The organism is Acidimicrobiales bacterium, from assembly GCA_035533595.1.
GTDB lineage: Bacteria > Actinomycetota > Acidimicrobiia > Acidimicrobiales > Bog-793 > DATLTN01.
In genome coordinates, this window is record DATLTN010000004.1 from 1 (window position 1) to 56,368 (window position 56,368).

General features: G+C 72.0%; 55 protein-coding genes and 2 rRNA genes. 40 read left to right on the forward strand and 17 right to left on the reverse strand.

Going from position 1 to position 56,368, the window contains the following annotated elements:
• The 4 genes from VNF07_00630 to VNF07_00645 form a co-directional block, all read left to right on the forward strand.
• A 23S ribosomal RNA gene (locus tag VNF07_00630) occupies positions 1–275 on the forward strand; the annotation flags it as partial.
• Between the two features lie 88 nt (positions 276–363).
• A 5S ribosomal RNA gene (gene rrf, locus VNF07_00635) occupies positions 364–480 on the forward strand.
• 1,480 nt (positions 481–1,960) lie between these two features.
• On the forward strand, positions 1,961–2,659 hold the full coding sequence (locus tag VNF07_00640; protein HVB04744.1) for a tetratricopeptide repeat protein: 699 nt from the start codon (positions 1,961–1,963) through the stop codon (positions 2,657–2,659).
• Positions 2,660–2,786: 127 nt separating this feature from the next.
• Positions 2,787–3,842: a class I fructose-bisphosphate aldolase gene (locus VNF07_00645; protein HVB04745.1), complete on the forward strand. Its 1,056-nt coding sequence runs from the start codon at positions 2,787–2,789 to the stop codon at positions 3,840–3,842.
• Positions 3,843–3,872: 30 nt separating this feature from the next.
• On the opposite strand, the gene VNF07_00650 is transcribed toward VNF07_00645, so the two are convergent.
• Positions 3,873–5,093 (reverse strand): DUF1015 domain-containing protein, encoded by a 1,221-nt coding sequence (locus VNF07_00650; GenBank protein HVB04746.1) that lies wholly within the window; start codon positions 5,091–5,093, stop codon positions 3,873–3,875.
• Positions 5,094–5,166: 73 nt separating this feature from the next.
• Here VNF07_00650 and VNF07_00655 point away from each other — a divergent pair, with 73 nt between their 5' ends.
• The 15 genes from VNF07_00655 (at position 5,167) to VNF07_00725 (ending at position 21,552) form a co-directional block, all read left to right on the forward strand.
• Positions 5,167–5,979, forward strand: coding sequence for an HAD-IIA family hydrolase (locus tag VNF07_00655; protein ID HVB04747.1), 813 nt, complete (start codon positions 5,167–5,169; stop codon positions 5,977–5,979).
• Positions 5,980–5,997: 18 nt separating this feature from the next.
• On the forward strand, positions 5,998–6,603 hold the full coding sequence (locus VNF07_00660) for a hypothetical protein (protein HVB04748.1): 606 nt from the start codon (positions 5,998–6,000) through the stop codon (positions 6,601–6,603).
• A 52-nt stretch (positions 6,604–6,655) separates the two neighbouring features.
• Entirely contained in the window at positions 6,656–7,510 is an 855-nt protein-coding gene (locus VNF07_00665; GenBank protein ID HVB04749.1) for an NAD(+)/NADH kinase, read from the forward strand.
• Between the two features lie 3 nt (positions 7,511–7,513).
• Positions 7,514–9,130: a DNA repair protein RecN gene (recN, locus tag VNF07_00670; protein ID HVB04750.1), complete on the forward strand. Its 1,617-nt coding sequence runs from the start codon at positions 7,514–7,516 to the stop codon at positions 9,128–9,130.
• A 65-nt stretch (positions 9,131–9,195) separates the two neighbouring features.
• Positions 9,196–10,836 (forward strand): CTP synthase, encoded by a 1,641-nt coding sequence (locus tag VNF07_00675; protein HVB04751.1) that lies wholly within the window; start codon positions 9,196–9,198, stop codon positions 10,834–10,836.
• Positions 10,823–11,383 (forward strand): NUDIX hydrolase, encoded by a 561-nt coding sequence (locus VNF07_00680; GenBank protein HVB04752.1) that lies wholly within the window; start codon positions 10,823–10,825, stop codon positions 11,381–11,383. The genes VNF07_00675 and VNF07_00680 overlap by 14 nt, the downstream gene beginning before the upstream one ends.
• Position 11,384: 1 nt before the next feature.
• Positions 11,385–12,404, forward strand: coding sequence for a tyrosine recombinase (locus VNF07_00685; GenBank protein HVB04753.1), 1,020 nt, complete (start codon positions 11,385–11,387; stop codon positions 12,402–12,404).
• On the forward strand, positions 12,361–12,849 hold the full coding sequence (locus VNF07_00690; protein HVB04754.1) for a glutathione peroxidase: 489 nt from the start codon (positions 12,361–12,363) through the stop codon (positions 12,847–12,849). The genes VNF07_00685 and VNF07_00690 overlap by 44 nt, the downstream gene beginning before the upstream one ends.
• Positions 12,850–12,910: 61 nt before the next feature.
• Positions 12,911–13,258, forward strand: a complete 348-nt coding sequence (locus VNF07_00695; GenBank protein HVB04755.1) for a TraR/DksA C4-type zinc finger protein — start codon at positions 12,911–12,913, stop codon at positions 13,256–13,258.
• Between the two features lie 8 nt (positions 13,259–13,266).
• Entirely contained in the window at positions 13,267–14,019 is a 753-nt protein-coding gene (locus tag VNF07_00700) for a site-2 protease family protein (GenBank protein HVB04756.1), read from the forward strand.
• A gap of 27 nt (positions 14,020–14,046) precedes the next feature.
• Positions 14,047–15,468, forward strand: a complete 1,422-nt coding sequence (gene tcuA / locus VNF07_00705; protein ID HVB04757.1) for an FAD-dependent tricarballylate dehydrogenase TcuA — start codon at positions 14,047–14,049, stop codon at positions 15,466–15,468.
• Positions 15,465–16,544 carry a tricarballylate utilization 4Fe-4S protein TcuB gene (gene tcuB, locus VNF07_00710; protein HVB04758.1) on the forward strand — a complete coding sequence of 360 codons (1,080 nt, stop codon included), beginning with the start codon at positions 15,465–15,467 and terminating at the stop codon, positions 16,542–16,544. The genes tcuA and tcuB overlap by 4 nt, the downstream gene beginning before the upstream one ends.
• A 72-nt stretch (positions 16,545–16,616) precedes the next feature.
• A complete protein-coding gene (locus tag VNF07_00715; GenBank protein ID HVB04759.1) occupies positions 16,617–17,969 on the forward strand; it encodes an amidase in 1,353 nt (450 codons plus the stop codon).
• Between the two features lie 102 nt (positions 17,970–18,071).
• Complete coding sequence (locus VNF07_00720) at positions 18,072–19,121, forward strand: amidohydrolase family protein (protein ID HVB04760.1); 1,050 nt, start codon at positions 18,072–18,074, stop codon at positions 19,119–19,121.
• 163 nt (positions 19,122–19,284) lie between these two features.
• Complete coding sequence (locus tag VNF07_00725) at positions 19,285–21,552, forward strand: tripartite tricarboxylate transporter permease (GenBank protein HVB04761.1); 2,268 nt, start codon at positions 19,285–19,287, stop codon at positions 21,550–21,552.
• 911 nt (positions 21,553–22,463) lie between these two features.
• Here VNF07_00725 and VNF07_00730 read toward each other — a convergent pair.
• The 4 genes from VNF07_00730 to VNF07_00745 all read right to left on the reverse strand — a co-directional run bounded on the left by VNF07_00730 (position 22,464) and on the right by VNF07_00745 (position 27,240).
• Entirely contained in the window at positions 22,464–23,600 is a 1,137-nt protein-coding gene (locus tag VNF07_00730; GenBank protein HVB04762.1) for a hypothetical protein, read from the reverse strand.
• A gap of 453 nt (positions 23,601–24,053) precedes the next feature.
• On the reverse strand, positions 24,054–25,151 hold the full coding sequence (locus VNF07_00735) for a zinc-binding dehydrogenase (protein HVB04763.1): 1,098 nt from the start codon (positions 25,149–25,151) through the stop codon (positions 24,054–24,056).
• Entirely contained in the window at positions 25,151–26,230 is a 1,080-nt protein-coding gene (locus tag VNF07_00740) for an amidohydrolase family protein (GenBank protein ID HVB04764.1), read from the reverse strand. The genes VNF07_00735 and VNF07_00740 overlap by 1 nt, the downstream gene beginning before the upstream one ends.
• A 98-nt stretch (positions 26,231–26,328) precedes the next feature.
• On the reverse strand, positions 26,329–27,240 hold the full coding sequence (locus VNF07_00745; GenBank protein ID HVB04765.1) for a LysR family transcriptional regulator: 912 nt from the start codon (positions 27,238–27,240) through the stop codon (positions 26,329–26,331).
• Positions 27,241–27,458: 218 nt separating this feature from the next.
• Between VNF07_00745 and VNF07_00750 the strand changes: the two genes are divergently transcribed.
• The 9 genes from VNF07_00750 to VNF07_00790 all read left to right on the forward strand — a co-directional run bounded on the left by VNF07_00750 (position 27,459) and on the right by VNF07_00790 (position 33,710).
• Positions 27,459–28,424, forward strand: a complete 966-nt coding sequence (locus VNF07_00750) for an aldo/keto reductase (GenBank protein ID HVB04766.1) — start codon at positions 27,459–27,461, stop codon at positions 28,422–28,424.
• Positions 28,425–28,478: 54 nt separating this feature from the next.
• Positions 28,479–29,849, forward strand: a complete 1,371-nt coding sequence (locus VNF07_00755; protein HVB04767.1) for a Rieske 2Fe-2S domain-containing protein — start codon at positions 28,479–28,481, stop codon at positions 29,847–29,849.
• On the forward strand, positions 29,849–30,118 hold the full coding sequence (locus VNF07_00760) for a hypothetical protein (protein ID HVB04768.1): 270 nt from the start codon (positions 29,849–29,851) through the stop codon (positions 30,116–30,118). The genes VNF07_00755 and VNF07_00760 overlap by 1 nt, the downstream gene beginning before the upstream one ends.
• Before the next feature lie 79 nt (positions 30,119–30,197).
• Positions 30,198–30,737, forward strand: coding sequence for a 3-phenylpropionate/cinnamic acid dioxygenase subunit beta (locus VNF07_00765; GenBank protein HVB04769.1), 540 nt, complete (start codon positions 30,198–30,200; stop codon positions 30,735–30,737).
• Between the two features lie 8 nt (positions 30,738–30,745).
• Entirely contained in the window at positions 30,746–31,069 is a 324-nt protein-coding gene (locus tag VNF07_00770; GenBank protein HVB04770.1) for a hypothetical protein, read from the forward strand.
• A gap of 43 nt (positions 31,070–31,112) precedes the next feature.
• Positions 31,113–31,307, forward strand: coding sequence for a ferredoxin (locus VNF07_00775; protein ID HVB04771.1), 195 nt, complete (start codon positions 31,113–31,115; stop codon positions 31,305–31,307).
• 26 nt (positions 31,308–31,333) lie between these two features.
• Positions 31,334–31,858, forward strand: a complete 525-nt coding sequence (locus VNF07_00780; protein ID HVB04772.1) for an AAA family ATPase — start codon at positions 31,334–31,336, stop codon at positions 31,856–31,858.
• A 79-nt stretch (positions 31,859–31,937) separates the two neighbouring features.
• Positions 31,938–32,735, forward strand: a complete 798-nt coding sequence (locus tag VNF07_00785) for an alpha/beta hydrolase (protein HVB04773.1) — start codon at positions 31,938–31,940, stop codon at positions 32,733–32,735.
• Positions 32,736–32,801: 66 nt separating this feature from the next.
• Complete coding sequence (locus tag VNF07_00790) at positions 32,802–33,710, forward strand: NAD(P)-dependent oxidoreductase (GenBank protein HVB04774.1); 909 nt, start codon at positions 32,802–32,804, stop codon at positions 33,708–33,710.
• A 641-nt stretch (positions 33,711–34,351) separates the two neighbouring features.
• On the opposite strand, the gene VNF07_00795 is transcribed toward VNF07_00790, so the two are convergent.
• The 6 genes from VNF07_00795 to VNF07_00820 form a co-directional block, all read right to left on the reverse strand.
• Positions 34,352–36,082 (reverse strand): thiamine pyrophosphate-dependent enzyme, encoded by a 1,731-nt coding sequence (locus VNF07_00795; protein HVB04775.1) that lies wholly within the window; start codon positions 36,080–36,082, stop codon positions 34,352–34,354.
• Positions 36,083–36,226: 144 nt separating this feature from the next.
• Positions 36,227–37,207 (reverse strand): aldo/keto reductase, encoded by a 981-nt coding sequence (locus VNF07_00800; protein ID HVB04776.1) that lies wholly within the window; start codon positions 37,205–37,207, stop codon positions 36,227–36,229.
• A gap of 126 nt (positions 37,208–37,333) precedes the next feature.
• Entirely contained in the window at positions 37,334–38,323 is a 990-nt protein-coding gene (gene trpS, locus VNF07_00805; GenBank protein HVB04777.1) for a tryptophan--tRNA ligase, read from the reverse strand.
• Positions 38,324–38,375: 52 nt separating this feature from the next.
• On the reverse strand, positions 38,376–40,664 hold the full coding sequence (locus VNF07_00810) for an MMPL family transporter (protein ID HVB04778.1): 2,289 nt from the start codon (positions 40,662–40,664) through the stop codon (positions 38,376–38,378).
• A gap of 49 nt (positions 40,665–40,713) precedes the next feature.
• Positions 40,714–42,309, reverse strand: a complete 1,596-nt coding sequence (locus VNF07_00815; protein ID HVB04779.1) for an MDR family MFS transporter — start codon at positions 42,307–42,309, stop codon at positions 40,714–40,716.
• Positions 42,306–43,064, reverse strand: a complete 759-nt coding sequence (locus VNF07_00820) for a TetR/AcrR family transcriptional regulator (protein HVB04780.1) — start codon at positions 43,062–43,064, stop codon at positions 42,306–42,308. The genes VNF07_00815 and VNF07_00820 overlap by 4 nt, the downstream gene beginning before the upstream one ends.
• 122 nt (positions 43,065–43,186) lie before the next feature.
• Between VNF07_00820 and VNF07_00825 the strand changes: the two genes are divergently transcribed.
• From VNF07_00825 to VNF07_00860, 8 genes are read left to right on the forward strand one after another with little or no spacing between them, the layout of a single operon-like run.
• The gene (locus tag VNF07_00825; protein HVB04781.1) at positions 43,187–44,119 is read left to right on the forward strand and encodes a ScpA family protein; all 933 of its coding nucleotides are present in this window, start codon (positions 43,187–43,189) and stop codon (positions 44,117–44,119) included.
• Entirely contained in the window at positions 44,116–44,697 is a 582-nt protein-coding gene (gene scpB / locus VNF07_00830; GenBank protein HVB04782.1) for an SMC-Scp complex subunit ScpB, read from the forward strand. Before VNF07_00825 ends, scpB begins: the two co-directional genes overlap by 4 nt.
• A 1-nt stretch (position 44,698) precedes the next feature.
• The gene (locus VNF07_00835) at positions 44,699–45,442 is read left to right on the forward strand and encodes a pseudouridine synthase (GenBank protein ID HVB04783.1); all 744 of its coding nucleotides are present in this window, start codon (positions 44,699–44,701) and stop codon (positions 45,440–45,442) included.
• Positions 45,442–45,810, forward strand: coding sequence for a chorismate mutase (gene aroH / locus VNF07_00840; protein HVB04784.1), 369 nt, complete (start codon positions 45,442–45,444; stop codon positions 45,808–45,810). The genes VNF07_00835 and aroH overlap by 1 nt, the downstream gene beginning before the upstream one ends.
• Positions 45,807–46,904, forward strand: a complete 1,098-nt coding sequence (locus VNF07_00845; protein ID HVB04785.1) for a prephenate dehydrogenase — start codon at positions 45,807–45,809, stop codon at positions 46,902–46,904. Before aroH ends, VNF07_00845 begins: the two co-directional genes overlap by 4 nt.
• Positions 46,905–46,914: 10 nt before the next feature.
• Entirely contained in the window at positions 46,915–47,547 is a 633-nt protein-coding gene (gene cmk / locus VNF07_00850) for a (d)CMP kinase (protein HVB04786.1), read from the forward strand.
• Complete coding sequence (locus VNF07_00855) at positions 47,540–48,319, forward strand: lysophospholipid acyltransferase family protein (GenBank protein ID HVB04787.1); 780 nt, start codon at positions 47,540–47,542, stop codon at positions 48,317–48,319. The genes cmk and VNF07_00855 overlap by 8 nt, the downstream gene beginning before the upstream one ends.
• A 55-nt stretch (positions 48,320–48,374) precedes the next feature.
• Positions 48,375–49,268 carry an NAD-dependent epimerase/dehydratase family protein gene (locus VNF07_00860; GenBank protein HVB04788.1) on the forward strand — a complete coding sequence of 298 codons (894 nt, stop codon included), beginning with the start codon at positions 48,375–48,377 and terminating at the stop codon, positions 49,266–49,268.
• 56 nt (positions 49,269–49,324) lie between these two features.
• Here the strand turns inward: VNF07_00860 and VNF07_00865 are convergent, their stop codons facing one another.
• The 3 genes from VNF07_00865 to ispH all read right to left on the reverse strand — a co-directional run bounded on the left by VNF07_00865 (position 49,325) and on the right by ispH (position 51,634).
• On the reverse strand, positions 49,325–49,612 hold the full coding sequence (locus tag VNF07_00865; protein HVB04789.1) for a hypothetical protein: 288 nt from the start codon (positions 49,610–49,612) through the stop codon (positions 49,325–49,327).
• 119 nt (positions 49,613–49,731) lie between these two features.
• Positions 49,732–50,550 (reverse strand): glycosyltransferase family 2 protein, encoded by an 819-nt coding sequence (locus tag VNF07_00870; protein HVB04790.1) that lies wholly within the window; start codon positions 50,548–50,550, stop codon positions 49,732–49,734.
• Positions 50,551–50,572: 22 nt separating this feature from the next.
• Positions 50,573–51,634, reverse strand: a complete 1,062-nt coding sequence (ispH, locus tag VNF07_00875) for a 4-hydroxy-3-methylbut-2-enyl diphosphate reductase (GenBank protein HVB04791.1) — start codon at positions 51,632–51,634, stop codon at positions 50,573–50,575.
• A gap of 18 nt (positions 51,635–51,652) precedes the next feature.
• On the opposite strand from ispH, the gene VNF07_00880 reads away from it, so the two are divergent.
• From VNF07_00880 to VNF07_00890, 3 genes are read left to right on the forward strand one after another with little or no spacing between them, the layout of a single operon-like run.
• A complete protein-coding gene (locus tag VNF07_00880; GenBank protein ID HVB04792.1) occupies positions 51,653–53,035 on the forward strand; it encodes a DUF512 domain-containing protein in 1,383 nt (460 codons plus the stop codon).
• A complete protein-coding gene (der, locus tag VNF07_00885; GenBank protein HVB04793.1) occupies positions 53,032–54,408 on the forward strand; it encodes a ribosome biogenesis GTPase Der in 1,377 nt (458 codons plus the stop codon). The genes VNF07_00880 and der overlap by 4 nt, the downstream gene beginning before the upstream one ends.
• A 9-nt stretch (positions 54,409–54,417) precedes the next feature.
• Positions 54,418–54,645, forward strand: coding sequence for a hypothetical protein (locus tag VNF07_00890; protein HVB04794.1), 228 nt, complete (start codon positions 54,418–54,420; stop codon positions 54,643–54,645).
• A 66-nt stretch (positions 54,646–54,711) separates the two neighbouring features.
• Here VNF07_00890 and VNF07_00895 read toward each other — a convergent pair whose 3' ends face one another.
• Complete coding sequence (locus tag VNF07_00895; GenBank protein ID HVB04795.1) at positions 54,712–54,927, reverse strand: zinc ribbon domain-containing protein; 216 nt, start codon at positions 54,925–54,927, stop codon at positions 54,712–54,714.
• Between the two features lie 66 nt (positions 54,928–54,993).
• Between VNF07_00895 and VNF07_00900 the strand changes: the two genes are divergently transcribed.
• The gene (locus VNF07_00900; protein ID HVB04796.1) at positions 54,994–55,539 is read left to right on the forward strand and encodes a DUF6328 family protein; all 546 of its coding nucleotides are present in this window, start codon (positions 54,994–54,996) and stop codon (positions 55,537–55,539) included.
• Here the strand turns inward: VNF07_00900 and VNF07_00905 are convergent.
• Complete coding sequence (locus tag VNF07_00905; protein ID HVB04797.1) at positions 55,511–55,660, reverse strand: hypothetical protein; 150 nt, start codon at positions 55,658–55,660, stop codon at positions 55,511–55,513. The genes VNF07_00900 and VNF07_00905 overlap by 29 nt on opposite strands.
• An 86-nt stretch (positions 55,661–55,746) precedes the next feature.
• Positions 55,747–56,292, reverse strand: a complete 546-nt coding sequence (locus VNF07_00910; protein ID HVB04798.1) for an isochorismatase family protein — start codon at positions 56,290–56,292, stop codon at positions 55,747–55,749.
• Positions 56,293–56,368 lie beyond the last annotated feature (76 nt).

The window sequence follows — 56,368 nt, forward strand, 5'->3', positions numbered from 1 at the left end:
GTAGGAGATTTGAGGAAGGCTGTCCCTAGTACGAGAGGACCGGGACGGACGCAGCTCTCGTGTGCCAGTTGTCCTGCCAAGGGCACGGCTGGTTTGCGACCTGCGGAAGGGATAAGCGCTGAAAGCATCTAAGCGCGAAGCTCGTTCCGAGATGATATCTCCCACAGGGTTAACCTGGTAAGGCCCGTGGTCAGACCACCACGTTGATAGGCCGGAGGTGTAAGCGCGGTAACGCGTTCAGCCGACCGGTACTAATCGGCCGAGGGCTTGGACTCTTCGCTCGTGCTCGCTATGGAAGGCTCAAGGACACCTCGGTGACCTTGCGATCGGTTGCCGTTAAGGCACCGGTCTCAAGCCCAGGTTTCCGGTGGCTATAGCGGCGGGGCTACACCCGTTCCCATCCCGAACACGGAAGTTAAGCCCGCCCGCGCCGATGGTACTTGGGGGGAGACCCCCTGGGAGAGTAGGTCGCTGCCGGAATATTTCTCAGAAACCGCCCCCCGTGCTCCCGGGGGGCGGTTTTGCTTCTCTCTCCCGAATTCCCCCATTGCGTCGCGCCACCCCAGGCCATGGGGCGGTCATGCTCCGTCCTCCAAGTAGGGTCGAAGAAATGCCTGACGTTCCCGAATCACCCGAGCCGCGTCGGCGGCGCGCCACCGCGCCAAGTGGTGGCGCTCCTCGTCGCGCCCCCGGGAGGTCCGGAGCACCCACCCGCCGCGTCGGCGGTGCGGCGACCGGGGGGGATCGACGGGTTCCGAGCGGCAATGACCGGCGTACGCCGCGACCTGGGGCAACTGGTGAGCGACCCAGCCGCCTGAACGTCCGCAAGGACGTGAGTTGGGGCGACCGCCAGCCGCGTCGGCCGGGCGGCTCGCAAGGGAATGGCCGCCGGGGCGCCGCCGGCGGCGGTCCGATCGGTGGTGTGGGTGCTCGCGGCGCTCGCCCGACCGGCACGTTCCGCCCGCGCGATGGTGAACGGCCCGCGGGGGCATTCGGTGGTCGCGACCGCGACCGTTTGCCCGGCGGCGGCTACCGCGGGGGCGACGGGAATCGGCCCGCGGCGGGTTCCCGAGGTCGCGAGGGCGATCGCCCGACGGCTGGAGGGCGCGGTGGCGACAGGGAACGCCCGAGCGGTGGCTTCCGTGGTCGCGACAGCGGCCGATCGTCCGGCGGCTACCGCGGGGGCGACGGGAATCGGCCCGCCGGCGGCGGTCGTAGTCGAGACGGTGACCGTCCGACCGCGGGTTATCGCGCTGGTGGCGGGGAACGCCCTACCGGCGGTTACCGGGGTCGCGACGGCGACCGCTCATCCGATGGCTACCGCGGCGGTAATGGGGAGCGCACGACCGGTGGTTACCGCGGCCGGGATGGCGAGGGAGGGGCGGCTCGACCACCCCGTCGCGCGCCGGACGAGCGGGGCGGTTACCGCGACTCGCGACCGACTGACCGGGATCGCCCGCGTCCTGACGGCCGTCCGCAGCGCTCCGAAGGCGGGTTCCGCCGACCGCCGGCGGGCTCCACCGGGCGCGGGGAGACATCGTTCTCCCCTCGCGGAGCAAGCCCGCGCGGCGCCGCGCCGCGCAGCGGCCGTCCAGCGCCGGACCGCACGCGTGACCGGCCGAGCACGGGCACTCGAGGCGGTGCACCACGCTCTAGTGGCGGTGGTGCGAATGGCAGGTCCTTTCCTCCTCGCCAGGGCGGTGACCCGCGCGCACGAGGTGCAGCGGCCGGCCGCTCGCGGGGCGAGCGCGATGCGGGTGGTGCACCCGAGCGAGGCGCTTCATCCCGTGGCCGTGTGCAGCGCCCCACGGCTGCGCCGCCCCGGCAGTGGGGCGGGGTAGCCCGTCGCGGGGCGTACGGACTGACCCCGCCCGAGGACGAACGCGGCCCTGCGCGTCGCTCGGAGCGGGCCGAGGCCCCCAGGGAAGCAGCAGCTCCGGGCCGCAAGCGCTTCGCCGTCGTGCAGTCAGGCGCCTCCGCGAAGCCCGCGCGTGCCACGCCGGGCAAGCGCCCAGCCCGCCGGCGCCAGGCGTTGCCCGTCGACGTGAAGTCCGAGCTGCACGCAGCGGGCGGCTCCCGTGACGCGGCGCGCCTCGAACTGCGCCTCGCCGACGCGACGGGCGCCTATGACCGCGAGCGCTACAGCGACGCGCTGACGACGTTGAAAGAGCTGGTGCGGGTGGCACCGGCGAGCACGGCGGTGCGTGAGCTGTACGGGCTCACCCTCTATCGCCTGGGCCGCTGGAAGGAGGCGCGCCGCGAGCTGCGCGCCCTGTACGAGCTCACCGCGTCGGTCGACCAGCACCCGGTGATGGCGGACTGCGCGCGAGCGCTGCGCGACCACGACGAAGTCGCCGAGCTCTGGGCAGACCTGCGTCGTGCCGGGGCCGGGAGCGACGTCCTCGCCGAGGGCCGTCTCGTGATGGCCGGTTCGCTCGCCGACCGGGGGCGCTTCGACGAGGCGATCGGGATCCTCGCGCCTTCGGTCACGCGTGAGCTGCGCAAACCCCTCGATCGCCACCTCCGACAGTGGTACTCGCTCGCCGACCTCTACGAGCGCTCCGGCGACGTGCCGCGCGCCCGCGAACTGTTCCGTCGGGTCGTGAGCACCGACCCCGACTTCGCCGACGCGCTGGACCGCCTCACCGCTCTCGCATAGCGCCATCTCCTTGCGATCGGGGTCACGACTCCCGTTGGCCCCGGCGGAGGGGCAGATAGGCTGGCGCCAGTCACGCTGTGACCGAGTTATGCCGCCAGCCGCGGTCGGAGAACCGGAGGAGTCGCAGATGGGGACGAACCTCGAAGAGCTGCTCGGGGACGAAGCAGAGGACCTGCTCTCCCACGTATCGAAGACGATCAACAAGGAGCAGCTGAACCTCCCCGGGCCGGACTACATCGACCGGGTGATGCTCGACAGCGACCGCACCCCGTCGGTCCTCCGCAGCCTCTCAGGCCTCTTCGGCCACGGCCGTCTCGGCGGCACCGGGTACCTCTCCATCCTCCCGGTCGACCAGGGCATCGAGCACTCGGCGGCCGCGAGCTTCGCCAAGAACCCGGACTACTTCGACCCGAAGGCGATCGTCGAGCTCGCGATCGCCGCCGAGTGCAACGCCGTCGCCACCACCCTCGGCGGCCTCGGCATCGTGGCGCGCCGCTACGCGCACAAGATCCCCTTCATCGTGAAGCTCAACCACAACGAGCTCCTCACCTACCCGAGCAAGGCCGACCAGATCCTCTTCGGTTCGGTCCAGCAGGCCGTCGATCTCGGCGCCGCAGGGGTCGGTGCGACGATCTACTACGGCTCGGACGAGGCGACCCGTCAGATCCAGGAGGTGAGCGCGATGTTCGCCGAGGCGCATCGCCACGGCCTGTTCACCGTGCTCTGGACCTATCTGCGAAACCCCGCCTTCAAGACCGACGACGCCGACTACCACCTCGCCGCCGACCTCACCGGGCAGGCCAACCACCTCGGCGTGACGATCGAGGCCGACATCATCAAGCAGAAGCAGCCAGAGTGCAACGGGGGCTACACCGCCCTCAAGTTCGGCCGCACCGACCCGCTCGTCTACTCCTCGCTCACGACGGACCACCCCGTGGACCTCACCCGCTGGCAGGTCGTGAACTGCTACATGGGCCGCATCGGCCTCATCAACTCCGGCGGCGAGTCGGCGGGGGTGAGCGACCTCTCGGCGGCGGTGCGCACCGCGGTGATCAACAAGCGCGCCGGCGGTATGGGCCTCATCGTCGGCCGCAAGGCCTTCCAGCGGCCGCTGCGCGAGGGCGTCGAGCTGATCAACGCCGTGCAGGACGTCTTCTTGGACGAGGCGGTCACGGTCGCCTGATCGGGCAGCGGGCCGACCGGCCCGCGGCTCCTAGTCGGCGACGGGCCGGAAGACCATCCCCGTCCGCGGCTTGGGCTGGAAGAAGGTCGTCTTCGGCGGCATCCGCCGGCCGCTGTGCGCCGTGTCGGCGATCTGCGCGACCGTCGCCGGTCGCAGCAGCACCGCCGCCTGTGCCCGTCCGCTCGCCACCGCCGCGGCGCAGATCTGCGCGCCGTGCTGGTACTCGAGGTTGTGGGGGCCGAGGGCGGCCAGCGCCACGTCGAGGCGGCTCGAGTCGAGTGCCGCCTCGGCCTCGCTCTCGACGATCGGCTTCGGCACGAGCAGGTGGTGGCGGCCGGCGTAGACGAGGCCGAGGCCTCCGTCACGGCTCATCTGCCGGCCGAGCTCGGTGATGTCCTCGGCGCCGTCGGAGATCTCGAAGAAGCGGGCGAAGTCCGCGAGCAGGTCGTGGCCCTCGGGAACCCCCGAGACCAGGCGGTGGATCGCCTGCACGAAGAGCTCGTCCTCGGTGAGCTCGACGACGAGCGCCATCACGAGGTCCTCCGCGCCCGCGGCCTCCCCGTTCGCGTCGTGGCGCTCCTGGCGGTAGAAGAGCGAGGTCTCGTAGCGGTGGTGACCGTCGGCGACGACGATCGGGGTGCTCTCGATGAGGCCCGAGATCGTCGCGATCGCCGCGTCGTCGGTGACCGCCCACAGCTCGTGGGTGACGCCGTCGTCGTCGGTCGCGCTCATGTGCGCGGGGCCGGAGCCGGTCGCCGCGGTGCACGCGTCGGTGAGGCCGTCGGCGAGCGACAGGCCCCAGATCGGAGAGGTGTTGATCGCCGTCGCCCGCAGCAGGTCGAGGCGGTCGCCCTTCGGCTTGGGCATCGTCCGCTCATGGGGGAGGACCGAGCCCTCGCCGGCCGCGTCGACGCCGAGGGCTCCGATGACGCCCGTCGACGAGCGGGCGCCGCCCGCCTCGTCCTTGAAGGTCATCCGGTAGACGTACAGGCAGGGCGCGTCGTCGCGACGGAGGGCGCCGTCGCGCTGCCACTCGGCGAAGAGCGCCGCGGCGTTCGCGTAGCGGTCGCCGGGGACTGCGGGGTCCTCGATCGGGAGCTCGACGTGGATCGCGTTGTAGGGGCTGCGCGAGGCGAGCTCAGCGCGCTCCGCGTCGTCGACGACGTCGTAGGGCGGGCAGATCGCGACAGCGAGCGGCGCGAGGGAATCGTCATAGCGCAGGCCGCGAAAGGGCTCGAAACGTGGGGGCACCGCTCATGACTACCACATCGCGAATGGGCCAATTCCCAGGGGTCGGCGCCGACTTCGATGCCAAGATGGCGCGATGACGAGCCAATCGCAGAGCGGGCCGGAAACCTGGGTGGTCGACCTCGATGGGGTGGTCTGGCTGGCCAACGAGCCGATCCACGGGGCCGCGGAGGCGATCCGCCAGCTGCGCGAGTCGGGGCGCCGCGTCGCCTTCTTCACGAACAACTCCTTCGCGCTGAGAAACGACATGCTGAAGAAGTTCGCGGCGCACGGCATCGAGTGCGCGAGCGAGGACCTGATGAGCTCCTCGCAGGCCGCGGCGGGGCTCATGAAGGCGGGGGAGCGGGCGATGGTGCTCGGCGGCCCCGGCATCGTCGAGGCGCTCGAGGCGGCCGGGGTCGAGGTTGTCCCGACCGAGCTCGACCCGGCCGTGCCCCGTCCCGACGCGGTGGTCGTCGGCCTCGACCTCACGCTCAGCATGCCCCGCCTCACCGCGGCGACCCGCGCCATCGCGGCCGGGGCGCGCCTCATCGGCACCAACGACGACGCCACCTACCCGACCCCCGACGGGGCGCTCCCGGGCGGTGGGTCGATGCTCGCCGCCGTGCAGTACGCGACGCGTGCGCAAGCCGTCGTCGCCGGCAAGCCCTACCCCCCGGCCGCCGAGCTCATCCGGGAGAAGCTCGGCCCGGTGGCGGTGATGGTGGGCGACCGCCCCGAGACCGACGGCGCGCTGGCGGTCCGCCTCGGCGCCCGCTACGCCCTCGTCCGTTCGGGGGTGACGCCCCCCGGCGTGGCCGTCGACGACCCGAAGCCCGACCTCGACGCCGCCGACCTCGCGGCGCTCGTGGCCGGCGTCCTCGATGGCGCGCGCGAAGTTCGGAAATGACCCCGGTACGCTGATCGGATGGCTTCTAGCAGCGACCGCGTCAAAGAGGCGATCCGTCACGTCCTCGACACCAGCTCCTCGCTGTCGAAGATGAGCCGCCGAGAGCTCGAGGAGACGGCGCGCACGCTGCTGAAGAGCGCGACCCCGACCAAGGAGAAGATCGAGGACGCGATCGAGGAGCTGCGCGCGCAGTCTCGGCGCGGCGCCGACTACTTCGGGGGGCTGGTGCAGAACGAGCTGCGCCGCGAGCTCGACGCCGCGGCGAAGAAGCGGCGCGCGGAGCTCGCCGACCTCCTCGAGCGGGTCGCAGGCGTCTTCGGGGACTTCCGACGCGACCACAGCTGGGCGCCGGCACAGGGCGCGGCCGCGCCTTCGGAGGCCGCCGCCGAGAAGAGCCCCGCGAAGAAGAGCCCGGTGAAGGTGAGCCCCGCCAAGAAGGCCTCGCCGAAGAAGAGCCCGGCGAAGAAGGCCTCGCCGAAGAAGAGCCCCGCCAAGAAGACGGCAGCACCGAGCAAGAGCCCCGCCAAGAAGAGCCCGGCGAAGAAGGCTCCCGCGAAGAAGGCGCCTGCCAAGAGGGCCGGGCCGACGCTGGGGAGCAGCGGCGGAGCGACCTCGCGGCCCTAGCGCGCGCGGGGTGGTCGTTGCCCCTGACAGTGCCGCTTGCGAGGATGACACCGTGGCAGTCCAGTTCGTCGCGGATCCGCCGAAGCGGATCGCGCTCGTCATGCACCCCGACCGGCCGCGCGCCCGCGAGCTTGCCGCCGCGGCGCGCGAGTGGTGGGAGTCCCGCGGCCACCTCGTCATCGAGGACGCCTCGCTCGGCGGGCCCGACCCGCGCCTCGGCGAAAAGGACCTCGACCTCGTCGTGAGCCTCGGCGGCGACGGCACCATGCTCCGCACGATGCACGTCGCCGCGGCGCGCGGCGTCCCCGTCCTCGGGGTGAACCTCGGCTCGCTCGGCTACCTCACCCAGGTGGAGCCGGGGCGGGTGGAGGCGGTCTTCGAGCGCCTCGTGCTCGGTGACTACGAGATCGAGGAGCGGATGACCCTCGACGTCTCCTTCACCGGCGAGGCGGGCGACCAGCAGTTCATCGCGTTGAACGACGCGGTCGTCGAGAAGGACGCCCAGGGGCACACGATCCGCCTGCAGCTGCGCATCGGCGGCGCCGACTTCCTCACCTACGTCGCCGACGGCTTCCTCGTCTCGACCCCCTCGGGCTCGACCGCCTACAACCTCTCGCTGCGGGGGCCGATCGTCTCGCCCCGCCTGGACGCGATCGTGCTCACCCCGATCTCGCCGCACATGCTCTTCGACCGCTCGCTCGTCCTCGAAAAGTCCGAGCAGGTCGAGATCGAGATGATCGGGGAGCGGACGGGCGTGCTCGTCGTCGACGGCCTGACGACGATCCCCGTCGTCCCCGGTGACCGGGTGCGCGTGCGCGCCGGCAGCCGACCGGCGCGCGTCATCGCCTTCGACGGCGGCGACTTCTACGGCGTCCTCCGCTCGAAGTTCAACCTCGCCGACCGCTAGCCGATGCTGAGCGAGCTCAGGGTCCGTGAACTCGGGGTCATCGCCGACCTCGACGTCCGCCTCGGCCGTGGTCTCACGGTGATCACCGGCGAGACCGGCGCCGGCAAGACGCTCGTCATCGAGGCGCTCGAGCTGCTCGTCGGGGGGCGGGCGGAGGGCGCGATGGTCCGCCAGGGCGCCGAAGAGGCGATCGTCGAGGGGCGCTTCGTCACCGGCGAGGCCCCCGACGACGAGATCGTGGTGATGCGCAGCGTGCCCCGCGAGGGGCGCTCGCGGGCCACCCTGAACGGGCAGATGGCGACGCTCGCGGCCCTCGCCGACCTCGGCGCCGGCCTCGTCGACCTGCACGGCCAGCACGCCCACCAGTCGCTCCTCCGCCCGGCGGTGCAGCGTCAGGCCCTCGACGCCTTCGCCGGCGTCGACCTCACCGAGGTCCAGGAGCTCCGTCGCGCCCTCAGCGCCCTCGACCGGCGCATCGCCGACCTCGGCGGCGACGACCGGGCGCGGGCGCGCGAGCTCGACCTGTTGCGCTTCGAGCTCGGCGAGATCGAACAGGCGGCGATCGCCGGCGAGTCAGAGGAGGACGAGCTCGCGGGCGAGGAGGAGCGCCTCGCCGGCGCCACCCAGCTCCGCGAGGCGGCCGAGCAGGCGCACGAGGCGGTGGAGGGCGACGGCGGCGGATCGGTCCTCGACACGCTCGGCGCCGCCCTCGCCGCCCTCGACCGCCACCAGCCGCTCGCGGGGAGCCGCGCCCGCCTCGCGGCTGCCGCCGCCGAGCTCGCCGACGTCGCGAGCGAGCTGCGGCGCGCCGCTGAGGACTTCGAGGAGGACCCCGAGCGGCTGGCCTTCGTGCGGGGGCGGCGCGAGCTGCTCCGCCGCCTCATCCGCAAGCACGGCGAGGGCCTCGCCGACGTGCTCGGCGCGGCCCGCGAGGCCGGGGCGCGCATCGCCGAGCTCGAGCGCGCCGACGAGGAGCGCGAGTCGGCGCTCCTCGAGCGCGCGCTCGTCGCCGAGCGCCTCGCGGAGGCCGAGGTGCGCGTCGGCGACCGCCGCCGCGCCGCCGCCCTCCCCCTCGCCACAGAGGTCGAGGGGCACCTCGCCTCGCTCGCGTTGGCGGGCGCCCGCCTCGTCGTGCAGGTGCCGGCCGAGGGGATCGGGGACGAGGTCGAGCTGCTCCTGAGCGCCAACCGCGGCGAGGCCGAGCTGCCGCTCGCGAAGATCGCCTCCGGCGGCGAGCTCGCCCGCGTGATGCTCGCGCTCCGCCTCGTGCTCTCGAGCGCCCCGCCCACCCTCGTCTTCGACGAGGTCGACGCCGGCATCGGTGGCGAGGCCGCGCTCGCCGTCGGCGCCGCCCTGCACGCCCTCGCCGCCGGGCGTCAGGTCTTCGTCGTCACCCACCTTGCCCAGGTCGCCGCCTACGCCAACCTGCACCTCGTCCTCGAGAAGGCCGAGGAGGGGGCGCGCACCGTCTCCCGCCTGCGGCCAGTCGAGGGCGAGGAGCGCGTCGTCGAGCTCTCGCGGATGCTCTCCGGCCACCCCGACAGCGCGGCCGCCCGCCTGCACGCCGCCGAGCTGCTCGAGATGACCGGGCGGGCCGCAGCGCGCGCCAGCGCGCGCTGAAAGCTCCGCCACGTCGTCGCGCGCGCCTTGTAGTTTGGAGCGGGCCAAGGGAAACGGAGGACCGTTTGGCGAAGTTCGTGTTCGTGACCGGCGGCGTGTCGAGCTCGCTCGGCAAGGGGCTCACCGCCTCGTCGCTCGGTCGGCTGCTCAAGGCCCGTGGGCTCCGGGTGACGATGTGCAAGCTCGACCCCTACATCAACTTCGACCCCGGCACGATGAACCCCTTCGAGCACGGTGAGGTCTTCGTCACCGACGACGGCGGGGAGACCGACCTCGACCTCGGCCACTACGAGCGCTTCATCGACGAGAACCTGCTGCGCGCGTGCAACGCGACGACCGGCCAGATCTACTCCTCGGTGATCCAAAAGGAGCGGCGCGGGGACTACCTCGGTAAGACCGTGCAGGTCATCCCGCACATCACCGACGAGATCAAAGACCGCGTGAAGCGCCTCGCGACCGACGACTACGACGTCGTGATCACCGAGGTCGGCGGCACCGTCGGCGACATCGAGATCGTCCCCTTCCTGGAGGCGATCCGCCAGTTCCGCCGCGAGGTCGGCCGCGAGAACGTCTGCTACGTGCACCTCACCCTCGTGCCCTACCTCGCCCCCTCGGGGGAGCAGAAGACCAAGCCGACCCAGCACTCGGTGACCGAGCTGCGCAGCCGCGGCATCCAGCCGGACGTGATCGTCTGCCGCAGCGACCACCCGATCAACGAGTCGCTGAAGCGCAAGATCTCCCTCCTCTGCGACGTCCCGATGGAGGCGGTCGTCTCCGCCGTCGACGCGCAGAGCATCTACGAGATCCCGATCCTCCTGCACGAGGAGGGCTTCGACGACATGGTGCTGCAGACCCTCGGCCTCGACAGCGGCAACCTCGACCTCTCCTCCTGGGAGGCCTTCCTGCAGCGCGTCGCGCTCGCCACCCAGACGGTGCGCATCGGCGTCATCGGAAAGTACGTGAACCTCCCCGACGCCTACCTCTCAGTCGCCGAGTCCCTCCGCCACGCCGGCTTCCACCACGGCGCGGCGGTGGACATCCGCTGGATCCAGGCCGAGTCGGTGAGCGCCTTCGCCCTCGACGAGCTCGCCGAGCTCGACGCGATCGTCATCCCCGGCGGCTTCGGCGAGCGGGGCATCGAGGGCAAGATCACCGCCGCCGCCTGGGCGCGCGAGTCCGGCGTCCCCTGCCTCGGCCTCTGCCTCGGGCTGCAGGTGATGGTCATCGAGTACGCCCGCTCTGTGCTCGGCCTCGCGAAGGCGAACTCGAGCGAGTTCGACGAGGAGAGTCCTGACCCGGTGATCGACCTCATGGACGAGCAGCTCGACGTGACCGACGTCGGGGGCACGATGCGCCTCGGCGCGCACGTCGCGAAACTGCGGCCGGGCTCCCAGGTCGCCGAGCTCTACGGCGAGCAGACCGTCACCGAGCGCCACCGCCACCGCTACGAGGTGAACAACCGCTACCGCCAGCGCCTCGAGGAGGGTGGGCTGCGCCTCTCGGGGCTCTCGCCCGACGACCGCCTCGTCGAGTTCGTCGAGCTGCCGAGCCACCCGTTCTGGCTCGGCACGCAGGCACACCCGGAGTTCAAGAGCCGCCCCGACCGGCCGCACCCCCTCTTCCGGGGGCTCGTCGGGGCCGCCCTCGAGCGGGCGCGGGCGCGCAATCCGCACCTGTTCGAGATCGACCTCGATGCCGCCGGCTGAGGGCGACTTCCGCTTCGTCGGCGAGCGCGAGCGTTTCCACGGCGCCTTCTTCAACGTCGTCTCGGCGACCTTCCTCGACCCCCACGGCTACACCTTCGAGCGCGAGATCGTCCGCCACCCGGGCGCCGTCGTGGTCGTGCCCATCGAGGACGAGCACGTCCTCATGGTCCGCCAGTACCGGGGGGCGATCAACCGCTACGTCCTCGAACTGCCCGCCGGCAAGCTCGACGTCCCCGGTGAGCCGAAGGCCCGCGCCGCGGCGCGCGAGCTCGCCGAGGAGGTCGGCCGCGTCGCCGAGCACCTCACCGAGCTCGGCTCGTTCCACAACTCGCCGGGCTTCACCGACGAGCGCACCACCTGCTTCCTCGCCGAGGGGCTGACGAGCGTGGCCACCGACCTGCAGGGGATCGAGGAGGAGCACATGCACCTCGAGGCCGTCCCCCTCGCGGAGATCGACGGCCTCGTCGCGCGCGGCGAGCTCGACGACGCGAAGTCGATGATCGCCCTCGGCCTCGCCGCCCGCCACCTGGCGCTGCGCGCCGGCTGAGTTGGCGAGCCGCCGCCCGCTCAGCACCGACGCCGAGGAATACCTCTCCTACCTCGCCGTCGAGCGGGGGAGGGCGCCGAACACGATCGCCGCCTACCGCCGCGACCTCGCCGGCTACGAGGAGTTCCTCTCCGGGCGGGGCCTCGCGCTCGCGGCGGTGACCCCCGCGGTCCTCGACGACTACCTCGCCTTCCTCGCCACCACCGGCCTCGCCCCGGCGACGCGCTCGCGCGCCGCGGTCGCGGTGCGCGGCCTGCACGCCTTCTGCACCGAGGAGCGGGGCCACGCCGTCGACCCCGGCGCCGAAGTGCGCGGGCCGCGCGTCCCCGCCTCGCTCCCGAAGGCGCTCACCGAGGAGGAGGTCCTCCGCCTCCTCGGCGCGGTCACCGGCGACGAGCCGGTGGCGCTGCGCGACCGGGCGGTCCTCGAGCTCCTCTACGCGAGCGGGCTACGCATCTCCGAGCTCGCCGGCCTCTCCCTCGGCGACCTCGACCTGCGCGCCGGCCTCGTGCGCGTGCTCGGGAAGGGCTCCAAGGAGCGCATCGTCCCCGTCGGCCGCCACGCCGCGGCGGCGCTCTCGGCGTGGCTCTCGCCGCGGGGCCGCGAGCGCCTCGCCCCCGCCCGCTGGCGCCAGCGCGGCGACGCCGAGGCGCTCTTCTTGTCGACGCGCGGCCGGCGCACCAGCCGCCAGGCGGTGTGGACCGTCGTCCACCACGCGGCGCTCGCCGCCGGCCTCGCGGACCGGGTCACGCCGCACGTGCTGCGGCACAGCTTCGCGACCCACCTCCTCGACCACGGCGCGGACATCCGCGTCGTCCAGGAGCTCCTCGGCCACGCCTCGATCGCGACCACCCAGATCTACACCAAGGTCTCCCCCGAGCGGCTGCGGCGCGCCTACCTCGCGGCCCACCCGCGGGCGACGACCCCCCGCCGACCTGCCGTTAAGGTGGCCAGCGACGACTCGGCGAGGAGGGACGATGGGGATCTACGACGCTCCGGTGCGGCGCCTGGACGGCGCTGAGGCCTCCCTCCACGCCTACGAGGGGGAGGTCCTCCTCGTCGTGAACGTCGCCTCGGCGTGCGGCTTCACCCCGCAGTACACGGGCCTGCAGGCCCTCGAGAGCCGCTACGCCGGGCAGGGCTTCGAGGTCCTCGGCTTCCCCTGCAACCAGTTCGGCGCGCAGGAGCCCGGCAGCAGCGAGGAGATCGCCAGCTTCTGTGAGACCAACTATGGGGTGACCTTCCCGATGTTCGAGAAGGTCGAGGTGAACGGCGAGGGGCGCACCCCGCTCTACGCGCTGCTCACCGAGACCCCCGACGGCGAGGGCGAGGCGGGCGACGTCTCGTGGAACTTCGAGAAGTTCCTCGTCGGCCGCGACGGCAGCGTCCTCGGCCGCTACCGCTCGAAGACCGCCCCCGAGGACCCCGCGCTCACCGGCGCCATCGAGGCCGCGCTCGGCAGCTGAGCCCGCCCCCGAGGAGCCCGGCGCCCACCGGCGCCGTAATGCGAGAAGACTAGGTACCGACATGTCCGAAGAATCCACCACGCTCGACTACGGCGCGCTGCTCGCGGAGGAGCGCGCCTCGCTCGAGCACCAGCTCGCCGAGCTCGGCTTCGGCACGCCCGGCGAGACCGGCCTCGACTACGACTCGAACTTCGCCGACTCCTCGCAGGTGAGCGCGGAGCGCGGCGAGACCGAGGCGCTCGTCGGCGAGCTGCGCAAGCAGCTGCACGACGTGGAGCGCGCCCAGCAGCGCCTCGCGGAGGGGACCTACGGCTCGTGCGAGAAGTGCGGCCGAGCGATCGCCCCGGCGCGCCTCGAGGCGATGCCCGCCGTCACGACCTGCATCGAACACGCCTCGAGCGCCCGCTAGCCGCGACCGTGACACTCAACGCGGAGGCGCGCCGGCGACGCTTCCACCAGTACGGCCCGTGGGCGCTCGTCATCGGCGTGGCGGTGATCGCGCTCCTCGTGCAGGCGGTGCGCCGCCACGCGATCCACGCCAGCTACGTCTACTACTTCCTCGTCCTCGTCCCCTCGATCGTGCTGCACGAGGTGAGCCACGGCTTCGTCGCCAACCTCTTCGGCGACGACACCGCGAAGCGGGCGGGGCGCCTCACGCTGAACCCGCTGCGCCACATCGACCCGGTGGGGACGATCGTGCTGCCGGCGCTGCTGTTGTTCTTCGGCGCCCCCGCCTTCGGCTGGGCGAAGCCGGTGCCGGTCTCGGTGAACCGCCTCCGCCACCCCCGCAACCAGTCGGTGCTCGTCAGCCTCGCCGGCCCGGCGACCAACCTCGTGATCGCTGCGGCCGCGGGCTTCGCGCTGATGCTCACGACGCACAGCGGCGCGACGCTCGGCCCTTCGCTGTCGGTCCCCTTTCAGCTGCTCTTCCTGCTCGGGGTGGCCAACGTCATCGTCGCGATCTTCAACCTCATCCCGATCCCGCCGCTCGACGGCTCGGCGGTGATCGAGCGCTTCCTGCCGGCGAGCGCGCTGCCCCGCTACTACCAGCTGCGCCAGCTCTCGATGGTGTTGATCCTGCTGTTGGTCTTCTTCGGGGGCGGTTTCCTCAATAGTCTCTTCGACCATGCCCTCACTACCTGGCAGCGCATCTGGCTCCCGAACTACTGAGCTGACGCCGTCATCGCACCGCGGCGCGTGCTGAGCGCCGCGGCCGCGGCGCCCCCCGAGCTCGCGGGGACCTTCGACGTCGTGGTGATCGGCGGCGGCAACGCCGCCCTCGTCGCCGCGATGTCGGCCCGCCACCACGCCGGGAGGGTGCTCCTCCTCGAGCGCTCCGGCGAGCAGATGCGCGGCGGGAACACCCGCCACACCCGCAACGTGCGCTGCGTGCACCCCGTCGCGGACGCCTACAACACCGGCAGCTACCTCTACGAGGAGCTGTGGGACGACCTCTGCCACGTCGGGAGCGGCCCCTCCAACGAGGCGCTGGCGAGCCTCACGGTGCGCGAGTCCGAGAGCGTGCCGGCATGGATGAGCCATCACGGCATCCGCTGGCAGACGCCCCTGTCCGGGACGCTGCACCTCGGGCGCACCAACCGCTTCTTCCTGGGCGGCGGCAAGGCACTCCTCAACTCCTACTACGCGACCGCCGCGAAGATGGGCGTCACCGTCAGCTACGACACCCTCGTCGAGGAGCTCGTCGAGCGCGACGGGGGAGTGGGGGCGCTCGTCTGCAGCCGCGGCGGGGAGCGCTTCGAGGTCGCCGCCAGGGCCGTCGTCTGCGCCGCGGGCGGCTTCGAGGCGAACATCGACTGGCTCGCCCGCTACTGGGGCGACGCCGCCTACAACTACGTGATCCGCGGCCCGGAGACCAACGACGGCAGGATCCTCGAGTGCCTCTACGGCCTCGGCGCAGACAAGGCCGGCGAGGAGAGGGGCTTCCACGCCGTCGCCGTCGACGCCCGCTCGCCGCGCTACGACGGCGGCATCGCGACGCGCCTCGACTCGATCCCCTTCAGCGTCGTCGTCAACCGCCACGGGCTGCGCTTCTACGACGAGGGCGAGGAGCTGTGGCCGAAGCGCTACGCGATCTGGGGGCGCAACATCGCCGAGCAGGACGCGCAGATCGCCTACTCGCTGTGGGACGAGAAGGTGAACCGCAACTTCTTGCCCCCGATGTACGGCTCCTACCGCGCCGACACCCTCGAGGAGCTCGCCGGACAGCTCGGCCTCGACGCGGCGCGCGTCGCCGAGACCGTCGCCTCCTACAACGCCGCGGTCGTCCCCGGCGGCACCTTCGACATGACCCTCCTCGACGACTGCCACACCGAGGGGCTCACCCCCGAGAAGAGCCACTGGGCGCAGCGCATCGACACGCCCCCCTACTACGGGATCGCGATGGTCCCGGGCATCACCTTCACCTACCTGGGCGTCGCCGTCGACGCCGACGCCCGCGTCCGCAAGGGCGACGGGAGCGTCTTTTCGAACGTCTTCGCGGCGGGGGAGATCATGTCCGGCAACGTCTTGTCCTCGGGCTACCTCGCCGGCTTCGGCCTCACGATCGGCAGCGTCTGGGGGCGCATCGCCGGCACGAGCGCGGCGCGGGCGGCGGCGTGACCTTCGCCGACGAGGCCCGCCGCCAGCTCGACATCTGCAACGCCTGCCGCTTCTGCGAGGGCTACTGCGCCGTCTACCCCGCGCTCGAGCGCCGCATCAACCTCACCGACGGCGACCTCACCCAGCTCGCCAACCTCTGCCACGACTGCCGCGCCTGCTACTACGCGTGCATGTACGCGCCGCCGCACGAGTTCGCGCTCAACCCGCCGCGGCTCCTCGCCGAGCTGCGCCGCGAGAGCTTTTCCGAGCTCATCCCCCTCGCCCGCCTCGGCGGGCGTGGCCGCCCGCTCGCCGTTGTCGTCGCGGTGACCGCCGCGCTCGTCGGCGTGCTCGCCGGGAGCGGGCGCTTCGGGGCGCTCACCGCCTCGCACCCGAGTGCGGCCTCGCCCTACTCGCTCGTCCCCTTCGCCGCCCTCGACGCCCTCGGCATCGCGAGCGCGCTCGTCGCGCTCCTCGTCTTCGCGCTCGGCGCCCGCAACTACCTCCGCCACGTCGGCCCGCCTCCCCCCGGGGCGCGGCCCCTCGCGGCGCTCGCCCGCGCCGCCCACGACGCGCTGACGCTGCGCTGGTTGCGCAGCGCCGGGGTCGAGTGCACCTACCCGAGCGCCGAGGGCTCGCCGGCGCGCCGGCGCGCGCACGGCCTGTTGGCGGGCGGCTTCGTCCTCGCGCTCGCGGCCACCGTCGTCGCGGCGATCGACGAGGACCTGCTGTCGAGCCCCCCTCCCTACGGCCTCCTGCAGGCGCCGGTCGTCCTCGGCTTCCTCGGCGGGGTGGCGATGCTCGCCGGCGGCCTCGCGCTGCTCGCGCTGAAGCGCCGCGCCGACCCCGCCCCCGCCGACGCCCCGACGCTCGCCGCCGACCACGCCCTCCTCGGCACGCTCCTCGTGCTCGCCCTCACCGGCCTCGCGACCCTCCTCGCGCGCCGCAGCCCCGCCTACGGGGTGCTCCTGGCGGTGCACCTCGACGCCGTCTTCAGCGCCTTCGTGCTCGCCCCCTTCTCGAAGTTCGCGCACGTCGTCTACCGCTTCGCGGCGCTCGTGCGCGACGAGGAGGAGCGCGCCCTCGAGGCGCACTGACACAGAGGCACCGAGACAGAAGCACTGACACAGCGGCGCACCGAGACAGCGGCGCACCGGAAAGGAGCCACGATGGAGCTCAGCGCGACCCAGCTGGCGCGGGCGTACGCGGCGGGCGACCGCTCGCCGGTCGACGTCCTCGAGGAGTGCCTCGCCACCGTGGCGGCGCGCGACCCGGAGCTGAACGCCTTCTGCCTCCTCGATCCCGAGGGCGCCGGCGAGGCCGCCGCGGCCTCCGCCGCCCGCTACGCCGCCCGCCGCCCGCTCGGCCCCCTCGACGGCGTGCCCGTCGCGGTGAAGGACCTCGTGCTCACCGCCGGCTGGCCGACGCGGCGCGGCTCGCGCCTCGTCGACCCCGACCAGCCCTGGCGGGACGACGCGCCGGCCGTCGAGCGGCTGCGCGCCGGCGGTGCGGTCCTCCTCGGTAAGACGACGACCCCCGAGTTCGGCTGGAAGGCGGTGACCGACAGTCCGCTCACCGGGGTGACCCGCAACCCCCTCGACCCGACGCGCACCGCCGGGGGCTCGAGCGGCGGCAGCGCCGCGGCGGTCGGAGCGAAGATGGTGCCGCTCGCCCTCGGCACCGACGGTGCCGGCTCGATCCGCATCCCCGCCAGCTTCTGCGGGACCGTCGGGGTGAAGCCGACGCACGGAGTGGTGCCGGCCTGGCCACCCAGCCCCTTCGGCCCCGTCGCCCACCTCGGGCCGATCGCCAACACCGTCGCCGACGCGCGGGCGATGCTCGAGGTGCTGCGCGGCCAGCACTGGCGCGACCCGGCGAGCGCCGGGCAGGCCCCCTGGCCGGGCGAGCAGTCCGTCACCGGGCTGCGCGTCGCCTACAGCCCGGGCTTCGCCGGCGCGGCGCCGACGGCCGCGGTGGAGGAGGCGACGGCCCGCTCGGTCCGCCACCTCGAGCAGCTCGGCGCCGTGGTGCACGAGGTGGGCACGGTGGTCGCCCCCACCGCGGCGCTCATCGGGGGCCTCTTCGCGGCGGGCGCCGCGCAGCTGCTCGGCGGCCTCGACGCGGCGCGCCGGGGCGAGCTCGACCCGGGCTTCCTCGCCCTCGCGCTCTCGGGCGCCGGGCTCAGCGCGAGCGACTACCTCGAGCTGCAGCGCGAGCGCCAGGAGGTGGCGATCGCGCTCGGCGCGCTCTTCTTGGAGTGCGACCTCGTCGTCACGCCGACGCTGCCGATCGTCGCCTTCGCCGCCGGCCGGGACGTGCCGGAGGGGTGGCCGACGGGCGACTGGACGACCTGGACGCCCTGCACGCACCCCTTCAACCTCTCCCAGCAGCCGGCGCTCACCCTCCCCTGCGGGAGCGAGGGCGGCCTCCCCGTCGGGGTGCAGCTCGCCGCGGCGCGCTTCGACGACGCCCGCCTCCTCGGCGCCGCCGCCGCCCTCGAGCAGGCGCTCTCGGCCGCCTGAGCAGGACCGCCGCCGCGCCGCCGGGCGCCGCCCCGGGCCCGTCCGGGACCCCCGCCGGGCGATGGTATTTTCTCGGCCACGCCGACTACGGGGGTGCAGCAGATGGCCACGATCGACTCCGACGCGCACGTCGTCGAGTGCGAGGAGACCTGGTCCTTCATCGACGGTGAGGACAAGGCCTTCACGCCGGCGCTCGTCGAGGTGCCGGGCGGCGGCCGCAGCGGTGGCAGCTTCTGGGTGATCGACGGCCGGCTGATCCGCACCGGCCCGGTCTCGGAGACCGACGCCATCAAGGCCGTGCGGGAGATGACCGACGTGCCGGCGCGCCTCAAGCAGATGGACGAGATCGGCACCGACCTGCAGGTGATCTACCCGACGGTCTTCCTCCGCCCCCTCACCAACCGCCCCGAGGTCGAGCGGGCGCTCTGCCGCAGCTACAACCGCTGGCTGGCGGGGCGCTGCGCCGAGGGCGAGGGGCGCCTCAGCTGGGCCGTGATCCCGCCGACGATGGACATCGAGGCGGCGATCGAGGAGGTCCGCTTCGGCGCGGCGAACGGCGCCGGGGTCGTCTTCTGGCGGGGCTTCGAGGGCCAGAGCGGGCGGCTGCCGAGCGACGAGTACTTCGCGCCGCTCTTCGAGGAGATCGACCGCCTCGGCCTCGCCGTCGGGATCCACGCCGCCAACGGGACCTTCGCCCTGCACGACATCTTCGAGGGCGACAGCGGCATCTGGCGCTTCAAGGTGCCCGGCATCGTCGCCTTCTCGACGATCCTCGCCTCCGGCCTGCCCGCCCGCTACCCGCACATCCGCTGGGGCTTCGTCGAGCTGCAGGCGCAGTGGGTGCCCTACGTCGTCGCCGACTACGTGCGCCGCCAGAGCCGGCGCGGCGAGGTCATCGACCCGGCGAGCGTGATGCGCGACCACCACCTCTACGTCGCCTGCCAGACCGACGACGACCTCGAGTACATCATCCGCTACGCGGGGCCGGACAACCTCGTCGCCGGCACGGACTTCGGTCACGCCGACACCTCGAGCGAGCTGCTCGCGCTGCAGCGGCTGCGCGAGGCGGCGGCGGTCGAGGCGCCGCTCATCGACCGGATCCTCGACGACAACGCCCGCGCCCTCTACGGCCTCGCGCCCGCCGGCCGCTAGCCCGATCCCTCATCCCGAAGCGGCCCTGCCCCGTAGCAACGACGTGCACGACGAGCGCCGCGACGGGGCCCCGTCATGAGTCCTTTTGCCTCGTCACCACTTCCGCTAGCGTTTCGCCACCGACGCACGGTTTCTGACCCCGGGGGAGTCTGAGCGCCCGACAATGATCCATAACCTGTTCAGCGGCCTGTCCGCTCTCGGCAACGGGCCGGCGATCGCCTACCTCGTGGGCGGCTCGCTCCTCGGGATGATCTTCGGGGTGATCCCCGGCCTCGGCGGCGCTGTGGTCCTCTCGATCATCCTCGCCTTCATCTACCACATCAACAACACCGGAACGCTCTGCCTGTTCCTCGCGACCCAGGCGGGGAGCTACTTCAGCGCCTCGATCACCTCCATCCTCCTCAACACCCCCGCCCACCCGGAGGCCTTCGCCGTCACCTTCGACGGCTTCCCGATGGCCCAGCGGGGCGAGGCGGGGCGGGCGCTCGGCATCTCGGCCTCCTCGACGATGCTCGGCGGCCTCATCGGCTGCGGCTGCCTGATCGGCTTCATCCAGGTCATCAACTACCTGCCCGGCCTCTTCCACCCGCCGGAGTACGTGGCGCTGATCACCATCGCCCTGCTCCTCGTGGGGACCCTCGGTACCGACGCCGTCTCCAAGGCCCTCGTCTCGGCCGGCATCGGTTTGATGCTCTCGACGGTCGGCGCCGATCCGATCACCGGCGAATACCGCTATGTCTTCAACGCCGTCGGCCTGTACTCGGGGATCTCCCTCGTTGCCCTGTTCGTCGGACTGTTCGCCATCCCCCAGATGGTGCTCGTCTTCGGTACGGGGACGACGATCGCCCGCCAGGACATGATGGGCAACGAGGTCGCGTCGTCGACGGCCGTCGTCCTCGAGAAGGGATTCGGCAAGCAGGTCCTGCAGGGGGTGGGCGACACGTTCACCCACTGGCTTGCCGTGCTGCGCGCCGGCATCATCGGCGTGGTCACCGGGATCGTGCCGGGCATCGGCGGCTTCGCGGCGAACTTCATGTCCTACGGCATCGCTCAGCAGTTCTCGAAGAAGCGGGACCAGTTCGGGACGGGGATCCCCGAAGGCATCATCGCCCCGGAGGGCTCCTCGCTCGCCAAGGAGGCGGGCGGGATGGTCCCCCTCCTCGGCCTCGGGATCCCCGGAGGCGTCGGCGGCGCGCTGTTCCTCGCAGCGCTCACCATCCGCGGTGTGCAGCCGGGCTTCGGCTTCACCACCAAGTACCCGACCCTCGCCTATGAGACGGTGTGGATCATCGCCCTCGGCGGCCTCGTCGGCACGCTTGCCGGCCTGCTCGCCGCCCCCCAGCTCGCCAAGGTGACGCGCGTGCCGGGGCCGTTCCTCGTCCCGCTGATCATGTCGATCTCGGTGGTTGGCACCTTCGCCGCGGATGTCACCTTCTTCTCCGTCCTCGAGGTCGCCGTCTTTGCGATCGTGGGCTTCGCGCTGCGGCGCCTCCGGTACTCGCTCGCCGTCTTCGGCATCGGCCTGATCCTCGGCCCGCAGCTCGAGCAGAGCATCTATCAGACCCACGAGATCTTCCCGGGGGTGAGCTTCCTCGCGCGGCCGCTCGCGGACGTCCTGTTCGCCGTCGGCCTCGGGATCATCGGCCTCAAGGGCTTCCAGTTCCACAAGGACGCGAAGAAGAACAACGCGCCAATCGAGGAGGCGGACCCGGTGCGGCGCGCCGAGAAGCTCCGTGCCCGGGAGCAAAAGCTTCGTCCGTACCCCTTGCTCGCAATGATCGCCAACGTCCTCGTGCTTGGCGTGACGATTCCCTTCCTCATCTATACGGCCAGCGAGTACTCCTTCAATACCGGGCTGATGCCGATGATTGCCGGCAGCGTCGCGGCCGCGGCGGCCGTCTGGCGCTTTCCGACGGAGATCTCCCATTACATCCACCACCTCGCGGACAAGCACGAGGAAGAGAGGCTGCTCGAAGGCGCCGGCCTCGACCCGAAAGCGCCGGCCCCCCCTCCCGAGCTCCAGCCCGTGAGTGTCGGGGCGCGCACCATCGCGGTGGACGGTGGTGAAGGGAGCCTCCACAGCGTCGGCGACATCACCGACGCTGTAGGTCCGGTCCCGGTACGGCTCTCGGTCAGAGGGGGCCGCTCCCAGATCAACGACAAGAGCTGGGGGCGCCACGGCCAGTACACGAGGGAGCTCGCAGCCTTCGGGTGGTTCGCGAGCCTGCTCACCCTGAGTTACCTGTTCAGCTTCGAGGTCGGCCTCGGGACCTTCTGCGCGCTGTACGCGCTGTTCGGCACCCGCTACGTGATGCCCTCGCTCGTGAAGCGGGCGATCTTCGGCGCCGTCAGCGCCGCGGTGATGGTAGTGGCGGCCTATGAGATCCTCAATCTGCTCCACATCTCCCTCTCGCCGGTCTTCCCCCTCTGATCTGAGCGCGCGGCGGGAGCGCCGCGCCGACGACCCTTACCCGGTCAGTGCGCGAGTCCGCTCCCGGCAGCCTGCTGAGTGTCTGACTCGCCCCGCGAGGGCATTGGTTCTCGCGCGCCAGCGGTTGGGGCCGCGCGGCCGAGGGCCAGGAATTCGCCTGCGGGCAGCACGGCGTCGCTGACCACCAGCCGCCCCTCACCGAGGATGCGCGTACGAGCACCTGGCGCAGCCCTCCCCTGGCGAGTCCAGCCTCCAGTCTTCGTCGCCCACAGGGTCTGTGGTCAGGGCAGGGCATCGGCCGCGTCATGCGGCCCCTCGTGTCCGTGGGCGAGGCGATGATTCCCCGGACAAATGCCCGGGGAATCATCGGCTGCTGCTGCTGGCGTGTGTCGGGGTTGCTCGCTGTCCAGCCGATCACCGACCGCAGGACCGGAACCTCACGCTTCGCGTCAGCCAGGAACTTCGCGTAATCATCCTTAGCCTGCGTCGCCGTCTCTTGTCCGACCGGGTTGCCCTCGGCCTGCGCTGCGGCAATGAGCGCCTGGTCTTGCATCGCCTTCTGGAAGGCCCACATGAGGGCATCTCGCTCCGGAGTGGCCGTCGCGGCGGGGGCGGAGAGAATGCGCGTCGCGGCGTTGAGGTCCAAAAAGGTCTGCCAGGCCGAGTTGCGGCCCTTGGAGGCGGCGATGCTCTTCTTGTACTTGGCCGCCTCCGATTCACCGACACGGGCCCGTGAGGTTGCCCGACCCGGACTGGCCGGGGCGGACGCGGGCTAAACGCGGGCTGACGGGCCCCGGTCGCCGGGCCAATCGGGCCAGCCGCCACGCGCCAATTTCGAGGAGCGACGCGAAGGAGCCCCGGGACTGATCCCGGGGCTCCTTCCAGTCGCTCGGCTGAGCGGTTGTGCGCAGTTAGCCGATGACGGAGTGCAGCACGCCGATTTCCCGGTGCGCGTCCTTCAGGAACTGCACGTAGCTTGCCTTGGCCTGCGCGCCGGTCTCCTGGCCGGTGGGGTTGCCCTGGGCCCGCAACAGCGCGAGGAGCGTCGGGTCCTTCATCGACTTCTGGAAGGCCCACGTCAGGGCGTCCCGCTCTGGCGTCTTCGTTGCCACTGGGGCGAAGAAGATGCGCGTTGAGTTCTGGATGTCGAGGAAGGTCGCCCACGCGGCGGCGCGTGCCTTGGAGCCGGCAATGACCGTCTTGTGCTTCGCGTACTCCTGGGCAGCCGTCGGGACGCCGGCGAAGTGTGAAGCGATCGCGGCACCGGACTGGAAGGGAGCGGAGAGCAGGATCGCCCTCGCCTTGCCACCCGTCACGAGCGAGTCCGCCGTAGCCGCGGGCAGCTCGTCGAGACACCCGTCACCTCGAGTGAAGCCCTGGGTCTGCGCCGAGGTCGACTGGTAACCCGTGATCGGCTGGTACTGAATCCCGAAGGCTGAGTCGAGCATCAGCATGAGGAAGGTGCCGGTCCCGGTGGTCTGCAGGGTCTCCTTGATCTTCGCTGCGGTGCTCGAACCGTTTACCAAGCTGTCGAAGCTCGTGAACTGCGAACAGGCGGGTGAGTTCAAGACTACGACCGCCGTCTGGCCCGGAGCGGTCGCCCCGAGGAAGGCCTCGCGCTCGGGGTTGAAGTTCAATGCCGGGAGGCCGAGGACGGTGTTCTCGACGTCCGGGCCCGCATTCGCCCAGCCGACGGTGAGGCCGTTCGCCGCGGAGTGGGCGACGGCATCCTGGCCGGCGACGGTGTTGCCGGCGGGGATGTTCGTCACGTTGACCGTGGCCTTGAGGTACTTGGCGAGCTCGGGGGCGAGGTTCCGCGCCCACTGGTCGAAGCCGCCGCCGGGACTGTCCGGCGCCACGAACGTCAGCGTCTTGCCCTTGTAGTAGTTCTGGCCCTTCGCGAGGTCGGTGATCGCTGGGCTGGCGCGGTGCGTCGTGGAGGCGCTCGCTGCCGCCGCTGGCACGCCGACGCCGACGCCGACGATTGCAGCGCTCAGTGCGACGCGGGCAAGGTGCGTGCCCTGCCCGACCGTGGACGGTGCCTTCATGTTTCCCCCTATTTTTGGTCCGGGCGGAACCCCTGTGGATTCCGGGCCGGAACGAGCACGGTTATTGCGATGCAATTGCAGTTTCAGTTGGATTCCTTTGTGGGATCCCCTCACTGCTATTACAACTCTGTCACATTCTGGGTCAGCCGTCCACGCGAGCCCGGCAAATGAGGCCCTTCGTGTGCTTCGCGCGCGGCTTGCGGCGGGCCCTTCACCCCCCTGCGGGAAGGCGGGCGTGGAGCCCCCCCGTCCACGACGTGAGTGCCTCGCGAGCGAGAAGCACAAGCGCCCCTGGGGCGTCCCGCCTTGACCCTTTGTCCGCCGGCGCCGGGAAGCCGGTTGTGCTGCCATCGAGAACGCGCGCACTACCGCCACCCGTGCGGCGTTCCGTCGGAGACCAGAAGAGTCCTTCTCGGCGCCGATCTGGTGAACGGGTGACGGTCCGAGCGCCCGCTAGCGCGTCGGCACTCCGCCGGGGTAGAGGGCGGCCTTCACCACCTGGTAGCTCGCCATCTGCGCCATCGCCTCGTTGATCTCGCCGAGGGCGTAGTGGGCGCTGATCATCTCCTCGAAGGGGTAGCGGGCGCGGTGGGCGTCGAGGAAGTCGAGCGCCTGCAGCCAGTGGCGGGGCTCGCCGGAGCGCACGGTGTAGAGCGTGCACTCGCCGGGGAGTTTGCCGACCTCGATCTCGGCCTTCCCGCCGACGCCGACGCTCACGAAGCGGCCGCCGTCGCGCAGCATCGAGAGGCCCTCAGGGACGGCGCGGTTGTCGGCCGCTTGGATCACGACGTCGGCGCCGCGCCCAGCGGTCTGCTCGCGCACCCAGGCGCGGCGGTCGGCGGGGTGGGGGACCTCGCCGAGGTCGAGGAGGCCGTCGACGCCCATCATCTCGGCGATGCGCAGCCGGCCGGCCGGCGCGCCGATCAGCAGCACCTGCCTCGCGCCGTGCTCGCGGGCGACCGCTGCGGCGAAGATGCCGAGCGGCCCGCTCCCCTGGATGAGGACGCTCTCGTGCGCCTTGATCGCGCCGAGGCGGTCGTAGGCGTGCATGATCGTCCGGTAGGCGCACGAGGCGGCCGCCGCGGTCGCCGAGGAGACCCCGTCGGGGACCCGCACGGCGTGGCACTCGCGCGGCACGTACATCAGCTCGGCGCAGCTGCCGAGCAGGTAGGGATGGCGGTCGGCGCGGTTGTGCCCCCAGGAGGCCCGCCCCCGGCAGAGGCAGGGCTGCAGGGCGACGGTGCAGAAGTAGCACTGGCCGCAGGCGACGTAGCTCCAGACGACGCGGTCGCCGACGGCGAGCGGGCGGCCGAGGATGTCGTTGCGCGGCTCGTGCAGCTCCTCGATCACCCCGCAGGGCTCGTGGCCGGTGATGTAGGGCAGCGCGTCGTCGGGGAGCCCCCCCTCCCAGCGGTGGACGTCGGTGCCGCACAGCGTCGAGGCCTCGATGCGCACGAGCATCGCCGTCCCGTCGAGCTCGGGGACGGGCACCCCGACGAGTTCGAGGGGCTGGTGGTAGGCGGTGACGACCGCCGCGAGGGCCTCGGCCATCAGAAGCGGTAGAAGCGCTCGGCGTTGCGCCAGAGGATTCCCGACTTGTCCTCCTCGGAGAGCTCCTCGCTCTCGTTGAGCTCGCCGATGTCGTGGCGGCAGCTGTCGTTGGTCACCTCGTGGGGGAAGTCCGAGGAGTAGAGGAAGGGCTTGTTGCCGACGATCTTCAGCGCGAAGGGCATCGTCAGCTCCTCGGTCTCGCAGCCGATGAACAGCCGTCCCGCCTCGATCTGCTCGATGATGTAGCGGTCGGGGCGCTGCTCCTCGCGGAGGCCGAAGCTCCCCGGCGGGATGTGCTCGAAGTGGGTCTCGTGGGAGGAGTGGAAGCGCTCCAGGCAGAGGAGCAGCCAGGCGACGCCCCCCTCCAAGAAGGCGATCCGCACGCCGGGGAACTGGTCGAAGATCCCGTTGTAGATGACGCTCGCGAAGTTGACGACGAGCCCCCAGGGGTGGCCGAGGGCGTGCACCGGGACGTAGCGGTTGAGGTGGTCCATCCCGAAGCGGTCGTGGGAGCCGCCGTGGATCGACAGGCAGCAGCCGAGGCGCTCGGCCTCGGCGTAGACCGGCCAGTAGGCCTTCGAGCCGAGCAGCATCGGCAGGCCGTTCGAGGGGAGCATCGCGCCGCGCATGTCGAGCTCGGTGACGGCGCGGTGCAGCTCGGCGACCGCCGCCTCGGGGTCCTGCATCGGCAGCAGCGCCATCCCGTTGAAGCGGGGGTCGGCGGCGACGTAGGTGTCGTGCAGCCAGTCGTTGTAGGCGCGCGTCGCGGCGACGGCGTAGTCGAGGCTCTCGATGTGACCGACGGCGAGGCCGCGCGTCGGGTAGAGGACGGTGCGCTCGATGCCGACGTCGTCGAGGAAGGCGCCCCAGCCCTCGGGGCCGACGACGGGACGGCCGTCGCGAGCGGGGGGCGTCTCGACGGCGTGCGCCGAGTGGAAGTGGTCGAGCGGCGGGAAGAGGCCTTCCGGGCGGCGGCTGATGATCTCCCGGTAGGGAGAGGGCAGGTGCGTGGCGATCGCCGCCAGGTCCTCCTGTACGTGGCCGTCCCCGTCGATGACCTTCGTCGCCACACGGACCATGTCGCTTCCCCCCAACGTTGCGGTCACCGACCGCCCACGCGGTCGCCGCCGCCGCGCACGCTATCGCCGGGGGCGCGCCCCCCGCGACAGGCGGCGGCTCACTCCGGGGCGGTCGCGATCTCGCGGACGACGCCGCGCAGCCAGGCGTGCGCCTGGTCGGCGGCGTAACGGGGGTGCCAGGCCTGGCAGAGCTCGCTCGTCGGCACCTTGTCGAAGGGGAGCTCGAAAGTCGCGAGGCCGAAGCGCTCGAGGGTGTGCGCGACGCGCAGCGAGGCAGCGCCGACGATGTCGGTCTCGAGGAGGAGGACGACGGTCGACCACAGCGTGGCGGTGGAGGCGACGACGTGGCGCTTGCGCCCCATCTCGGCGAGCTTGTGGTCGATCGGCCCCTGCAGCCGTCCCTGGCGGGAGTTCACGAGGTGGTCGGCGGCGAGGTAGCTCTCGAGGTCGATCTCGCCCTCGAGCAGCGGGTTCCCGGCGCGGGCGATGCCGACGAGCGGGTCGGTCCGCAGCGGCTCGACGACGACCTCCGGCTCGAACTGCGAGACGGGGTGGAAGTCGCGCACCACGCCGATGACGAGGTCGACGGGGGAGTCCCGGAGCAGCACGGTGGAGCCGGTGAGCACGCTCCACCCGCACGTCGCCCGCGGCGCCTCGCGGTGCACCCGCTCGATGAGCGTGGCGACGGGGAAGACGAGGTCGCCCGTCATCACCTGGAACTCGCGCTCGATGCGCGCCAGGTCGAGCTCCGCGGGCCGCGCCATCACCGCGCGCGCGCCGTTCACGAGCTCGTGCACCTCGGCCTGCAGCGCGAGGGCACGGGGCGTCGGCACGAGGCCGCGGCCGGCGCGCACCATCACCGGGTCGCCGAGGGCCCGCCGCACCCGCTCGAGGCCGCGGCTCGTCGCCGGGACCGAGAGGTTGAGGCGCCGCGCCGCCCCCGTGACGCTCCCCTCGCTGAGCAGCGCATCGAGGAGGATGAGGAGGTTGAGGTCCGGTTCGGATTGCATCTAGCGCAACCAATCCTTGCGAATAATTCAGTAGACAGAAGTATTGCCCGCTTTCTAAGGTGCAGGAAAGCGCTCGGGGGGAGTGCGGGAGGAAGGGTGCACGGTGACCGGTAGCGGGGAGCGCGCGGGCCGCCACGCCGCCCGCCCTTCGTTGTGGGACCCTCGTGCCACGGGGTGGGGCCGCCCGCGCCCCTGCCGGATCTGAAGCGGAGCCGTCGATGGAGCACCGAGAGCTGGGCAACAGCGGCATCCGCCTGCCCGTGATCGGCTTCGGCTGTGGCGGCAACGCCCGCCTCATGGTCGAGGACGACGAGGAGCTGCGGATCGCGACGATCCGCGCCGCCCTCGACGCCGGGATCAGCTACTTCGACACCGCGGCCGCCTATGGCGACGGCCGTTCGGAGAGCAACCTCGGAAGGGCGCTGCGCATCCTCGACGCGCACCCGACGATCTCGACCAAGGTCGTCCTCCAAGAGGAGGACCTCGCCGACCCGCGCTCGGCGGTGTTGCGTAACTTCGAGGAGGGCCTCGCCCGCCTCGGCGTTGATTCGGTCGACGCGCTGATGCTCCACAACCGCGTCTTCCACAAGCCCGCGGGGAGCTACGCGGTCGGCGCCCAGCTCTCCCTCGACGACATGTTCGCGAGCAACGGGGTCGTCGCCGCCTTCCAGGAGCTCCTCGCCGCCGGCACGACGACGACCGTCGGCTTCACCGCCTACGGCGGGGAGCCGGCGGCGATCACCGAGCTCATCGACAGCGGCGTCTTCGGGGCGCTCAACGCCTCGATCAACCTCCTCGACCCGAGCGCGCTCGTGAAGGTGCCGCCGAACTTCCCCGAGGCCGACTACGGCGCCGTCGCGGCCTACGCCGCGGGGAAGGGGATGGGCGTGATGGCCATCCAGGTGCTGGCGCGCGGCACCCTCACCGGCGCGGGGCCGGGCGAGGGCCACGCCGGGCGGGTCGCCGCCCTCGCGCGCTCCTATGACGAGTCGCTGCCGCGCGCCGCCGCCCGCTACGTCCTCGGCAAGGCCGGGGTCTCGACGCTCATCCTCGGCCTCTCCGAGCCCGCGCACGTCGCCGACGCGGTCGCCGCCGTGGAGGCCGGGCCGCTCTCCGCCGCGGCCATCGCCTCGCTCGAGGAGCTCGCCCTCACCGCCCCCGAGAGGGAGGACGGGCCCCGCTGAGCGGGGCGGAACCCGCAGCACGAACACGCCAGTAGCCAGGAACAAGGAGGAACCATGACGTCGCTGATCAACTCGCCGGGGAGCTCGCTGCGCGGCCTCGTCGATCTCGAGGCGGGCCTCGTGAGCCGCGAGATCTACGTGAGCGAGGAGCTCTACAACCGCGAGCTCGAGCAGGTCTGGGCGCGCGCCTGGCTGTACATCGGCCACGAGAGCCAGGTGCCGAACGTCGGCGACTTCGTGGTCTCACGCATGGGCGAGGAGGAGGTGATCCTCTGCCGGGACCGCAAGAACGAGCTGCACGTCTTCCTCAACACCTGCCGCCACCGCGGCATGAAGGTCTGCCGTTACGACGACGGCAACACGCTCGTTTTCACCTGCCCCTTCCACGGCTGGAGCTACGACACCGACGGCCGGCTGGTGGGCGTCCCGTACTACGACGTGGCCTGGAAGGACAACCTCGACAAGAGCCAGTGGGGGCTCCCCGAGGTCGCCAAGATGTGCAACTACTACGGCTCGATCTGGGCGACCTGGGACAAGGGCGCGCCCGAGTTCGTCGACTACCTCGGCCCCTACGCCGAGGGCGTGCGGCAGTGCTTCCAGTCGAGCGGTGGCGAGGACAACGGCGTCGAGGTCTTCACCCCGGTCAACAAGTGGTTCATCCCCTGCAACTGGAAGTTCCCGGGCTTCAGCTTCGACGGTGACCGTGCGCACGGGGCGATGACGCACCGTTCGATCAACGTCGCGGCGATCGGCCCGCAGGGCGACGCGAACGGCGGCAGCCGCTCGGGGATCCGCACCCCCTTCCCGCAGACGCCCTACGAGATGTCGGTGCCCGAGCTCGGCCACGGCGGCCACAACTCGATCTACGACCAGCCGGGCATCGCCGAGTACGCCGACACCTGGATGACCGAGCCCGGCGTCGACGACTACTTCCGCGCCCAGAACGAGAAGAAGCGTGCGAAGTACAAGGACACCTACATCGTCGGCGAGACGGCGCTCATCTGGCCGAACGTGAACATCCAGCCGCACCGCATCCTCATCTGGCACCCGGCCGGCGTCGGCAGGACCGAGAGTTGGCGGCAGTACCCGATCGACCGGGAGGCACCGCAGTTCGTGAAGGACGCGCAGCGCCACTACATGATGCGCTACGGCGGCCCCTGCGGCCTCACCGAGTCCGACGACATGGAGAACTGGAACTACGCCTCGGCGGCGAGCTTCGGCCACATCGCCCAGCGCTACCCCTACAACTTCCAGATGGGCGTCGGCAAGGACTTCACGCTCGACACCGCGCCCGGGATGACCCTCAACAACCAGGTCGCCGAGGAGAACCAGCGGTCGCGCCTCAAGCGCTGGATCGAGTTCATGGAGGCCGACAGCTGGGACGACATCTACCCCGTGAAGCCGACGAGCGAGTGGAGCAAGTGATGGCCGGAGACGAGACCGCCGCCCCCGTGCCGCAGCGCAACGCCGAGGTCGACCCCTTCCAGCTGACGAGCTCGGTGAACGACTCGATCCTCATCCGCGATCTCCCCGAAGGGGCGACCATCAAGCTCCGCAACGGGGACTCCGCCGAGGTGACGGGCAACCCCCGCGACGGCGGCTGGCTCTTCGTGAAGATCACCGAATCCAACGACCCCGCCAAGGTCGGCACCGACGACATGGTCTATTGCGTCGACGTCGTCGGGGCGCTCTGACCATGGCTTCCCTCACCGACGTGGCGCTCGGCAGCGCCACCTGCCACCCCGCTCAGCCGATCACCCGGAGGTACCCGACATGCTGACCGACACCGCGCAGGCGACGCTCGAGCGCCTGCTGCTGCGCGACGAGATCGAGGAGTTCTACTACCAGGAGGCCGAGCTCCTCGACGAGCGGCGCTTCGACGAGTGGATCGAGCTCATCGCCGACGACATCCACTACCACATGCCTATTCGCCGCAACGTGAAGTTCGGCGAGCAGCACCGGGAGAACAGCGACGCGTCGCGGGAGATCTCCTGGTTCGACGAGGGCAAGCGCACGCTCGCCGGGCGCGTCCGCCAGATCAACACCGGCGTCCACTGGTGCGAGGAGCCCTTCTCGCGCATCCGCCACCTGATCACCAACGTCCGGGTGGTCTCCTCCGCGGGCGACGAGGTCAGCGTGAAGAGCAACTTCTTCGTCTGGCAGAACCGCTTGCAGACCGAGGTGAACCTCTTCGTCGGCCGCCGCGAGGACATCTTGCGCCGTGACCCCGAGACCGGCTGGAAGATCGCCAAGCGGCTGATCCTCCTCGACCAGAACGTCCTCCTGGCGAAGGTCGTCACCACCTTCTTCTAGGAGCTGAGATGAACGCAGAATGGCGAGCCGGCCACGGCGCCGACGCCGTGCTGATCCGCGACGACTCGGGGGCGGTGCGCGAGGCGGTCGAGGCGAACCCGAAGGTCCTCACGCGCTTCCTCACCAACATGGGCGACCTCAGCACCTGGAAGGGGAACCTGCAGGTGGTGGGGAACGAGCACAACCCCGAGGCCTGGGGCCAGCTCGTGATCGCGCGGGCCGCGACGGGGGAGGTCCTCAACATGGACCCCGAGCGCTACTGGGACGGGATCTACAGCTGGTACCGCTCGAGAGGGGTCGACTACGACTCCGACCGGGCGGCGAGCAATTGACCGGCGACGAACGAACCCCGGCGAACTACGAGAGAGTGGGCACATGCGGGTAGAGCTGAACCTCGATCTCTGCTGCGGTCACGGCGTCTGCGTCGAGGCCGCGCCCGAGGTCTTCGAGATGCGTGACGACGACAAGGCGCACCTCCTCTTGGAGAACCCCGGAGAGGAGCTGCGCGCCAAGGTCGCGGAGGCCGTACGGGTCTGTCCGCAGATGGCGATCGACCTCTTCGAGGAGTAGTCACCACCGCGACGACAACGCCGACGCTGCTCGTCGTCACGGGCCTTCCCGGGACGGGGAAGTCGACGGCGGCGAACGCCGCCGCGGGGCTCCTCGGCGCGCCGGTCCTCGGCCACGACTGGGCGCTCGCGGGGCTGCGCGCCGTGCCGAGAGCCTGGGAGCTCGTCGCCGACGACGACCCGTCGACGCTGCGGGTGGTCGGCTGGCGGGTGCTCTTCAGCCTCGCCGAGGCGCAGCTCCGCGAGGGCCGCTCCGTCGTCCTCGACGGCGTCGCCCGCGAGCCCGAGGTGCGCGCCAGTCGCGAGCTGGCGCAGCGCCTGGCGACGAGGCCGCTGCTCGTCGTGTGCACGATCGCCGACGCAGCGCTGCACCGTGCGCGCATCGAGGGCCGCGTGCGGGCGATCCCCAACTGGCCCGAGCTCGGCTGGGCCGAGGTCGAGCGGAGCCGCGCCGGCTGGGTGCCGCCGCCCGCCCCCGACCTCGTCCTCGACGCCGAGCGACCGCCCGAGCGCCATCGCGAGGCGCTCGCCCGCCTGCTCGGCGGCGGCTGAAGGGCGGCCCGGGCGCCCGCCGGGCGCGGCAAATAGATTGCAACCGGGCCACCGAGGCCTCGTGACTTGGGGGGACGCAATGGCGGCACTCGCGGAGAAGACGGTCAAGCTCAACCACGGGACGAGCCGCTACCTCGAGCAGGGCGAGGGTGAGCCCGTCATCCTGCTGCACGGCGTCGCGATCGCCGGTGGCGCGGATGACTGGCGCCCCGCGCTCGAGCTCCTCGGCACCGGCCACCGCTTCCTCGCGCCGGACTTCATCACCTTCCCGCCCGGCGACACCGCCGAGAACCTCGACGCCTTCCCGTACCTCACCGACTTCGTCCGCGAGTTCCAGGACGCGCTCGGCCTGAAGAAGAGCCACATCATCGGGGCGACGATGGGCGGCTGGATCGCCGGCCTCTTCGGCTACGAGAGCACCCACCGCGTCCACAAGCTCGTGATGACCGGCAACCCCGGCTTCCACGGGGCGGCGAACAACCGTCTCTCCAACTTCCAGGCCCCCGACGCCGACGCGGTGCGCGCCGCGATCGACAAGGTCGCGCCGATGCTCTCCGAGGGCGAGCGGGAGAAGATCGCCGCCGCGAAGTCGGCCCGCCTCGCCGAGCCCGGCTACGCCGACGCGCACGGGGCGATGATGAAGACGATGGCCGACGGCGCGAAGCGCGAGCGCTTCAACCTCCGCCGCCGGCTGCCGTCGATCACTGTCCCGACCCTCCTCCTCCTCGGGCGTGGCGACCCGACGAGCGAGCAGGCCGACGAGCTGCAGGCGATGCTCCCCGACGCGCAGGTCGTGATCGTCGAGGAGGGCGCGCATCAGGTCCACTACGAGAACGCCGGCGAGTTCTCCAAGGCGGTCCTCGACTTCCTCGGCTGAGGTCGCGCTCGATCTGCGCCCCGGTCGCCCTCCCCCGTAATCTCGGGGAGGCGAGAGGGAGTGGGGATGGAGAAAGCGCTGGTGTGGGTGGGACCGGGGATGCGGGCCCTGATCGAGGGGGCGCCGGAGGGCCTCGAGATCGAGGAGATCCCCACCGAGCCCGAGGCGGACCCGCGCCTCAGCGAGGTCCGCTACGTGGTGCTCGGCGCCGGCCGGCCGCCGCTCGCCGAGTGGTTCTCGAAAATGACCTCCCTCGAGGTGATCCAGACGACCTCGGCCGGTGTCGACAACGTCGCCGCCCAGATCCCCCCCGGCGTGAAGCTCTGCTCGGCACGTGGCTCGTACGCGGTGGTCGCGGAGTGGGTCGTCGGCGCGATCCTCGCCGAGTACAAGGCCTTCCCCTTCTTCAGAGACGAGCAGCGCGCCGGCCGCTGGTCCAAGCGCGAGGCCCGCCGGTTGATCGGCGAGAAGGTCCTGCTCCTCGGCTACGGCGGGATCGCCGAGTCGGTCGAGGAGCGGCTCGCGCCCTTCGGCACCGAGTTCCTCCGCGTCGCCCGCACCGCCCGTCCGGGGGTGCAGACCCTCGCCGAGCTCCCCGGGCTCCTCCCCGAGGCCGACGTGATCGTCCTCCTCGTCCCGCTCACCGGAGAGACCGAAGGCCTCGTCGATCGCGACTTCCTTGCGAAGGTGAAGCCCGGCGCCCTGCTCGTGAACGCGGCGCGCGGCAAGGTGGTCGACACCGACGCGCTCATCGAGGCGCTCGAGGCCGAGCGGATCGCAGCGGTGCTCGACGTCACCGATCCCGAGCCGCTCCCCGACGGCCATCGCCTCTTCTCGACGCCGAACGTCTTCATCACCCCGCACGTCGCCGGCGGCCCGCTCGCCCGCCCGGAGGTCCTCGCCTTCATCCGCGAGCAGCTCGGCCGCTTCGCCCGCCGCGAGGAGCTCGCCAACGTAGTGACCGACGGCTACTGAGTCGGTCGACCGATGTCCTGACGCGAGCGCCAGCGGCGCCGACTACGACAGCATCGGCTACGCCTACTCGCGCTGTCGCCGCCCCAACCGGAGGATCGCCGCGAGCCGCAAGGTCGCGCTCGGTGGCGCCCGTCGTGTCCCCGAGGTGGGTGCGGGCGCGGGCTCCTACGAGCCAGCAGGGCGGGTGCTGGCTGTCTTTGAGCGCTCCGGCATCGATGCCCGCGCCGCGGCCCGTTGGCCTCGCCCAGGCGGTGGATGGCGTCGCCGAGGCGCTCCCCTTCGCCGACGGCGAGTTCGACGGGGCGATGGCGGTGTTCACGGTCCATCAGTGACCGGGACTCGCCGACGGCGTCGCCAAGCTGCGCAGGTTGACGCGCGGGCAGGTGGTGATCATGACGGGTGATCCTGATCTGCTCGATCGCTTCTGGCCCGTCCAGTACGACCCGAGATCATCGAGGTCGAGCGACGCCGCTGCCCGCGGCCGTGGACAGTTCCAGCGAGCGACTGGCCGGTGACCTCGGAAACAGGGGTGGGGAACGGAGGTTCGCCGCGTTCGTGCGGTGCACTAGCTGCCGTCGCCCCCCACGACGGTCCTCCTCGCCCCGCGCATCGTCTCGCGAGCACGTCTCGGGGGTCAGGTCCTAACCCTCGCGAGGTGCGGTGATCGCCTGGATCACGGCGACGCCGCCCGCGAGCACTGCCTTCACGCCCGCGTCGAGGGCGGGAGCGAGGTCCCCGGGGTGGGTCACCGTCTCCTCCGCGAAGCAGCCGTAGGCGCGCGCCAGCGCAACGAAGTCGACCGGCGGCTCGTCGATCGCGATGCCCACGCCGGCGTTCTCCACGGGGCGCTTTCGCGAGCGGGCGACTCGCTGCTGGTGCGTCTCGTCGTTGTAGAACGAGCGGTTGTCGTTGACCACGAAGAGTGCGGGGATCTTCGAGTGGACGGCGGTCCACAGCGCGGTGTTCGCCATCAACAGGTCGCCGTCGCCGACGATGCCCACCGCGAACTGCCCGCGGTCGCGCGCTGCGAGCGCGCCACCGACGGCCGCGCCGGGGCCGTAGCCGACGCCGCCGCCCCCAGAGTGGCCGAGGTACTGCCCCGAGCCGGTGAACTCCCAGACGCCCTCGAGCCAGTTGCGGGTGTTGCGCAGGATGAGGAACCAGTCGAGGTCCTTCACCGCGGCGAAGGTCTCGGCGATCAGGCGGCCGCCGAAGATCGGCGAGTCGTCCCAGTGCGCCGCGAGCTCGGCGTGCTCGGCGTCGCGCAGCGCGGCGGCGCGCTCGGTGACGGCGGCCTTGCGCGCCCGCAGCTGGTCTTCGGCGGGGAGCGTCGCCGCGTGCGCAGCCAAAGCGCGCAGCCCGGCCATCGGGTCGGCGAGGAGGTGCAGGTCGCGCCGGATCGGCAGGCCGAAGGCGTTGCTCCAGGACTTGATGCGCAGATCACCGAGCGAGAGGTCGATGAGGAAGGGCTTGGCATCGCCCTCGGGGAGGAGCACCGAAGGGTCGGCGACGTCGGTGAACAGCACGACGTCGGCCTCCTTCAGCAGGTTGTCGTCGCCGGTCAGGTTGAGCGGGTGGTTGGTGGCCAAGCCGACGAGGTTGTCGTCGTCCTGGTAGGCCGCCCCGAGGGACTCGACGAGCGCGCCGAGCAGCTCGGCGGCGGCGGGGTCGCGCGCCACCTGGCCGCCCACGACGAGCGGGAAGCGCGCGCCTCGGAGCAGCTCGATGGCCCGCTCGACGACCGACGGATCGGGGGCGATCGGGGGCGCGGGGGCGTAGTCGCTGAGCTCGGGAGAGCGGAAGTTCTCCGCGAGGAGCTCCTCTTGGAGGCCCATGTCGATCGTCACGTAGCAGGGCCCTGGAGGCGCTGAGGCGGCGAACTGATGGGCGCGGTAGATCGCCGAGATCGTCGCCTCGGTCGTTGCCGGCTCGTCGACCCACTTCACGAACTCGCGCACCTGCTCGGTCTGGGTCTGTGCGGAGTGCACCCAGTCCTTCGACCGGCGGATCGCGGTGTCGACGGGCCCACCGCCGCCGAGTACGACGACGGGGACCTGGTCGCAGAAGGCGTTGTAGACAGCCATCGAGGCGTGCATCAGGCCGACGAGGTCGTGGACCACCGCCGCGCAGGGCGTGCCAGTCGCCTTCGCGTAGCCGTGGGCGAGCGAGACCGCCACCTCCTCATGGAGGCAGAGGATGATCTCCGGGGCCGTGTTGCCGTGGTAGTTCACGAGCGAGTCGTGCAGGCCCCGGAAGCTCGATCCCGGGACGAGCGGCAGGTAGCGGTAGCCGAGGGCGCGCAGGGCGTCGGCCATCGCGTCCGAGCTGTAGATCGGTGATGCCGCTTTCGCGGCCGCCGCTTCGGGTGCCATAGAGCACTCCCCCCTGTGACGCCGATTGCGAGGGCCGTCGGGTCGGCGGCGGCGAAGCACGCCGAGCGGCCCCTTCCTGAGGATACAAGACGCGGCCTCGGCGTGAACTTTGAGGACGGGGCGCGCTCGGTTGGCGCGGCGGTGCTAGCTCTGCTCGTTCCCGCTCACAGCACGAAGCGATGAGAGGCTGTCGACCGAGAGCGCTCCGAGCGCCTCATGACCCAGCGCTATCTCCACCTGCGCGCGGTCCGAGAAGCCGACGAGCACGCTCGAAAGGCGTGGCTCGCTCAGCGCGAATCGCAGCGCCAGCTCGCTCAGCGCGGCGGCGCCGAGCTCTCCGAGGCGTGACTCGAGTAACTGGGCGCGGCGCAGGTCCTCGCCGTACTCCTCGCCGCGGGCCATCGGCCGTCCCGATCCACCCGCGAGGAGGTGGCGCTGCGGCGTCCCGCCGAGCGCCCCGGCGGCGAGCGGACGGATGCAGAATGCCCCCATTCCATGCGAGGTGGCGACCCCGAGCAGCCCGTTGAAGTCCTGCGCGACGCCGTCGGGGCTGCTGGGGAGCAGCGCGCTCTGGTTGAGGACGTTGTAGTAGCACTGGAAGGTGTCGAAGCGCCCGCTCGACGCGACCTTCAACAGCTCGCTCGTCTCGCCGAGACCGGTGAAGCCGAAGGCGTCGATGAGGCCATCGCCCTTCAGCTCGGCGAGCGCGTCGGCGACGGGGCCGGTGAGCACCTCGGCGCGCAGCTCCCCCGGCTCGACGCCGAGACGACTGTGGATGGTGAGCACCGCGACCCGCTCCAAGCCGAGGCGCGCGAGGCCCTCCGCGAAGCGGGCGCGCACCACCGCCGCGGCGTCGGGGGCCTCCTCGGGGGCGACGCGCAGCTTGGTGCCGACGAGCGGCGCGGCACGGAGATCGCGAAGGACGCGGCCGAGGTTCTCTTCGGACAGCCCGTCGCCGTAGGCGGCGGCGGTGTCGAAATAGGTGATCCCGCCTTCGAGGGCGCGCTCGGTCGCCGCGTGCTGCGCAGCGTCGTCGCCGCGCACGAACAGCCCGCCAGTCCCTCCGCAGCCGAAGCCGACCGCGGACACGACGAGGCCGGTCGTGCCGAGCTGGCGATACTCCATGGTGCCCCCGCTCTGGGACCGATCGCGAAGGCCGGCCCCTCCAAGTGCCGATCGATGTGCGGCACTCGTAACGGTAGGCGAGGGTGCCCGGGATTGCCCCGGCGGGGGCGCTCGGCCGGCCCGCGTCTAGGGGAGGGCGCCCCGCGCGGTGAGGCCCATCGCCGCCCGCGCCCGCTCGAGGGTCGGTGCGGCCACCTCGCGTGCTTTGCTCGCACCGATGGCGAGCGCCGCCGCCACCTGGGCCGGGTCGGCGCGGTAGAGGGCGAGGCGCTCCTGGATCGGGCGGAGGAGCTCGACGAGCGCCTCGGCGACCGCCAACTTCAGCCCCCCGTAGTTGGAAAAGCCGGCGGCGAGCGCAGCGGGCTCGCCGCCGGTCGCCGCGGCGAGCAGGTCGAGGAGGTTGGCGACGCCGGGCCGGTGCTCGGGGTCGTAGCCGACCTCTGACCCCGCGTCGGTGACGGCGCGTCGAACCTTTCGCGTGAGCTCGTCCGGGCCGTCGTTGAGCAGGATCGTGCCCAGGGGGGAGGAGAGCGACTTCGACATCTTGCGCTCGGGGTGCTGCAGGTCCATCACCCGCGCGCCGACCTTCGGGACGACCGCCTCGGGGACGGTGAAGGTCTCGCCGTAGCGGTTGTTGAAGCGGATCGCGAGGTCGCGGGTGAGCTCGATGTGCTGGCGCTGGTCCTCGCCGACGGGGACCTCCTCGGCCTGGTAGATGAGGATGTCGGCGGCCATCAGCACGGGGTAGGTGAGGAGGCTGACGCGCACCGCCTCCTGGTCGCCACCCTTCTCCTTGAACTGGATCATCCGCCGCAGCTCGCCGAAGGAGGCGACGCTCTCGAGCAGCCAGTTGAGCTCGCTGTGCGCGGGGACGTGGCTCTGCACGAACAGGGTGCAGCGCTCGGGGTCGAGGCCCGCGGCGAGCAGGCTCACCGCCGTGTCGAGGGTGTTGTCCCGCAGCTCGTCCGGCGTGATCTCGAGGGTGAGGGCGTGCAGGTCCACCACGCAGTAGAAGGCCGACTCGGACTGGTTCGCCACCCACTGGCGCACCGCCCCGAGGTAGTTCCCGAGGTGGAGGGCGCCGGAGGGCTGGATGCCCGAGAGGATGCGTGCCATCCGCCGAGGTTATTCGGCCGGGCGGCCGCCCCCCGGCTCCCTCGCGGGGCCCTCAGTCCTCGTCGTCGGGCGCCGCGGCGATCTCCGGCTCGATGCGCATCGGCCACCAGTTCCATTTCCCGAGCAGCGCCACGGTCGAGGGGACGAGGAGGGTGCGGACGAGGAAGGTGTCCATGAGGATCCCGATCGCGAGGCCGAAGCCGATGTCGCGGATCTGGTCGCCGCCCGGCCCGGAGCCGCCGACGACACCGAAGACGGCGAAGGTGCCGGCGAGCACGAGGCCCGCCGCGGTGACCGTCGGCCCGGAACGGCCGATGGCGCGCACGACCGCGTCGCGCAGCTCGTGACGGTGCGCCTCCTCACGGATGCGGGTCATCACGAGGATGTTGTAGTCCTCGCCGAGCGCCAACAAGAAGATGAACATCAAGAAGGGGAGGATGAAGGTGAGGCCGCTGCTCCCGCCGATGTCGATGAAGACGATCGCCGAGACCCCGAGCGCCGCGAAGTAGGAGAGGGCGACGCTGATGATCAGGTAGAGCGGCGCGACCACGCTCCGCAGCACGAGGGCGAGGAGGATCGCGATCGCGACGATCGCGATCGGCACGATGTGCACGAGGTCGTGGTTCGAGGTGCTGGAGACGTCGTAGAGGGCGGCCGCCTCGCCGGCGACACCGCTCGCCGAGGCACCGGCGCGCCGCGCCGCGACGGTGACGTCGGCACGGATGCGCGGCGTCGCCCGCAGGGCGGCGGTCGTCTGCTGGTCGCCGGCGCGCAGCGTCACCGCGTACTGGATCGTGCGCCCGTCGGCCGAGACGAAGGCGGCCGAGGAGCGGTAGGCGCTGTAGTCGGCCGAGGGCACGTTGCTCGCCGCCGGCTGCACCGGGGGGAGCAGCCGCGGGTCGCTGAGGGTTGCGTGCAGCTCCGCGTAGCGGGCGGGGGTGAGCGTGCCGCCGTTGGCGTCGAGGGGGCCGGCGATGCGCCGGAAGTCCCCCGCCGCCTGCAGCGCGGAGGCCGTCGTCGACAGCACCCCGGGGTCGTCCCACACCGGCTTGTCGAAGCGCAAGACGAGGTTTGCGGGGTTGGTGCTCGACTGCGGGAAGTGGGCGGCCACGATCGCATTGCCCAGTGCGGCGTTCGTCCCCGCCGGGGCGTCGACGGCGCCCCCGAAGCCGCCGGAGTGGTAGCTGAGCGCCCCCGCCGCGAGGCCGCCGAAGATGACGACGCCCGTCGCGAGGGTGAGGCCGGGGCGGCGGACGAGGCGCGCCGCGACCCTTCCCCAGGTGCCGTCGCGCGTCACGCCGCGGTCGAGGCGGGCTGGCCAGAACAGCGCCCGGCCGAAGATCGCGAGCAGCGCCGGGAGGAGGGTGAGGCCGGCGATGAGCATCACCGCGACGCCGATCGCGAGCGGGATCCCGAGGGCCTTGTAGATCCCGAAGCTCGCGAGCAGCAGGCTGAGCAGGGCGAAGATCACCGTCCCGGCCGAGGCGCTGATCGACTCCCCGACGCGCACGAGCGAGTGGCGCACGGCCTCGTGCGGCTCGAGGCCGCGGCGGATCTCCTCGCGGACGCGAAAGACGAGGAACAGGCCGTAGTCGGTCCCCGCGCCGATCAACAGCACGATCAGCAGCAGCTCGGTGATCTCGGAGATCTTGAGGCCGTGCGCCCCGAGGCCGCCGATGAGGCGCATCGAGACGAGGAGCGCGAACGCCGAGGGGACGAGGGTGACGATCGGCGCGAGCGCGGAGCGGAAGATGAGCAGCAGCAGCACGATGATGAACAGGAACGAGAAGGACTGCACCTTGTTGCCGGTCTTGTTCGAGTTCTGCTGGTTGGCGACGTTGGTCGCGATCGGCCCGGCCACCTTGAGCGCCAGCCCCGGCGGAGCGCCGGCGCGGGAGAAGGTCGCCACCACGGCCTTCACGACGTCGTCCTGGGTGGTGATGTCCGCCTGGTTGACCCGCACGTTGGCGACGAGCTCGACGGCGGCGCGGTCGCTCGAGAGGCCGAGCACCGCCGCGGACTGGACGCGGGGCACGGCGCGCAGCGCCGCCAGCTCGCGGCCGATCGCGCCCGCGTCGCTCGGCTGCAGGCCGCCGCTGCGCGCCGCCACGACGAGGATCTGACTCGAGGTGTTGGGGTCGCCGAGGATCGGCGCGGCGAGGTTCGCCGCCTCTGAGCTCGGGGCGGTGGCCGGCAGGAACTGGCTGTTGTCGTTGTTCACCTCGCTCCCGAGCGAGGGGAGCGCGTGGCTGGAGACGACGATCAGCGCGATCCAGGCGATGACGACGAGGAAGCGGAAGCGCACGACAACGCGCCCGAGCGCGGCGAAGAATCGGTCCACCGGGAGGTGCTCCTTCGAGTTGGGGGAGGGGGAGGGGCTCGGCCGTCCGTCAGCCGACGGCGTCGGCCGTCGCGCCCACTCTCTCAGGCGTCGCCGCCGTGGCGGGAGCGGGGCCGCCGCGTCGCAGCTCGACGTGCGGGATGAACCAGGTGCCGAGGAAGGCGAGGAACGAGATCGGCACCGCGACGAAGAAGACGACCTGGATCGAGCTCGAGTAGGCGGCGACGAAGCCGTGGCGGATCAGCTCCGGCAGGCGGTCGAGGACCGCGGGGGTGATGCTCGAGGCGCCGAGGCTCCTCGGGATCGTGACGCCGTGCAGGTCGTGCGCGAGCTTGCCGACGAGGACATTGGAGAAGATCGCACCGAAGATCGCCGCGCCGAAGGAGCCGCCGATCGAGCGGAAGAAGGTCGCCCCCGAGGTGGCGACGCCGAGCTCTGACTGGGGGACGGCGTTCTGGGTGACGAGCACGAGGACCTGCATCACCGAGCCGAGGCCGATGCCGAGGAGCACGAGGTAGAGCGCCTGCAGCAAGGCGCTCGTCGACGGCGTGAGGGTGGAGAGCAGGTAGAGGCCGAGGGTCATGATCGCCGTGCCGGCGATCGGGAAGCCGCGGTAGCGGCCGGTGCGGGCGATCACCTGCCCCGAGCCGATCGACATCACGAGCAGGCCGGCCATGAGCGGAAGCAGGCGCAGCCCGGAGTTCGTCGGGTTGGCGCCCTTCACCACCTGGAAGAAGAGCGGCAGGAAGGTGATCGCCCCGAACATCGCGAAGCCGACGATGAAGCCGACGACGCTCGCCACGGTGAAGGTGCGCACCGAGAACAGGTGCAGCGGCAGCACCGGCTCCTTGGCCTTGCGTTCGACGGCCGCGAAGGCGGCGAGCAGCACGACGCCGGAGATGCCGAGGATGTAGATCGGCGTCGACGACCAGGCATAGGTCGTGCCGCCGAGGCTCGTGAGCAGCACGAGGGCGGTGACCCCGAGGCTCAACAGCACGATCCCCGGGTAGTCGATGTCGTGGTGGACGCGGCGCAGGTGGCCGGGGACCTGGCTGGCGATCACCGCGAGCGCGATCGCGCCGACCGGCAGGTTGATATAGAAGATCCACCGCCAGGAGAGGTCGTCGACGAAGATCCCGCCGAGCAGCGGGCCGATGACGCTCGCGACCCCGAAGGTCGCCCCGAAGAGGCCCTGGTAGCGGCCGCGGTCGCGGGGCGGCACGACGTCGCCGACGATCGCCTGCGCGCCGACCATCAGGCCGCCGCCGCCGAGGCCCTGGATGGCCCGGCAGGCGATGAGCATCCCCATCGAGCGGGAGAGGCCGGAGAGGACCGAGCCGGCGAGGAAGAGCAGCACCGCGGCCTGGAAGAAGCCCTTCCGCCCGTAGAGGTCGCCGAGCTTGCCCCACAGCGGCGTCGAGACGGTGGAGGCGAGTAGGTAGGCGGTGACCAGCCAGGCGATGTGCGAGCCGCCGTGCAGGTCGGCGACGATCGTCGGCAGCGCCGTCGAGACGATCGTCTGGTCGAGGGCGGCGAGGAACATCCCGAGCATGAGGGCGCTGATGATCGCCAGGATCCGGCGGTGGGAGAGGTCGAAGGTGGGTGCCACTCCCGCCTCCGCCACGGTCGTCATCTCGTCGGTCATCGCGCAATCTCCTCGTTCGCGTCGTCGGTGGTGGGGGCGGCCTCGCCGATGCTCAGCACGCCGAGGGGGAGGCCGCGCCCGAGCAGCTCGAAGGCGGAGTCCGCGAAGGCGACGAGCGATGGGGCGCCGCCCTCGCCGCCCCATCCGCAGATTGCGACGCGCAGCACCCCCATCGCGCAGGTGGTGACGAGGGCGGCGTAGGAGCGCAGCTCCTCGTCGCCGCCGAGCCACTCGACGAGAGCGTCGGCGAGCGCGCGCTCGACCATCGCGAGGTGCTTGGTGTAGGCGAGGAGGACCTCGGGCTGGGAGCGGACGACGGCGACGCGGCGCAGCCAGACACCGTGCTCCTCGCCGGAGAGGTCGATGGTCTCGCCGATCGCGCGGATGCGCTCGAGGAGCACCGTGCGCAGCGTCTCGAGGGGGGTGAGGCCGTGGGGGAGCGCCGCGAGGTGGAGGCACATCTCCTCCACGATCTCGGGGTCGTTGCCGACGACGGCCGCCTCCTTGGAGGCGAAGTAGTTGAAGAAGGTGCGGACCGAGACGTCCGCGGCGTCCGCGATGTCCTCGACGGTGACGTTGGAGTAGCCGCGCTCGCCGACGAGGTCGATCGCCGCCGCTTTGAGGGCCATCCGGGTGGTGAGCTTCTTGCGCTCCCGCCGGCCGGGCGGGAGGGCGGCGAGCTCGGCCGCGGCCTGTTCGACGACGGCGAGCTCGAGCGCGGCGACGCGCGCCGGGACGAGGGGGGAGGCGCTCATTTCTGCACACACTACATAATTGCAGTGGGCGCTACTCTGCACGGGGCGCAGCACAGGGCGGGCGTCGCGGCCCACCCCGGGGGTCCGCCTCGGGGCCGGGGTCGCCCTGTAGCCTCGGCGCGATGGCCTACGAGGTGCACCTGGACGTCTACGACGGTCCCTTTGAGCTGCTCCTTCACCTCATCACGGCCCAGCAGGTGGACCTGTACGAGGTGCGCCTCTCCGACATCGTCGACGGCTTCCTCGCCGAGCTGCGGCGCCTCGAGAACCTCGACCTCGAGGTGGCGACCGAGTTCCTGCTGATCGCCGCGACCCTCGTCGAGCTGAAGTGCCGCCGGCTGCTGCCGGGCAGCGACGACATCGACCTCGACGAGGAGCTCTCGCTCTTCGAGGCCCGCGACTACCTGCTCGCCCGCCTCCTCGAGTGCCGCACCTTCTCCGAGGCGGCGAAGGCGCTCGTCCGCCTCGAGCAGGCGGCCTCGGAGAGCCACGGCCGGCGCGCCGGGCCGGAGGAGGAGTTCGCCGGCCTCGAGCCCGACCTGCTCGCGGGGGTGACGGCCGACCAGCTCGGGCGCCTGATGGCGGGGCTGCTCGCCCCGAAGCCCCGCGCCGTCGTCTCCGACGCCCACGTCCACGAGGACGAGGTCTCGGTCGGCGAGACCCTCGAGCGCCTCGTCGCCGAGCTGCCGGGACGGGGGCCGACGCCCTTCCGTGCGCTGCTCGGGCCGAACGCCAGCAAGGCCGTCTTCGTCGCCACCTTCCTCTCGCTCCTCGAGCTCTACAAGCGCGAGCTCGTCGAGCTCGAGCAGCTCGAGCACTTCGGGGAGCTGACCGTGATCTGGCGGGGCGGGGCCGAAGCGGACGACCTCGTCGACGAGGTCCACGCGAGCTACGACGAGCCCCGCCGGAGGGCCGCGGCGGCGACGCCCGGCGAGCCCGCACCCTGGCATACCGCCGCGGTCGACCTCGACGCGGCCCTCGACGACGCGGCGGAGGACGAGGGGGCCGACGACGACCTCCCGAGCGTGGTCGCCGTCGAGAGCCTCGAAGCGTGATCCCCGCCGCGGACCGCGCCGAGGCGGGGGCGATCGAGGCGGTGCTCACCGTCGCCACCGAGCCGATCACCGCCCGCCTCCTCGCCGAGCTGCTCGAGGTCTCCGTCGAGCGCGTCGACGAGCTCTGCTCGCTGCTCGCCGCCTCCTACGAGGAGGAGGAGCGGGGCTTCGAGCTCTCGCGCATCGCCGGCGGCTACCGCCTGCGCAGCCACCGCGCCTACGCCGGCTACGTCGAGCGCTTCATCCTCGCCGACCAGCCGCAGCGCCTCTCGCCGGCAGCCCTCGAGACGCTCGCCATCGTCGCCTACAAGCAGCCCGTGAGCCGCGCGCAGATCGCGCAGATCCGCGGCGTGAACGCCGACGGGGTGATGCGCCTGCTCACCCAGCGCGGCTACGTCGAGGCGATCGGGCGCGACGACGGCCCGGGCCAGGCGGTGCTCTTCGGGACGACGACGACCTTCCTCGAGCGCCTCGGCCTCGACTCCCTCTCCGAGCTGCCCCCGCTCCAGTCCTTCGTCCCCGACGCCGACGTCGTCGAGCTCCTCGAACAGGCGCTACGGGCCGGTCCGGCCGACTGAGGTGGAGGAGCCGAGCGGCGAGCGCCTCCAGAAGGTGCTTGCCCGGGTCGGGATCGCCTCCCGGCGCGTCGCCGAGGAGCTGATCGTCGCCGGGCGGGTGACGGTGAACGGCGCCCCCGCGCACCTCGGCCAGCGGGTCAACGTCGACCGCGACAAGGTGGCCGTCGACGGCGCCCCGGTCGGCGTCCTCCCCGGCCTCGTCTACTACCTGTTGAACAAGCCGCGCGCCGTCGTGACGACGGCGTCGGACCCGGAGGGGCGGCGGACCGTGCTGGAGCTCGTCCCCGCCGAGCCGCGCGTCTTTCCCGTCGGCCGCCTCGACTACCTCACCGAGGGCCTCCTCATCCTCACCAACGACGGCGAGCTCGCCCAGCACCTCACCCACCCGAGCCACGGGGTGGAGAAGGAGTACCTCGTCTCGACCGACAGCGACCCCTCGCCGACCGCGATCCGCCAGCTGCGCGAGGGGGTGGCGATCGGCGACGGGGAGGTGAGCGCCCCGGCGCGGGTCGCGCGGCGCGCCCCAGGGGTGCTGCGGGTCACGATCCACGAGGGGCGGAACCGGGAGGTGCGGCGGATGTGCGAGGCGGTCGGCCTCGCCGTCGAGCGTCTCGTGCGCACGCGCATCGGCCCCGTGTCGGACTCGCGCCTCGAGCCGGGGGCCTGGCGCGCGCTCACCGCCGAGGAGGTGCGGGCGCTCGCCGTCAACGCGCCGCGTCTCGGGGCGAAAAGTAGGATCGGCTGATGACCGCCATGCTGCGCGGCATCCGCGGTGCGACCACCGTCGAGGCCGACGACGCGGGGGAGATCCGCCTCCGCACCCAGGAGCTCGTGCGCGAGATGCTCTCGCGCAATGACGTGAAGGCCGACGACCTCGTGAGCATCATCTTCACCGCCACCGAGGACCTGAACGCCGCCTTCCCGGCGACCGCGGCACGCGAGCTCGGCCTCGACGACGTCCCCCTCCTCGGCGGGCGGGAGATCGCCGTCCCCGGCGCGCTCGCGCGCTGCGTGCGGGTGCTCATCCACTGCTACTCCGAGCGCAGCCGGGCCGAGATCCGCCACGTGTACCTCGAGGGCGCACGGGTGCTGCGCGCCGACCTCGCCGAATGAGCGAACGTGCCGCGGCCGCGTCGGCCGCGCGCCCGCGCGCGCAGATCGTCGGCCTCGGGCTGATCGGGAGCTCGGTGGGGATGGCGCTGCGTGCCGCCGGCTACCACGTCACGGGCCGCGACCTCGACGGGGCGCGCGCCGCGCGCGCCGCCGAGCTCGGTGCCGTCGACGCCACCGGGGAGGACCCCGCGGCCGTCGTCGCCTTCGTCGCGACGCCGGTGGCGACGATCCCGGGCATCGTCGCCGAGCTCTTCTCCTCCTCGGTGAACCCGGCGCTCGTCGTCACCGACGTCGGGAGCGTGAAGGGGACGGTGGTCGCGGGCGTCAGCGCCGGCCGCTTCGTCGGCGGCCACCCGATGGCCGGCTCGGAACAGGAGGGGCCGGACGGCGCCGACGCCACGCTGTTCAGCGGGGCGACCTGGGTCCTCACCCCCTCGGCGGCGACCGAGGAGGAAGCCTTCGAGGTGGTGCGCGAGCTCGTCTCGTCCTTCGGTGCCGACGCCGTCGTCCTCGAGGCCGCCCGCCACGACGCCCTCGTCGCCGTCGTCTCGCACGTCCCGCACCTCACCGCGGCGACGCTGATGGCGGTCGCCGCCGACGCCTCCGAGGAGCACGCCGCGCTCCTCCGGCTGGCTGCCGGGGGCTTCCGGGACATGACCCGCATCGCGGGGGGGGACCCGGCGATCTGGCCGGACATCTTCGCCGACAACCGCGAGGCGGTGCTCTCGGTCCTCGACGCGCTGCGCGAGCGCCTCGACGTGGCGCGCGCGCTCGTCGCCCGCGGGGCGCGCACCGAGCTGATCGCCCTCTTGGAGTACGCGAAGGCGGCGCGCCGCAACCTCCCGCCGAGGGTGCTCCCTCCCGAGCACCTGAGCGAGTGCCGCGTCCCGATCCCGGACCGCCCCGGCGCCCTCGCGGAGGTGACGGGCACGCTCTCGGACCTCGGCCTCAACATCTGGGACATCGAGATCGCCCACTCCGCCGAGGGCGAGCGCGGCGTGCTCGTGCTCACCATCGACGCCTCCGGTGCCGACAAGGCGCGCGCCGCGCTGGTGGAGCGCGGCTTTCGACCCGCCCTCGCGGCGCTGGCGTGAGGAGGCTGCGGTGACGGTGATCGCGATCGACGGCCCCGGCGGCTCGGGGAAGTCGACGATCGCCCGCGCCCTCGGCGCCCGCCTCGCGCTCCCCGTCCTCGACACCGGCGCGATGTACCGCGCGGTGACGCTGCTCGCCCGCCGCCGCGGAGTCGACCCCACAGACGGCGCCGCGCTCGCCGCGCTCGCCGCTGCGATGGAGATCGAGGTCGACGGGTTGGTCACCCTCGACGGCGAGGACGTGAGCGAGGCGATCCGCAGCGCCGAGATCGACGCTGTCGTCTCGACGGTCGCCGCCCACCCGGCGGTGCGCGCCGAGCTCGTCGCCCGCCAGCGGGCCTGGGTCGCCGGCCACGGCGGCGGCGTCGTCGAGGGCCGTGACATCACGAGCGTCGTCCTCCCCGACGCCGACGTGCGCGTCTACCTCACCGCCTCTGCCGAGGAGCGGGCGCGCCGGCGAGTCGACCAGCGGGGCGGCGGCGAGGCCGTCGGCGCCACCCAGGCCGAGATCGCGGCGCGCGACGCGAAGGACTCAGGGAGGACGGCTTCCCCCCTCCTCGTCGCCGACGGGGCGGTGGTCATCGACTCGACGGGGCGGCCGGTGGACGAGATCGTCGACGAGATCGTGGCGCTCCGTGGCTGAGCGCGAGGCCGCCCGCCGCCCCTCGCGCGCCGCGCTCGTCTTCTACGGCGCCTGCCGGGTGGTGGCGGTCGGCCTCTCGAGGGCGCTGTTCCCCGGGCGGGTCGTCGGCCTCGAGCAGCTGCCCAAGCGCGGCCCCTACATCCTCGCCCCGGTCCACCGCTCGAACATCGACTGGCTGGTCGTCGCGCGCCTGACGCGCCGGCGCTTCCGCTACATCGTGAAGGCCGAGGTCTGGAGGGCAGGGCCGGTCGGCCGCTTCATCGAGCTCCTCGGTGCCTTCCCCGTGCACCGCGAGGCCGCGGACCGCGAGTCGCTGCAGCGCTGCCTGGCGGTGCTCGCGGGCGGCGAGCCGCTCGTGCTCTTCCCGGAGGGGACGCGGCGCGAGGGCGTCGAGGTGACCGACCTGCGCGAGGGCGCCGCCTACCTGGCGCTCCGGGCGGGGGTGCCGATCGTCCCCGTCGGCCTCGCGGGGACCGACCGCGCGATGCCGCGCGGCGCGAAGCGCTTCCATCCCACGCACGTGATGATCGTCGTCGGCGCGCCGCTCAACGCGACGGCCCCGGTCGCCGCCGGCGAGGGGCGGACCGCGCGCGTCCCCCGTAGCGCCAACAGCGCCCTCACCGAGGAGCTGCGGGTAGCCCTCGAGCGGGTGCTCGCCAACGCGCTCGCCCTCGACCGGCTGCGGCGGGGGAGTGGGGTAGCGTCGACCGCCGTCGCCGCGCCCCCTCGCGAGAGCAGCGGGGGCGCGGAGCCACCGGGCGGCGGGGGTTGACCGTCGGCGATACGAGCGGGCGGCGGGCCACGGCCACGAGCACAAGGAGCGGGCGTTGCGGGTACTGGTGACCGGTGGGTCGGGCTTCGTCGGCGGCCACGTAGTGGCGCGCCTTCGCGAAGAGGGCCACGAGGTCGTCGTCGCTGACCTGAAGCCCTTCCCCGGCGGCGACGTCGAGACCGTCGTCGGCGACCTCCGCGACAAGTCCGTCGTCGAGGCGGCGCTGCAGCCCGGGACCGACGCCGTCGTGCACCTCGCGGCGCTCACCTCGGTGCTGCAGAGCGTGAACGAGCCGGAGGCCGTCTACGACACCAACGTCGCCGCGACCTCGATGCTCCTAGAGCGCTGCCGCGAGCTCGGCGTCGGGCGCTTCGTCCTCGCCTCGACCAACGCCGTCGTCGGCGACGTCGGCTTCGCGGCGATCGACGAGCAGATCGTGCTCCGCCCTCTCACCCCCTACGGGGCGACCAAGGCCGCCGGCGAGATGCTCCTCAGCGCCTACGGCGCCTGCTACGCGATGCAGTGCGTGGCGCTGCGCTTCACGAACATCTACGGCGCGGGGATGCAGGTGAAGGACTCCGTCGTCGCCCGCTTGATGCGCGCCGCGATGGCCGGGGGCGGCATCCAGATCTATGGCGACGGCGAGCAGGTCCGCGACTACCTCTACGTCACCGACGCGGTGGCGGCGATCGTGCTCGGCCTCTCGCTCGGGCACTCCGACACCCTCACCATCGGGGCGGGCGTCTCGGTCTCGATGAACGAGCTGCACCGCCTGTGCTGCGAGGCGACCGGCGTCGAGATCGGCGCCGAGCACATCGAGGGCAAGGCCGGCGAGATGCCGGCGGTGATCGTCAGCCTCACCCATGCCACCGAGCTCGGCTTCACCCCCGCCTACACCGTCCTCGAGGGACTGAAGGCGACCTGGGCGGACTTCACCGCCGCGGGCTGATCCTCGGCGCGCTCCGGAACCGTCCTCGCCCCTTGGTACAGGACGTAGCGCACCGGTTACCCCGCTTCGCCCTCGAGACGTGCGATCTCGGTCGTGAGGGCGTCGTACTCGTCGCCGAGTGAGTTCAGCTTCATCTCGGTGACGATCGCCTCGTCTTCGAACTGGTTGGCCCTCGTCTCGATCTCGGCGACCTCCGCGAGGAGCACGTCGGCCTTGGCCTGCGGTTCCTTGGCGAGCAGACGGGTCTCGGCGGCGAGAGCGATCAGCTCCTCGCCGCGAGCGGCAAGCGCGTCGATCTCTGACTGCTTCTCGTCGCGCGCTGCACGTGTCTCGTTGAGGTCCACGGATGCTGTCCCTTCGTGGTCGACCGTCCGATGCTCGCGACGGTACTGGCCGAAACCCCATCATCCGCACCTCACCCGGCTCTTCGGCAAGACGTCACCGGCTGCACGCCGGCCGCCGCTCAGCGCTTGGCGCGGCTGGCCTTGAGGAGCGGGCGCTCGCGCCACCAGGTCCGCAGCACGACCTTCCCGTAGCGGTAGCCGTAGGCGAGGTTGCCGCCCTTCTTCGAGGCGCCCGAGGCGCGGGCGCGCATCGTCATCGGCACCTCGCGGTAGCGGGCACCGGTCGCGATCGCCGAGATCAGCAGTTCCGAGGCCTGGTACTGCGGCTCGTGGAGGGTGAGGCTCGCCGTCAGCGCGGCGCGCATCGCGCGGATCGGGTTGGCGGTGTCGGTGACCTTGGTGCCCGTGAGGGCAGAGATCAGGCGCGCGTAGACGAGGACGCCGGTGTTGCGCATCTTGTCGTCGGACTCGGTGGCGCCGAGACGCCGCGAGCCGTTCACGAAGTCGGCGGCGCCGGCGACCACCGGCTCGAGGGCCCGCCCGAGGTCGGCCGGATCACCCTGGCCGTCGCCGTCGGCGGTGACGACGTACTTCGCGCCGCGCTCGCGCGCGACGCGGTAGCCGAGGCGCAGCGCCGCCCCCTGGCCGCGGTTCACCGGTGCGATCACCGCCAGCTGGCCAGCCGCGCGCACCTTGGCGGCGGTGCCGTCCTCCTCGCCGTCGATCACGACGATCGCCCGCGCGTCGAGGTCGCAGAGGTTCCCCGGCAGCTTCTCCAGCAGGGCGTCGATGTTGTCGACCTCGTGGTAGGCGGCGATCACGATCGCCACCGGCGGGAGGGCGACCGCGCCGTGCGCGGCGGCGAACTCCTCGAGGGCGACCTGGTCGACGAGGGCGTCGAGCGCGCGGCGGCGCTCCTCGCGCGGCGTCGTCCTCATCGGCGCGGGCTGGTGCCGGTGCTCAGGGCCGCCCGCCGGTCGGGGCGAGCATCGTCACGGCGGCGACGTTGCGGTCCTCGACGGCGGGGTGCTGCCCCTCGGGGGCGACGCCGTGCAGCACGGCGGTCGCGTGGAACAGGGCGCGCAGGATGTCCCGGAGCTCGGGTGGGGGAGGGAAGTACTCGTCCTCGTCGACGACGGGGACGACCTCCACGCCCTCGCGTGGCGCGAGGCGGGCGATGACCTCCTCGACGAGGCGCTCGGGGGCCGAGGCGCCGGCGGTGACGCCGACCACCCCCGCGAGGTCGTCGGGGAGCTCGTCGGCGGTGTTCACCCGCAGCACGCGGGGCGAGGAGGCGGCGGCCACCTTGGCGAGCGACACGGTGTTCGAGGAGTTCTCCGAGCCGATGACGACGACCGTGTCGCAGCGCGGCGCGACCTCGCGTAGCGCCGCCTGGCGGTTGGTGGTGGCGTAGCAGAGGTCCGAGCGCGTCGGCATCCACAGCTCGGGGAAGCGCGCCTTGGCGGCGTCCGCGATCCCCTGCCACTCGTCGTGGGGGAGGGTCGTCTGTGCGAGCAGCGCGACGGCGCCTTCCGGCTCGGGCATCGCCGCCACGTCCCCCTCGTGCTCGACGAGGCGTACCGCCCCGGGCGCCACCGCCATCGTGCCGATCGCCTCCTCGTGGCCGGCGTGGCCGACGTAGACGACGGTGTAGCCCCTGCCGGCGCGCACCTTCAGCTCGTGGTGGACCTTGGTGACGAGCGGGCAGACGGCGTTCACCATCGGCCGCCCGCCGGCCTGCGCGGCGGCCTCGACGTCAGGGGCAGAGCCGTGCGCCGAAAGCATCAGCGGGGCGCCCGCCGGCACCTCGGCGACGTCGTCGACGAAGATCACCCCCTGGCGCGCGAACTCCTCGACCACCAGGCGGTTGTGGACGATCTCGTGGTAGCAGTAGACGGGCGGCTCGAAGATCCGCACCATCCACGCGAGGGCCTTGATCGCCATCTCGACGCCCGCGCAAAAGCCGCGCGGTCGCGCCAGGAGCACCCGCTCGACGTTCATCCCGCCGAGGCTACCTGCCATAGCCGCTACCCTTGCTTCATGCCGTTCCCGCAGGTCGTTGCGGTCGCGCCCGACTCGCCGGCGGACCGCGCGGGGGTGCTCGTCGGCGATGAGATCGCCGCCATGAACGGCGAGGTGCCCCGCGACGTCATCGCCTACCGCCTCCTCGCGGACGAGGCGTGCCTCGAGTTGTCGCTCCGCCGCGGCGGCCTCGAGCTCGAGGTCGCGATCGACAAGCAGGCCGGTGAGCCCCTCGGAATCGAGGTCTCCTCGGCGCTGTTCGACCGCGTTCGGACCTGCGACAACCACTGCTCGTTCTGCTTCATCTACCAGCTGCCGAAGGGGATGCGGAAGAGCCTCTACGTGAAGGACGACGACTACCGCCTCTCCTTCTTGTACGGCAACTTCACCACCCTCACCCGCTTCACCGAGCTCGACCTCGAGCGGGTCGTCGACGAGGCGCTGTCGCCGCTCTACGTCTCGATCCACGCCACCGACCCCGAGGTGCGCGCCCACCTGCTGCGCAACCGGCGCGGCGCGACGAGCCTGCGCTGGCTCGCGCAGCTGCTCGAGCACGGCATCGAGGTGCACGGCCAGCTCGTCATCTGCCCGGGGGTGAACGACGGCGCCGTGCTGTACGGGACCCTCGCCGGGATCCTCGAGCGCTTCCCGCGCCTCTCGTCGGTGGCGGCGGTCCCCCTCGGGGTGAGCCGTCACTCCCATGAGCCGGAGATGCGCCCGCACTCACGGGCCGAGGCCGAGGTGGTTCTCGACACCGTCGCCGAGTGGCAGGAGCGCTACTCGGCCCTCCTCGGCCGCCGCCTCGTGTACGCGGCCGACGAGTACTACCTCCTCGCCGGCCGTCCCTTCCCGTCATCGGAGAGCTACGGCGAGTTCGCGCAGCACGAGAACGGGATCGGCATGGCCGCGCTCTTCGCCGACAGCTTCGCCGGTCACCGCAGCGGGGCTCCCGCGGTGCGCGGCGGCTTCTTCCACAGCGTCGACGGCGCGCCCGCCGCCGGCTACCGGGCGCACCGGGCGACCCCGTCGCTCGCGGGGGAGGGCGAGGCGCCGGTGACGGTCCTCACCGGCGAGTACGGGGCACGCGTGCTCTCGCCGCTCGTCGGGAGTCTCGGGCGTGACGACGTCGAGGTCCACGCGGTGCGCAACGACTTCTTCGGCGGGAACATCGCCGTCGCCGGCCTGCTCACCGGCGTCGACCTCGCCCGCGCCCTCGAGCGGCTCCCCGAGGGGCGCCGCTACCTCCTCCCCGACGTCTGCCTCTCCGAGGAGCGCTTCCTCGACGGCACCTCCCTCGCCGAGCTGCCGCGCCCGGTCGAGGTCGTCGAGGCGACGGGGGAGGCCCTCGCCCGCGCCCTCAAGCCCCGCCGCCGCAGCCTCGCGCTCGCCGCCAGCTCGTGACCGACGCCCCGCCCGAGGAGCTCGTCGGCGCGGCCGCGCCCCGGCCTCCCGCGGCGGCGCTCCCGGTCGTTTGCATCGTCGGCCGGCCGAACGTCGGCAAGTCGACCCTGCTCAACCGCATCCTCGGGAGCAGGAGGGCGATCGTCGAGGAGAAGCCGGGGGTGACCCGCGACCGTTTCGAGCGCGAGGCCGACTGGCGCGGGCGCCGCTTCACGATCGTCGACACCGGCGGGATGCTGGAACGCGGCGGCGCGCTCGAGCAGAAGGTCACCGACCAGGCGCTGCGCGCCGTTCAAGGCGCGGACGTGGTGCTCCTCGTCCTCGACAGCGTCGTCGGGCTGACCGGCGAGGACGACGCCGTCGCGACGTTGCTCCGCCCGCACTCGGACAAGGTGATCGTGGTCGCCAACAAGGTCGACTCCCAGAACCAGGAGTCCGACGGCTGGGCGCTCGGACGCTTCGGTTTCTCGACGCCGCACCTCGTCTCGGCGCTGCACGGACGCGGCGTGGGCGATCTGCTCGACGTGGTCGTCGCCCGCCTCCCCGAGGCCGAGCCCGAGCCCGAGGTGGAAGGCGAGGGGGAAGGCCTCCCCGACGACGGCGTCCTCGCCTCGATCGCGATCGTCGGCCGGCCGAACGTCGGGAAGTCGACGCTGTTCAACCGTCTCGTCGGCGACGAGCGCTCGGTCGTGCACGACGTGCCCGGAACGACGCGCGACGCGATCGACACCATCGTCGAGACCGAGGAGGGGCGCCTCCGCTTCATCGACACCGCGGGGCTGCGCCGCAAGGCGCGCATCATCGAGGGCACCGAGTACTACTCACTCGTCCGCTCGCTGAAGGCGATCGACTCCTCCAACGTCGCGCTCCTCGTCCTCGACGCCGCCCAGGGGGTCACCCACCAGGAGCAGCGCCTCGCCGAGCGGGTGGACGCCGCTGGCAGCCCGATCGTCATCGTCTTGAACAAGTGGGACCTCTGCGACACCGAGACCCGCCTGCGGGTCGCCGCCGACGTCGCCGACCGCCTCGGCTTCCTCGACTACGCCCCGGTGCTGCGCATCTCCGCGACGACGGGCCTCGGGGTGCAGCGCATCCTCCCGGCGCTGCGGGCGGCGATCGACGCCTACCACCGCCGGATCCCGACGGGGCAGCTCAACCAGACGATGCGCGAGATCCAGAGCGCGCAGCCCGCGGCGGGGGCGCGCATCCTCTATGCGGTGCAGGGCGCCGTCGACCCGCCGACGATCACGCTGTTCACCACCGGGCGGATGCAGCCGACCTACCTGCGCTTCATCGAGCGCTCGCTGCGCGAGCGCTACGGCCTCGGTCCGACGGCGCTCAAGCTGCGCGTCCGGCCCCGCGGCGGCCGCTAGGCGGTGACCGTGGCGTGGTGCGAAACCTGCGCGGAGCCCGTCGAGGACGAGCGCACGGTGCGCGACGAACAGGGGATCGAGCACTGCCCGCACTGCAACTCGGTGGTCGCCCCCGGCGAGGGCGACGACGCACCGCCGAAAGCGCCCTGGCACTTCAAGGTGCTCGCCCTCGGCACCGTCGGCTACCTCGTCTACCGGCTGATCTGGTTCATCTTTTGGCTCCGCCACCACGCCTGACCAGGGGGCGGCACCCCGTCTCGTGAGCTCGGTGGCCCGAGCAGGCCGCGCTCGGCTCGGGGGAACTCAGAGGCCGGCGGCGCAGGCGCAGCCGGGACCGCAGCCGCCGGTGGGCGCCGGCGAGGCCTCCCCCGATGGGGCGCCGACTGCGGCGAAGACCGAGAGCACGCGCCGCGCCTGGTGGCCCTGCGAGCAGGTGGCCGGGTCGGAGGACTCGGCGGCGGGACGACGGAGCTCGAAGGCCTCGTCGCACTCCTTGCAGCGATATTCGTAGATCGGCATCGTCACCTCCTCGACCACGGCACTCTACAGAGGCCGTGACGCCGGAGCACCGAAGGGGTATCGACGGTGAGCGACGACCGCACCGAGCGCACCGCAAAGGGCCAGGACCCGACCGACCCCGGCCGGGCCGAGACTCCCGAGCAGCGCGCCGACCACAACCTCGGCGACCTCCTCCAAGAGCTGCGGGTGCTCGCTCTCGGGGTGCAGGTCCTCTTCGGTTTCCTGCTCGCGATCCCCTTTGCGAAGGGCTTCCCGAGGCTCGACGCCCCCCAGCGCCACCTCTACGTCGCCGGCGTCGCCCTGTGCTGCACGGCGATCGCCCTCCTCATCGCCCCCGTCGCCTACCACCGGGCCGTCTTCCGCACGCACCAGAAGGCCGAGCTCGTCGCGGTCTCGAACGCGATGACCCTCGGCGGCCTCGCGGCGGTCGCCCTCGCCGTGAGCGCCTCAGTGTGGCTGGTGGTGGGGGAGGTCTGTCGCGGCTGGCCGGTGCCGGCGATCTCGCTCGCGGTGCTCGGCCTTTTCGTCGCGCTGTGGGCGGTGATCCCCGTCACCGGCCGCCGGCGGAAGGTGGGCCGGCCGGCTATGTCCCTTCCGGGGTCGCCGCGGTGAGCTCGTAGTGGAGCGTGGTGTAGCGGGCGAGGCGGTGGAACAGCGGGACGAGCACGCCCGGCAGGAGTCCGAACTTGCCGGCGATCGCGCTGCGGGCGAGTGCGTCCTCCTCGCCGCTCAACAGCTGGGCGCTTGCGGGCTGCGCCGGGGCGGTGGGCGCGGTCGGATCTGCGTCGTGGACGGCGGTGGCTCGGAGCGGAATCTCGTTCAGACGGCAGCAGCGGCCGGCATCACCGCGTCCGCGACAGCGGTGCTCCCGGTGTTGAGATACCGCTGCGCGGCCTCAAGGTCGACGACGTCGGCGTACTTGAGGTCCATGTCTAAGAGGCTGATCGCGTGGCAGGCCTCCGTGCGGTCGAACACGCACTCCTCGACGACGCCCATCTTGTAGCGCAGCGACGTTCCATCGACGACGGTGGCGCGAACGCAGCCACTCGTCGATTCACCGACCACGAGCAGGGTGTCGACGCCCAGGTAGACGAGGTGGTCCTGGAGCGGAGTGCGGTGGAAGGCACTCGGCCCCTCCTTCTCGAGAACGAGGTCACCCGGCTGCGGGGCGATCTCCTCGACGATCTGGTTCGCCATCGCCCGCAGCTCCACCGGGAGGTGAGCGAGGTTCGACGGACCCTTCGGCCGGCCGCCCCAATGGCTCGGGAAGTCGTCCATGCCGTGGAGGTAGACGATCGGGACCTCGCGGCCGCGCGCGACCTCCAGCAGCTCGGCCGTGCGGTCTATTGCCTCCCAGCCGTCCATCCCGCACGAGCCTGGCCAGGTGCGGCTCGCGCACGTGGCCGACCGAGGAGTAGTAGTCGTCCACCACGATGATCGC

What these genes read in the sequence shown, in the direction of transcription:
- VNF07_00645 (HVB04745.1), top strand. Translation starts at nt 2,787, where the DNA reads ATGGGGACGAACCTCGAAGAGCTGCTCGGGGACGAAGCAGAGGACCTG.
- VNF07_00655 (HVB04747.1), top strand. Translation starts at nt 5,167, where the DNA reads ATGACGAGCCAATCGCAGAGCGGGCCGGAAACCTGGGTGGTCGACCTC.
- VNF07_00660 (HVB04748.1), top strand. Translation starts at nt 5,998, where the DNA reads ATGGCTTCTAGCAGCGACCGCGTCAAAGAGGCGATCCGTCACGTCCTC.
- recN (HVB04750.1), top strand. Translation starts at nt 7,514, where the DNA reads ATGCTGAGCGAGCTCAGGGTCCGTGAACTCGGGGTCATCGCCGACCTC.
- VNF07_00680 (HVB04752.1), top strand. Translation starts at nt 10,823, where the DNA reads ATGCCGCCGGCTGAGGGCGACTTCCGCTTCGTCGGCGAGCGCGAGCGT.
- VNF07_00690 (HVB04754.1), top strand. Translation starts at nt 12,361, where the DNA reads ATGGGGATCTACGACGCTCCGGTGCGGCGCCTGGACGGCGCTGAGGCC.
- VNF07_00695 (HVB04755.1), top strand. Translation starts at nt 12,911, where the DNA reads ATGTCCGAAGAATCCACCACGCTCGACTACGGCGCGCTGCTCGCGGAG.
- VNF07_00715 (HVB04759.1), top strand. Translation starts at nt 16,617, where the DNA reads ATGGAGCTCAGCGCGACCCAGCTGGCGCGGGCGTACGCGGCGGGCGAC.
- VNF07_00720 (HVB04760.1), top strand. Translation starts at nt 18,072, where the DNA reads ATGGCCACGATCGACTCCGACGCGCACGTCGTCGAGTGCGAGGAGACC.
- VNF07_00725 (HVB04761.1), top strand. Translation starts at nt 19,285, where the DNA reads ATGATCCATAACCTGTTCAGCGGCCTGTCCGCTCTCGGCAACGGGCCG.
- VNF07_00730 (HVB04762.1), bottom strand. Translation starts at nt 23,600, where the DNA reads ATGAAGGCACCGTCCACGGTCGGGCAGGGCACGCACCTTGCCCGCGTC.
- VNF07_00735 (HVB04763.1), bottom strand. Translation starts at nt 25,151, where the DNA reads ATGGCCGAGGCCCTCGCGGCGGTCGTCACCGCCTACCACCAGCCCCTC.
- VNF07_00740 (HVB04764.1), bottom strand. Translation starts at nt 26,230, where the DNA reads ATGGTCCGTGTGGCGACGAAGGTCATCGACGGGGACGGCCACGTACAG.
- VNF07_00745 (HVB04765.1), bottom strand. Translation starts at nt 27,240, where the DNA reads ATGCAATCCGAACCGGACCTCAACCTCCTCATCCTCCTCGATGCGCTG.
- VNF07_00750 (HVB04766.1), top strand. Translation starts at nt 27,459, where the DNA reads ATGGAGCACCGAGAGCTGGGCAACAGCGGCATCCGCCTGCCCGTGATC.
- VNF07_00755 (HVB04767.1), top strand. Translation starts at nt 28,479, where the DNA reads ATGACGTCGCTGATCAACTCGCCGGGGAGCTCGCTGCGCGGCCTCGTC.
- VNF07_00760 (HVB04768.1), top strand. Translation starts at nt 29,849, where the DNA reads ATGGCCGGAGACGAGACCGCCGCCCCCGTGCCGCAGCGCAACGCCGAG.
- VNF07_00765 (HVB04769.1), top strand. Translation starts at nt 30,198, where the DNA reads ATGCTGACCGACACCGCGCAGGCGACGCTCGAGCGCCTGCTGCTGCGC.
- VNF07_00770 (HVB04770.1), top strand. Translation starts at nt 30,746, where the DNA reads ATGAACGCAGAATGGCGAGCCGGCCACGGCGCCGACGCCGTGCTGATC.
- VNF07_00775 (HVB04771.1), top strand. Translation starts at nt 31,113, where the DNA reads ATGCGGGTAGAGCTGAACCTCGATCTCTGCTGCGGTCACGGCGTCTGC.
- VNF07_00785 (HVB04773.1), top strand. Translation starts at nt 31,938, where the DNA reads ATGGCGGCACTCGCGGAGAAGACGGTCAAGCTCAACCACGGGACGAGC.
- VNF07_00790 (HVB04774.1), top strand. Translation starts at nt 32,802, where the DNA reads ATGGAGAAAGCGCTGGTGTGGGTGGGACCGGGGATGCGGGCCCTGATC.
- VNF07_00795 (HVB04775.1), bottom strand. Translation starts at nt 36,082, where the DNA reads ATGGCACCCGAAGCGGCGGCCGCGAAAGCGGCATCACCGATCTACAGC.
- VNF07_00800 (HVB04776.1), bottom strand. Translation starts at nt 37,207, where the DNA reads ATGGAGTATCGCCAGCTCGGCACGACCGGCCTCGTCGTGTCCGCGGTC.
- trpS (HVB04777.1), bottom strand. Translation starts at nt 38,323, where the DNA reads ATGGCACGCATCCTCTCGGGCATCCAGCCCTCCGGCGCCCTCCACCTC.
- VNF07_00815 (HVB04779.1), bottom strand. Translation starts at nt 42,309, where the DNA reads ATGACCGACGAGATGACGACCGTGGCGGAGGCGGGAGTGGCACCCACC.
- VNF07_00820 (HVB04780.1), bottom strand. Translation starts at nt 43,064, where the DNA reads ATGAGCGCCTCCCCCCTCGTCCCGGCGCGCGTCGCCGCGCTCGAGCTC.
- VNF07_00825 (HVB04781.1), top strand. Translation starts at nt 43,187, where the DNA reads ATGGCCTACGAGGTGCACCTGGACGTCTACGACGGTCCCTTTGAGCTG.
- aroH (HVB04784.1), top strand. Translation starts at nt 45,442, where the DNA reads ATGACCGCCATGCTGCGCGGCATCCGCGGTGCGACCACCGTCGAGGCC.
- VNF07_00845 (HVB04785.1), top strand. Translation starts at nt 45,807, where the DNA reads ATGAGCGAACGTGCCGCGGCCGCGTCGGCCGCGCGCCCGCGCGCGCAG.
- VNF07_00870 (HVB04790.1), bottom strand. Translation starts at nt 50,550, where the DNA reads ATGAGGACGACGCCGCGCGAGGAGCGCCGCCGCGCGCTCGACGCCCTC.
- ispH (HVB04791.1), bottom strand. Translation starts at nt 51,634, where the DNA reads ATGGCAGGTAGCCTCGGCGGGATGAACGTCGAGCGGGTGCTCCTGGCG.
- VNF07_00880 (HVB04792.1), top strand. Translation starts at nt 51,653, where the DNA reads ATGCCGTTCCCGCAGGTCGTTGCGGTCGCGCCCGACTCGCCGGCGGAC.
- VNF07_00895 (HVB04795.1), bottom strand. Translation starts at nt 54,927, where the DNA reads ATGCCGATCTACGAATATCGCTGCAAGGAGTGCGACGAGGCCTTCGAG.
- VNF07_00910 (HVB04798.1), bottom strand. Translation starts at nt 56,292, where the DNA reads ATGGACGGCTGGGAGGCAATAGACCGCACGGCCGAGCTGCTGGAGGTC.